At 40.0% G+C, this 57,671-nt stretch carries 53 protein-coding genes, 2 pseudogenes and 1 riboswitch (2 of these 56 cut by a window edge); of the genes and pseudogenes, 25 read left to right on the top strand and 30 right to left on the bottom strand.

Annotated features, from left to right (window positions below):
• Window positions 1-342: the 3' end of an exodeoxyribonuclease V subunit alpha gene (gene recD / locus I2F31_RS06435; protein WP_323127565.1), read on the top strand. It extends 1,425 nt beyond the left edge of the window; the window shows 342 of its 1,767 coding nt (coding positions 1,426-1,767); the start codon falls outside the window, past its left edge; it ends in the stop codon at window positions 340-342.
• A gap of 304 nt (window positions 343-646) precedes the next feature.
• Here the strand turns inward: recD and thiC are convergent.
• Window positions 647-2,431 (bottom strand): annotated as a pseudogene (gene thiC / locus I2F31_RS06430) (phosphomethylpyrimidine synthase ThiC); the annotation flags it as partial.
• A gap of 98 nt (window positions 2,432-2,529) precedes the next feature.
• Window positions 2,530-2,653, bottom strand: a riboswitch (TPP riboswitch).
• A gap of 746 nt (window positions 2,654-3,399) precedes the next feature.
• Here thiC and I2F31_RS06425 point away from each other — a divergent pair.
• From I2F31_RS06425 to I2F31_RS06410, 4 genes and pseudogenes are all read left to right on the top strand, one after another.
• Window positions 3,400-3,756 (top strand): DOPA 4,5-dioxygenase family protein, encoded by a 357-nt coding sequence (locus tag I2F31_RS06425; protein ID WP_195773648.1) that lies wholly within the window; start codon window positions 3,400-3,402, stop codon window positions 3,754-3,756.
• Between the two features lie 191 nt (window positions 3,757-3,947).
• Window positions 3,948-4,217 carry a 30S ribosomal protein S15 gene (gene rpsO / locus I2F31_RS06420; RefSeq protein ID WP_092746390.1) on the top strand — a complete coding sequence of 90 codons (270 nt, stop codon included), beginning with the start codon at window positions 3,948-3,950 and terminating at the stop codon, window positions 4,215-4,217.
• A 246-nt stretch (window positions 4,218-4,463) separates the two neighbouring features.
• Window positions 4,464-6,551, top strand: a complete 2,088-nt coding sequence (pnp, locus tag I2F31_RS06415) for a polyribonucleotide nucleotidyltransferase (protein ID WP_195769480.1) — start codon at window positions 4,464-4,466, stop codon at window positions 6,549-6,551.
• Between the two features lie 88 nt (window positions 6,552-6,639).
• Window positions 6,640-7,869: pseudogene (locus I2F31_RS06410) on the top strand (magnesium transporter CorA family protein).
• Between the two features lie 32 nt (window positions 7,870-7,901).
• On the opposite strand, the gene I2F31_RS06405 reads toward I2F31_RS06410, so the two are convergent.
• Window positions 7,902-10,085: a TonB-dependent siderophore receptor gene (locus tag I2F31_RS06405; protein ID WP_195773647.1), complete on the bottom strand. Its 2,184-nt coding sequence runs from the start codon at window positions 10,083-10,085 to the stop codon at window positions 7,902-7,904.
• Between the two features lie 286 nt (window positions 10,086-10,371).
• On the opposite strand from I2F31_RS06405, the gene I2F31_RS06400 reads away from it, so the two are divergent.
• The gene (locus I2F31_RS06400) at window positions 10,372-11,220 is read left to right on the top strand and encodes a Cof-type HAD-IIB family hydrolase (RefSeq protein ID WP_195769460.1); all 849 of its coding nucleotides are present in this window, start codon (window positions 10,372-10,374) and stop codon (window positions 11,218-11,220) included.
• A gap of 46 nt (window positions 11,221-11,266) precedes the next feature.
• On the opposite strand, the gene I2F31_RS06395 is transcribed toward I2F31_RS06400, so the two are convergent.
• Window positions 11,267-12,025: a transporter substrate-binding domain-containing protein gene (locus I2F31_RS06395; protein ID WP_195769459.1), complete on the bottom strand. Its 759-nt coding sequence runs from the start codon at window positions 12,023-12,025 to the stop codon at window positions 11,267-11,269.
• A 230-nt stretch (window positions 12,026-12,255) separates the two neighbouring features.
• Here I2F31_RS06395 and I2F31_RS06390 point away from each other — a divergent pair, with 230 nt between their 5' ends.
• The 4 genes from I2F31_RS06390 to I2F31_RS06375 are packed head-to-tail and all read left to right on the top strand — an operon-like array spanning window position 12,256 to window position 14,527.
• Window positions 12,256-12,957 (top strand): MtnX-like HAD-IB family phosphatase, encoded by a 702-nt coding sequence (locus I2F31_RS06390; RefSeq protein WP_195769458.1) that lies wholly within the window; start codon window positions 12,256-12,258, stop codon window positions 12,955-12,957.
• Window positions 12,954-13,772 (top strand): alpha/beta hydrolase, encoded by an 819-nt coding sequence (locus I2F31_RS06385; RefSeq protein ID WP_195769457.1) that lies wholly within the window; start codon window positions 12,954-12,956, stop codon window positions 13,770-13,772. Before I2F31_RS06390 ends, I2F31_RS06385 begins: the two co-directional genes overlap by 4 nt.
• A gap of 9 nt (window positions 13,773-13,781) precedes the next feature.
• Window positions 13,782-14,141 carry an EamA family transporter gene (locus I2F31_RS06380; RefSeq protein ID WP_195769456.1) on the top strand — a complete coding sequence of 120 codons (360 nt, stop codon included), beginning with the start codon at window positions 13,782-13,784 and terminating at the stop codon, window positions 14,139-14,141.
• Window positions 14,138-14,527, top strand: coding sequence for a DMT family transporter (locus I2F31_RS06375; protein ID WP_195769455.1), 390 nt, complete (start codon window positions 14,138-14,140; stop codon window positions 14,525-14,527). Before I2F31_RS06380 ends, I2F31_RS06375 begins: the two co-directional genes overlap by 4 nt.
• A gap of 1 nt (window position 14,528) precedes the next feature.
• On the opposite strand, the gene I2F31_RS06370 is transcribed toward I2F31_RS06375, so the two are convergent.
• The 7 genes from I2F31_RS06370 to I2F31_RS06340 form a co-directional block, all read right to left on the bottom strand.
• Window positions 14,529-15,410, bottom strand: coding sequence for a hypothetical protein (locus I2F31_RS06370; RefSeq protein ID WP_195769454.1), 882 nt, complete (start codon window positions 15,408-15,410; stop codon window positions 14,529-14,531).
• Between the two features lie 11 nt (window positions 15,411-15,421).
• Window positions 15,422-16,483, bottom strand: a complete 1,062-nt coding sequence (locus I2F31_RS06365) for a GNAT family N-acetyltransferase (RefSeq protein ID WP_195773645.1) — start codon at window positions 16,481-16,483, stop codon at window positions 15,422-15,424.
• A 9-nt stretch (window positions 16,484-16,492) separates the two neighbouring features.
• Window positions 16,493-17,872, bottom strand: coding sequence for an aspartate aminotransferase family protein (locus tag I2F31_RS06360; RefSeq protein WP_195769452.1), 1,380 nt, complete (start codon window positions 17,870-17,872; stop codon window positions 16,493-16,495).
• A gap of 82 nt (window positions 17,873-17,954) precedes the next feature.
• Window positions 17,955-18,716, bottom strand: a complete 762-nt coding sequence (locus I2F31_RS06355) for a MipA/OmpV family protein (protein ID WP_195769451.1) — start codon at window positions 18,714-18,716, stop codon at window positions 17,955-17,957.
• 177 nt (window positions 18,717-18,893) lie between these two features.
• Window positions 18,894-19,766 (bottom strand): Hsp33 family molecular chaperone HslO, encoded by an 873-nt coding sequence (gene hslO, locus I2F31_RS06350; RefSeq protein WP_195769450.1) that lies wholly within the window; start codon window positions 19,764-19,766, stop codon window positions 18,894-18,896.
• A gap of 53 nt (window positions 19,767-19,819) precedes the next feature.
• Window positions 19,820-21,658, bottom strand: coding sequence for a monovalent cation:proton antiporter-2 (CPA2) family protein (locus I2F31_RS06345; RefSeq protein WP_195769449.1), 1,839 nt, complete (start codon window positions 21,656-21,658; stop codon window positions 19,820-19,822).
• A gap of 500 nt (window positions 21,659-22,158) precedes the next feature.
• Window positions 22,159-22,356 carry an ogr/Delta-like zinc finger family protein gene (locus I2F31_RS06340; protein WP_195769448.1) on the bottom strand — a complete coding sequence of 66 codons (198 nt, stop codon included), beginning with the start codon at window positions 22,354-22,356 and terminating at the stop codon, window positions 22,159-22,161.
• A gap of 238 nt (window positions 22,357-22,594) precedes the next feature.
• On the opposite strand from I2F31_RS06340, the gene I2F31_RS06335 reads away from it, so the two are divergent.
• Window positions 22,595-23,260, top strand: a complete 666-nt coding sequence (locus I2F31_RS06335) for a LexA family protein (RefSeq protein ID WP_195769447.1) — start codon at window positions 22,595-22,597, stop codon at window positions 23,258-23,260.
• Between the two features lie 40 nt (window positions 23,261-23,300).
• Here I2F31_RS06335 and I2F31_RS06330 read toward each other — a convergent pair whose 3' ends face one another.
• The 6 genes from I2F31_RS06330 to I2F31_RS06305 all read right to left on the bottom strand — a co-directional run bounded on the left by I2F31_RS06330 (window position 23,301) and on the right by I2F31_RS06305 (window position 31,888).
• A complete protein-coding gene (locus I2F31_RS06330) occupies window positions 23,301-23,606 on the bottom strand; it encodes a phage holin, lambda family (RefSeq protein WP_195769446.1) in 306 nt (101 codons plus the stop codon).
• Window positions 23,607-23,635: 29 nt separating this feature from the next.
• The gene (locus I2F31_RS06325; protein WP_195769445.1) at window positions 23,636-24,964 is read right to left on the bottom strand and encodes a glycoside hydrolase family 68 protein; all 1,329 of its coding nucleotides are present in this window, start codon (window positions 24,962-24,964) and stop codon (window positions 23,636-23,638) included.
• A gap of 476 nt (window positions 24,965-25,440) precedes the next feature.
• Window positions 25,441-27,141: an ATP-binding cassette domain-containing protein gene (locus I2F31_RS06320; RefSeq protein ID WP_195769444.1), complete on the bottom strand. Its 1,701-nt coding sequence runs from the start codon at window positions 27,139-27,141 to the stop codon at window positions 25,441-25,443.
• Window positions 27,142-27,222: 81 nt separating this feature from the next.
• On the bottom strand, window positions 27,223-29,442 hold the full coding sequence (locus I2F31_RS06315; protein WP_195773644.1) for a primosomal protein N': 2,220 nt from the start codon (window positions 29,440-29,442) through the stop codon (window positions 27,223-27,225).
• Window positions 29,443-29,513: 71 nt separating this feature from the next.
• On the bottom strand, window positions 29,514-31,052 hold the full coding sequence (gene lnt, locus I2F31_RS06310; RefSeq protein ID WP_195773643.1) for an apolipoprotein N-acyltransferase: 1,539 nt from the start codon (window positions 31,050-31,052) through the stop codon (window positions 29,514-29,516).
• Complete coding sequence (locus tag I2F31_RS06305) at window positions 31,049-31,888, bottom strand: HlyC/CorC family transporter (protein WP_195773659.1); 840 nt, start codon at window positions 31,886-31,888, stop codon at window positions 31,049-31,051. The genes lnt and I2F31_RS06305 overlap by 4 nt, the downstream gene beginning before the upstream one ends.
• Before the next feature lie 576 nt (window positions 31,889-32,464).
• Between I2F31_RS06305 and I2F31_RS06300 the strand changes: the two genes are divergently transcribed.
• Window positions 32,465-33,355 carry an amino acid ABC transporter substrate-binding protein gene (locus tag I2F31_RS06300; RefSeq protein ID WP_195769441.1) on the top strand — a complete coding sequence of 297 codons (891 nt, stop codon included), beginning with the start codon at window positions 32,465-32,467 and terminating at the stop codon, window positions 33,353-33,355.
• A gap of 99 nt (window positions 33,356-33,454) precedes the next feature.
• Here I2F31_RS06300 and I2F31_RS06295 read toward each other — a convergent pair whose 3' ends face one another.
• The gene (locus tag I2F31_RS06295) at window positions 33,455-34,234 is read right to left on the bottom strand and encodes a hypothetical protein (protein ID WP_195769440.1); all 780 of its coding nucleotides are present in this window, start codon (window positions 34,232-34,234) and stop codon (window positions 33,455-33,457) included.
• 155 nt (window positions 34,235-34,389) lie between these two features.
• Here I2F31_RS06295 and tusA point away from each other — a divergent pair, with 155 nt between their 5' ends.
• A complete protein-coding gene (gene tusA, locus I2F31_RS06290) occupies window positions 34,390-34,650 on the top strand; it encodes a sulfurtransferase TusA (RefSeq protein ID WP_195769439.1) in 261 nt (86 codons plus the stop codon).
• A gap of 38 nt (window positions 34,651-34,688) precedes the next feature.
• Here tusA and I2F31_RS06285 read toward each other — a convergent pair whose 3' ends face one another.
• A complete protein-coding gene (locus I2F31_RS06285; RefSeq protein WP_195773642.1) occupies window positions 34,689-36,401 on the bottom strand; it encodes an electron transfer flavoprotein-ubiquinone oxidoreductase in 1,713 nt (570 codons plus the stop codon).
• A 166-nt stretch (window positions 36,402-36,567) separates the two neighbouring features.
• Here I2F31_RS06285 and I2F31_RS06280 point away from each other — a divergent pair, with 166 nt between their 5' ends.
• From I2F31_RS06280 to I2F31_RS06260, 5 genes are all read left to right on the top strand, one after another.
• Window positions 36,568-37,179, top strand: coding sequence for a DUF1285 domain-containing protein (locus I2F31_RS06280; RefSeq protein WP_195773641.1), 612 nt, complete (start codon window positions 36,568-36,570; stop codon window positions 37,177-37,179).
• Between the two features lie 54 nt (window positions 37,180-37,233).
• On the top strand, window positions 37,234-38,079 hold the full coding sequence (gene murI, locus I2F31_RS06275; RefSeq protein WP_407647866.1) for a glutamate racemase: 846 nt from the start codon (window positions 37,234-37,236) through the stop codon (window positions 38,077-38,079).
• A 68-nt stretch (window positions 38,080-38,147) separates the two neighbouring features.
• Complete coding sequence (locus I2F31_RS06270; protein ID WP_195773640.1) at window positions 38,148-39,143, top strand: DUF4062 domain-containing protein; 996 nt, start codon at window positions 38,148-38,150, stop codon at window positions 39,141-39,143.
• A gap of 121 nt (window positions 39,144-39,264) precedes the next feature.
• The gene (hemH, locus tag I2F31_RS06265; protein ID WP_195769434.1) at window positions 39,265-40,287 is read left to right on the top strand and encodes a ferrochelatase; all 1,023 of its coding nucleotides are present in this window, start codon (window positions 39,265-39,267) and stop codon (window positions 40,285-40,287) included.
• A 10-nt stretch (window positions 40,288-40,297) separates the two neighbouring features.
• On the top strand, window positions 40,298-40,939 hold the full coding sequence (locus I2F31_RS06260; protein ID WP_195769433.1) for an MBL fold metallo-hydrolase: 642 nt from the start codon (window positions 40,298-40,300) through the stop codon (window positions 40,937-40,939).
• Here I2F31_RS06260 and I2F31_RS06255 read toward each other — a convergent pair.
• Window positions 40,936-41,115, bottom strand: coding sequence for a DNA gyrase inhibitor YacG (locus tag I2F31_RS06255; RefSeq protein WP_195769432.1), 180 nt, complete (start codon window positions 41,113-41,115; stop codon window positions 40,936-40,938). The two genes, I2F31_RS06260 and I2F31_RS06255, sit on opposite strands and share 4 nt — an antisense overlap.
• A gap of 84 nt (window positions 41,116-41,199) precedes the next feature.
• On the opposite strand from I2F31_RS06255, the gene I2F31_RS06250 reads away from it, so the two are divergent.
• From I2F31_RS06250 to crcB, 4 genes are all read left to right on the top strand, one after another.
• Window positions 41,200-41,832 carry a class I SAM-dependent methyltransferase gene (locus tag I2F31_RS06250; RefSeq protein WP_195769478.1) on the top strand — a complete coding sequence of 211 codons (633 nt, stop codon included), beginning with the start codon at window positions 41,200-41,202 and terminating at the stop codon, window positions 41,830-41,832.
• A complete protein-coding gene (locus I2F31_RS06245; protein WP_195769431.1) occupies window positions 41,829-43,034 on the top strand; it encodes a TIGR03862 family flavoprotein in 1,206 nt (401 codons plus the stop codon). Before I2F31_RS06250 ends, I2F31_RS06245 begins: the two co-directional genes overlap by 4 nt.
• 55 nt (window positions 43,035-43,089) lie before the next feature.
• The gene (locus I2F31_RS06240) at window positions 43,090-44,352 is read left to right on the top strand and encodes a glycosyltransferase (protein WP_195769430.1); all 1,263 of its coding nucleotides are present in this window, start codon (window positions 43,090-43,092) and stop codon (window positions 44,350-44,352) included.
• A gap of 70 nt (window positions 44,353-44,422) precedes the next feature.
• Window positions 44,423-44,803: a fluoride efflux transporter CrcB gene (gene crcB / locus I2F31_RS06235; protein WP_195769429.1), complete on the top strand. Its 381-nt coding sequence runs from the start codon at window positions 44,423-44,425 to the stop codon at window positions 44,801-44,803.
• A gap of 39 nt (window positions 44,804-44,842) precedes the next feature.
• Here crcB and I2F31_RS06230 read toward each other — a convergent pair whose 3' ends face one another.
• From I2F31_RS06230 to rsgA, 6 genes are all read right to left on the bottom strand, one after another.
• Complete coding sequence (locus tag I2F31_RS06230; protein ID WP_195769428.1) at window positions 44,843-45,175, bottom strand: HopJ type III effector protein; 333 nt, start codon at window positions 45,173-45,175, stop codon at window positions 44,843-44,845.
• 85 nt (window positions 45,176-45,260) lie between these two features.
• Window positions 45,261-46,550 carry an AarF/ABC1/UbiB kinase family protein gene (locus tag I2F31_RS06225; protein WP_195773639.1) on the bottom strand — a complete coding sequence of 430 codons (1,290 nt, stop codon included), beginning with the start codon at window positions 46,548-46,550 and terminating at the stop codon, window positions 45,261-45,263.
• A gap of 135 nt (window positions 46,551-46,685) precedes the next feature.
• Complete coding sequence (secB, locus tag I2F31_RS06220) at window positions 46,686-47,144, bottom strand: protein-export chaperone SecB (protein WP_195769426.1); 459 nt, start codon at window positions 47,142-47,144, stop codon at window positions 46,686-46,688.
• Window positions 47,145-47,171: 27 nt separating this feature from the next.
• On the bottom strand, window positions 47,172-47,426 hold the full coding sequence (gene grxC / locus I2F31_RS06215; RefSeq protein ID WP_213014824.1) for a glutaredoxin 3: 255 nt from the start codon (window positions 47,424-47,426) through the stop codon (window positions 47,172-47,174).
• A gap of 16 nt (window positions 47,427-47,442) precedes the next feature.
• The gene (locus I2F31_RS06210) at window positions 47,443-47,850 is read right to left on the bottom strand and encodes a rhodanese-like domain-containing protein (protein WP_195769425.1); all 408 of its coding nucleotides are present in this window, start codon (window positions 47,848-47,850) and stop codon (window positions 47,443-47,445) included.
• Window positions 47,851-47,941: 91 nt separating this feature from the next.
• Entirely contained in the window at window positions 47,942-49,003 is a 1,062-nt protein-coding gene (rsgA, locus tag I2F31_RS06205; protein ID WP_195773638.1) for a small ribosomal subunit biogenesis GTPase RsgA, read from the bottom strand.
• Window positions 49,004-49,123: 120 nt separating this feature from the next.
• Here rsgA and orn point away from each other — a divergent pair, with 120 nt between their 5' ends.
• From orn to I2F31_RS06190, 3 genes are all read left to right on the top strand, one after another.
• Window positions 49,124-49,678 carry an oligoribonuclease gene (gene orn / locus I2F31_RS06200; protein ID WP_195769423.1) on the top strand — a complete coding sequence of 185 codons (555 nt, stop codon included), beginning with the start codon at window positions 49,124-49,126 and terminating at the stop codon, window positions 49,676-49,678.
• Window positions 49,679-49,817: 139 nt separating this feature from the next.
• Window positions 49,818-50,549, top strand: coding sequence for a Bax inhibitor-1/YccA family protein (locus I2F31_RS06195; RefSeq protein ID WP_195769422.1), 732 nt, complete (start codon window positions 49,818-49,820; stop codon window positions 50,547-50,549).
• Window positions 50,550-50,716: 167 nt separating this feature from the next.
• Window positions 50,717-51,520 (top strand): enoyl-ACP reductase FabI, encoded by an 804-nt coding sequence (locus tag I2F31_RS06190; protein ID WP_195773636.1) that lies wholly within the window; start codon window positions 50,717-50,719, stop codon window positions 51,518-51,520.
• Between the two features lie 49 nt (window positions 51,521-51,569).
• Here the strand turns inward: I2F31_RS06190 and I2F31_RS06185 are convergent, their stop codons facing one another.
• The 5 genes from I2F31_RS06185 to I2F31_RS06165 all read right to left on the bottom strand — a co-directional run.
• Window positions 51,570-52,961, bottom strand: a complete 1,392-nt coding sequence (locus I2F31_RS06185) for an efflux transporter outer membrane subunit (RefSeq protein WP_195769420.1) — start codon at window positions 52,959-52,961, stop codon at window positions 51,570-51,572.
• 8 nt (window positions 52,962-52,969) lie between these two features.
• Window positions 52,970-54,961, bottom strand: a complete 1,992-nt coding sequence (locus tag I2F31_RS06180; RefSeq protein ID WP_195769419.1) for a MacB family efflux pump subunit — start codon at window positions 54,959-54,961, stop codon at window positions 52,970-52,972.
• A gap of 2 nt (window positions 54,962-54,963) precedes the next feature.
• Window positions 54,964-56,277, bottom strand: coding sequence for an efflux RND transporter periplasmic adaptor subunit (locus I2F31_RS06175; RefSeq protein WP_195769418.1), 1,314 nt, complete (start codon window positions 56,275-56,277; stop codon window positions 54,964-54,966).
• 124 nt (window positions 56,278-56,401) lie between these two features.
• On the bottom strand, window positions 56,402-57,388 hold the full coding sequence (gene holA / locus I2F31_RS06170; protein ID WP_195773635.1) for a DNA polymerase III subunit delta: 987 nt from the start codon (window positions 57,386-57,388) through the stop codon (window positions 56,402-56,404).
• A 21-nt stretch (window positions 57,389-57,409) separates the two neighbouring features.
• Window positions 57,410-57,671 carry the 3' portion of an LPS-assembly lipoprotein LptE gene (locus I2F31_RS06165; RefSeq protein WP_195769416.1) on the bottom strand. The gene runs 251 nt beyond the window's last position, so the window shows 262 of its 513 coding nt (coding positions 252-513); its start codon lies beyond the right edge, outside the window — the gene reads right to left on this strand; it ends in the stop codon at window positions 57,410-57,412.

The raw sequence follows: 57,671 nt of genomic DNA, 5'->3' as shown, positions 1-57,671 counted from the left end.
AATGGTGATGTAGGCATTTGTTTTAAACATAGACAAGATCCAACGCAATTTGAAGTGTATTTTCCAAGTTTAGCGAAATGGGTACTGGCAACACGCTTACCTAAACATATACAAACCGCATTTGCCATGACCATTCATAAATCACAAGGTTCAGAGTTTACGCATACCGCTGTTGTGCTAGAGCCTGCGGCCGAACAGTTACTTAGCCAAGAATTGCTTTATACGGCCATTACTCGTGCTAAAAAAGTGGTGACACTGTTGGTCGATCAAACTGCATTTGCTCGGGCACTGAGTCATCAAACCACACGGCACAGTGGTTTGGCTGATTTTATTGATACATAATGTACGAAATAGCGTACAAGAAATAGAGCCATTGACCAATAGTGCGTCTGTGGGTTTTTTGCGATGATTGGTTTACACAATAAGTTTGATCGGGAAAGATCAAATAACAATGCAGAGAATAACTATAAATATTCGAAAGACTGCAAACTTACAATGAAGCGTGGGTTAATCAAATAAGTGTAAAAGCTACTGAGCCTTTTAGTTTTGGGAGAGACTAAAAGGCTTTTCTTTTACTGGTATAAAATGAATTAAATGGTCAGATACTTGAATATCTGACCATATTGTGTGGCATTGTGAGTTTTTAAGTCACAGGCTGAGCAATATTTTTCACCTTATGACTGATTTTCATCGAACAAAACTGAGGCCCACACATTGAACAAAAATGTGCTGATTTATGTGCCTCTTTTGGAAGTGTTTCATCGTGCATTTCACGTGCGGTGTCTGGGTCTAAACTTAAATTAAATTGATCATCCCATCTAAACTCAAACCGTGCTTTAGACAGTGCATTATCTCTGGCCTGTGAACCGGGGTGTCCTTTGGCAAGGTCAGCGGCATGGGCTGCAATTTTGTAGGTGATAATGCCATCTTTGACATCTTTTTTGTTGGGTAACCCCAAATGTTCTTTTGGTGTGACATAGCAGAGCATGGCTGTGCCATACCAACCAATCATGGCTGCACCAATGGCTGAGGTAATATGGTCATATCCTGGTGCAATGTCTGTAGTCAGTGGGCCTAAGGTATAAAAAGGAGCTTCTTTACAGACATCAAGTTGTAAGTCCATGTTTTCTTTAATCATGTGCATAGGTACATGGCCTGGGCCTTCAACCATTACTTGTACATCATGTGCCCATGCCCGTTGTGTGAGTTCACCAAGGGTTTTAAGTTCGCTAAACTGTGCTGCATCATTGGCGTCTTGAATACAGCCTGGGCGTAATCCATCACCTAAACTAAAACATACATCATACGACTTCATAATGTCGCATATCTCGTCAAAATGCGTATATAAAAAATTCTCTTTTTGATGTGTCATACACCATTGGGCCATAATTGAACCGCCACGTGACACAATGCCTGTTAAGCGTTGGCTTGTAAGCGGGATATATTCTTGCAGAACACCTGCATGAATTGTAAAGTAATCAACCCCTTGTTCGGCTTGTTCAATCAGGGTATCTTTAAAGATATCCCACGTTAAGTTTTCAGCAATGCCATCGACTTTTTCAAGTGCCTGATAAATAGGTACTGTACCTACAGGGACGGGTGAATTACGAATAATCCATTCACGTGTTTCATGAATGTTTTTACCTGTAGATAAATCCATGATGGTGTCTGCACCCCAACGGGTGGCCCATGTCATTTTAGCGACCTCTTCATCAATAGATGAGCCTAAAGCAGAATTACCAATATTGGCATTAATTTTCACCAGAAAGTTACGCCCAATAATCATTGGTTCGCTTTCGGGGTGGTTAATGTTGGCAGGAATAATTGCACGACCTGAGGCCACTTCTTGACGTACAAACTCGGCAGTAATCTGCTTTATATTTTGTGCCCCAAAATTTTGACCTGCATGTTGTTGGGTATTAACCGAAGCTGCTTGGCGTTGATTTTCACGAATGGCAATAAATTCCATTTCGGGGGTAATGATACCCTGTCGTGCATAGTGCATTTGTGTGACATTTTTACTGGGCTTGGCTTGTCTTGGTTTTTGGATGTGTTGAAAGCGAATGTCTTCAGTTCGAATATCTTTAGCACGTTGGTTGCCAAACAATGAACTTAAACCGTTGAGTTGCACAGTATCTTGTCGTTGTTCAATCCACTCTTGACGTACTTTAGGAAGCCCTTTGTTTAGGTCTATGTTTACCTGAGGGTCTGTGTATGCTCCAGATGTATCGTAGACTAAAATTGCACCATTTGAGTCTCCACCTAAACCTTCTGGGGTATCTGAGAGTGTAATTTGTCTCATTGGTACACGTATAGAAGGGTTTGAGCCTTCGATATAGACCTTTTGAGACGCAGGGAGTATACGGGTGAGGTCTTGAGCATCTTGCTCAATGTGAGAGTGTTTGTTAGACAGATTCGTTAATTGCTTCATGGCAATGATCCTTATGAAAATCAACGAATCAAGCACTGCCAAAAAGTGAATGCAAATGGTTGCCTGATCTTGTCAATAGATAGGCAATAGAGGGTATCAATTTGTGGTGGCTTGATTCCTACGCAGGTTTTAACCTGATCAGGTTCAACGGTATTCACCATTAAGAAAGTATATTTCTAGGGTGATCTCAGCGAGTTGTTACTCGCACTCCGTCAAGCATTGCTTAATAGTAGCAGGTTTAATTGCTAATGTTGCATGAACTTAAAATAAATATCGGAGCATGTTAAAAAAATAGCGTTAACCTAAATGTAGGGGGCATGTATAGGTGTGTTTGACAGTAATCTTGAGTTATTTTTGGTGACATTAACAGGTAATAGTTGTCATAAATAGAGGGGAATGTAATGGTTAGTATGACTTTGTTTGCTGTGTAAATACAGTATTAGGAATCTGTTTTAATTCATATGTTCTTGTGTAAGTTATTTCGTACAAACAATACAGTCAAAAACTACTATAACGCTGATTTTATTATGGCAATATAAAGATGTGGGAACAAAATAGAACAAAGTAAAACAACACAGGAACACAATAAAGCATAACGACTAAAACACAAAAACAGTCAAAATTATAATAACAATATAGCGCAATAAAAAAGCCCAAGGAAACTTGGGCTTTTTTATATTAAGACTGTCCATTTTAGACATATATTTGACGCTAAGGAGTAGAATATATACTCGCATAAAGTTTTAGATGTTCGTTAAATGTTAATACTTGGTGGTGTATCAAAAAGTATGCTGTGCTATAAAGATGATTGTTTATATAATAGAGGAATCAAAATAAAATGCTTTTTACGCTTTTTGGCTCAACTCTATTGATGTTAGTGTAATGGTTCGAATAAGTCTAGATTTATGTCTGTGGTTTGAATAGTTTACCTAATATTTATTTTATAAATATCTAATAGTAGTAGCCCTATGAATGATACGCCAAAGAAATTATCCGTAATTTACCATTTACATTTCTTTTTTGATTTGGTTGAGGTTCAACATATTAAAAAGATCCATGAAAAGGTAACAAGTCAAATATCTCATTTAGCCACAATTTTCCCTTTGTTATTACCTCCAGCTGGGCCTTTACCAAAGCCAATGTTTATGCTGGAGTTTTCTGAAGACGTTGTAAATGAAATTATATTGTTTTTTAAACAATATGAAAAAGATTATAGTATTTTTATTCATCCTGAATTGGATGATGAAGTGCTTGCTCATACAGATTGTTCAATATGGATAGGTAAAAAAATTCCACTAAGGTTGGAATACTTAAGTAAGAGATGATTTAAGCTAAAAAGCAAAAGCAACTATACAAAAATATAAATTGCTTAATTCTACGCAATTGATAAAAGCATTTTGCAATTTGTACACTTTTCACTTAAAATATGCACTTGCTGTAGTGATGCATGGCAGGCAGTTTTTTTATAAATTGTTTTATATCATTTTTTAAATTTTAAGCATCTCGGAGAAATCGAATGTCTTTAACAACTACAGATCGCGCAGAAATCATTGCTAAATTTGCACGTGCAGAAAATGACACTGGTTCACCAGAAGTTCAAGTGGCTTTACTTACTGCTCAAATCAATGACTTGCAAGGTCACTTTAAAGCACACAAAAAAGATCACCATGGTCGCCGTGGTTTGATTCGTATGGTTAACCAACGCCGTAAACTTCTTGACTACCTAAATGGTAAAGACCACGGTCGTTATGTTGCGTTAATTGGTGCTTTAGGCTTACGTCGTTAATTCGATTGAGCGATTTTTCGGTACAACGTATGTTATTTATAACATTCGCGCTGAAAATGAAGCATAGCTTAGTTTGCTAAGCAATCTAAGAAGGGGCGAATGATCGCTCCTTCTTTGTGTTTAAAATCTAGTGAGGTCGGCTTCTAAGTTTTGTCATTTATAAAACATGAAACTGTATTACTATAAATGCCAAACCTTAGGGGTCTCCACTAGAATAAATTAATTAGGAAATAACAATATATGTCAATGTTTAATGTGACTCGTAAAGAATTTCAATATGGCCAATACCAAGTTGTACTAGAAACAGGTCGTGTTGCACGTCAAGCCAATACTGTTTTAGTCACTATGGGTGGCGTAACTGTACTTGTTGCAGTGGTTGCTCAACCGACTGCAAAAGCAGGAACAGACTTTTTCCCATTGACTGTAAACTATCAAGAAAAACAATATGCAGCAGGTCGTATTCCTGGTGGCTATGGTAAACGTGAAGGCCGTGCTTCTGAAGCAGAAACACTCATTTCACGTTTAATTGACCGTCCAATTCGCCCATTGTTCCCTGAAGGGTATTACAACGAAGTACAAGTGACTGCAACAGTTGTATCTTCAGACAAAACCATGGATGCAGACATTGCTGCAATGATTGGTACATCTGCAGCACTTGCTATTGCAGATACCCCATTCCGTGGCCCAATTGGTGCTGCACGTGTTGGTTTGGTGAATGGTGAATACATCTTAAACCCATCACATGAGCAACTTGCTCAGTCTGATCTTGACCTTGTTGTTGCAGGTACAGAATCTGCGGTATTAATGGTTGAATCTGAAGCTAAAGAATTGTCAGAAGACCAAATGCTCGGTGCTGTATTGTTCGGTCATGACGAAATGCAAATTGTAGTACAAGCAATTAATGAGTTTGCAGCTGCAGTCGGTACGAAGAAAACTGAGTGGACTGCTCCTACACAAAATGAAGAGCTACGTGCAAAACTGAAAGAAGCATTTGAAGCAAAAATTTCAGAAGCATATACCATTGCTGTAAAACAAGATCGTTACGCAGCACTAGGTGCGCTTTATGAGCAAGCAGTGGCGCAGTTCGTTCCTGAAAATGATGAAAGCGGTATTGCAGATGAGTTAAATGACTTATTTGAAGACCTTAAATACCGTACTGTACGTGACAATATTGTCTCTGGTAAACCGCGTATTGATGGCCGTGACAATAAAACTGTTCGTGGTCTAGATGTACAAGTGGGTGTACTAGACCGTGCACACGGTTCAGCATTATTTACTCGTGGTGAAACACAAGCACTTGTAACAACGACTTTGGGTAACACGCGTGATGCCTTAATGGTGGACACATTGTCAGGTACAAAAACTGACAACTTTATGTTGCACTATAATTTCCCTGCATATTCTGTAGGTGAAACAGGTCGTGAAACAGGTCCAAAACGTCGTGAAATTGGTCATGGTCGTTTGGCTCGTCGTGGTGTACAAGCCGTATTGCCACCGATTGACCGTTTCCCATACGTGATTCGTATTGTATCTGACATTACAGAGTCAAATGGTTCATCATCTATGGCTTCTGTATGTGGTGCATCATTATCACTGATGGATGCAGGCGTACCATTAAAAGCACCAGTTGCAGGTATTGCAATGGGGCTAGTGAAAGAAGGCGAGCGTTTTACGGTTCTTTCTGACATCTTAGGTGATGAAGATCACTTAGGCGATATGGACTTTAAAGTTGCAGGTTCTGAAAACGGGATCACTGCACTGCAAATGGACATTAAAATCGAAGGGATTACCGAAGAGATTATGGAAGTTGCATTAAATCAAGCCTATGCAGGTCGTATGCATATCTTGAATGAAATGAATAAAGTCATTTCTCGTGCTCGCCCTGAAATTTCTGCACATGCACCAACATTTGAAGTGATCAGCATTAACCCTGATAAAATCCGTGATGTGATTGGTAAAGGTGGTGCAACCATTCGTCAAATTACTGAAGAAACGAAAGCAGCCATTGATATTGAAGACAATGGTACAGTGCGTGTATTTGGTGAAACGAAAGCGGCTGCACGTGCAGCGATTGCAAAAATTCAAGCACTGACAGCTGAAATTGAACCGGGCACAATTTATCAAGGTAAAGTGATTCGTATTGTAGAGTTTGGTGCATTTGTAAATATTATGCCAGGTACGGATGGCCTATTACACATCTCACAAATCTCAAATGAGCGTATTGCAAACGTGACTGACGTATTGACTGAAGGTCAAGAAATTAAAGTACAAGTGCAAGATGTAGACAACCGTGGTCGTATTAAATTATCTATGAAAGACATCGAACAAGCTTAATTTATGTCTTAAACTGAAAAAGCCCGCTTGATGCGGGCTTTTTTTCGCTCCACAATATGTATATTCCAAAATAAATAAGATTGAATGTATGCAAAGCTACTATTTTTATCGTCACCAAGACACAGGGGTTTTATCTGTATCACAGCATTCTCACCAAGAACACACTGACTTTATTTGGATTGACTGTCTAAGAGACGATATTGTACATACGGTAGATGTTTGGCAAGAGCAAATAAAAACTCAGACCAATTTGGTGTTAAATGAATTTCATATTGCAGATATTTTAAATATCGAACACCCTTGTGGTTTTGACACCATGGAAGAGTATGATTTTTTAACGTTTCGTAAAATTATGACGCCTGAAGATCAACAAATTTTTGACAGTTTGTCGGGTGAGCAACATCAAAGTGAGTTTGGCTTATTTACCACACCTGTTAATTTTATTATTACAGGGAAGTACCTGATTACGGTACGAGAGCGTGGCAATAAGTCGATGCAAAATTATTTAGACCGACTTTGTGGATTATTAGAAAAAAACGTGGCTGAACAGCATAAGTTAAGACGTTTGCCAAGCACACCGTTAAATTTAGCACTGCGTTTACTCAATAGCATGATTGATGATTATTTAGGATTACGTACACCGTTAACGCGTCGGGTCGAATTTTGGCAAACAGAATTGCTTCAAGGTAAGCACTACTTCAAGCAGTGGCAACAATTGTTGCAAGAAAATATGGCATTTCAGCAAGTGGAAAACTTGTGTGAAGAGCAAATTGAAACCTTACAAGAGCTGAGAGATGAGGTAGTAGAAAATCACCATCATGCACATGATGCACCATCATCTGTAGACAGTTTAGATTTAATTTTGGTCAGAATTAATGATTTGGTGAGTCATGTTGAACGAATACAAAAGCATACGTCACGCTTACGCCAATCGATTCAATCGGCTATAGATTTACACTTTTCTGCAATCTCAAATCAAACTAATGAAAATATGCGTATTTTAGCCATTATTACAGCCATATTTGCACCGCTGACGTTGCTTACGGGGATTTATGGTATGAATTTTGAGTCGATTCCCGGTTTGAAATCACCTGAGGGGTTTTGGGTGATGCTCGTTGCGATGTTGTTAACAACACTTTTACTGACATTTTACTTTTACCGTCGCCATTTGGTTGGGTGAGGAGAGAAAAGTGTAGTGGATATGCTGTCGCAGTCGAATCAGAAAAATATTAATTTATTTGCCATTTTAGGGGTTGAACCCATTAAAAAGACCATTAAAGAAGTGGAAAAGATGGCCAAAGGGGTAGGTAAAACATAGCATGACCTGCACGCTATGTTTAGGGGCTTAACTTAGTATTTCCAGTCTACTCGAACCAATACGCTGGCTGGGCTACCTAAGAAGTTGTTCCCACCGTTGATACGTACACGGTTGTTTTCATAGTAACGTTTGTTGGTAATGTTATCGCCAATCACGTTAAATGATAGGTTTTCTGAGTAGCTATAACGAATGTTCGCATTCCAAAGGGTGTAACCTCCTTGGTAAATGTTATACAAACTATTGGTATCCGTTTGTGCAGTCACACCTACACCTGCTGACCATTTTTCAAGTGCCCCAGGAAGCTGATATTGTGAATACAATTTAAACATATGCTCAGGGGTGTGTTTACTAAAGTTTGTACCTGCAGCATAGCTTGAACTTTCAGTTTTTAGATACTTACTTTTATTGTAGGTATAGCCTGCAAAAACTGCTAAGTCGTTGGTGACTTTACCAGAAACTTCAACATCTACCCCACGGCTACGCACTTTACCTTCAGCGATTGAGAAACTGGTATTGTTTGGATCGGTAATCGCACGATTTTCTTGTTCAATTTGGAATAAGGCTAAAGAGGTATTTAAGCGACCACCAAACAGCTCAGATTTAACTCCAATTTCATCATTTTTGCCCACGACAGGGTCTAAAATTTGCCCAGATGAATTACGTGCAGACTGCGGTTTAAAGATCTCGGTGTGGCTAGCATATAGACTAGTATTGTCTGTTAAGTCATAAGTTAGACCAATATATGGAATAAACTTATTCTTCTTCACTTCACGGTTTTTAGCATATTCACCATCTGTTTTACCACCAGTAAGGGCATAGTAAGTACTGCCATTCGTAATAGACTGTGCGTAGCGACCTGCAAGAGTTAAATGAAAGTCTTGGAGTAAATTAACCCGTGTACCTAAAGTGGCTGCTGTTTGCGTAATATAGTTGGTGTAGAACCAATTTAAGTTTAAAGCCCCATTCCAATTCGGTGCAGCCACCGATGTTGGGTCAAATGTGGTTACATTATATGATGTTGAGTTTAAAATACGACGCCACTCAGATTTTTCATAGGTGCTCACATAGTTTAAGTTCGCAAATACATCATGTGTGGCATTAAATAGGTTGTATTTACCATTTAAAGAGATTTTAGCTGTCAGTTCATCGCTACTATTGTCATAGTATTGATAGTTATTCATCGCCACTTTTTGGTTGCTACTGGTTAAGCCACTATAGCTTGTTCCTAATTGTCCTAAAGCACCTACATTTTGTAGTGACTTGTTCCAATTACTATTAATTTGTGCATTTAATATCCAGTCATCATTAAATTTGTGCTCGAGCTCTGCAAAAGCATTATATTTTTCAAAGTCGAGTTTAGACCAACTTGAGCCGAGGTAAGTACTTGCTGGTAAACCAGAATCTACGCCACCTGATGCCATAGGAATACCGAAGTAATCTGGCACTTCATGTGACTTTTGATACATTGCACCAATGCGTAAAAGTGTTGCAGGGGTGAGGTCAAAGTCTAAAACACCATAAAAGGTTTTGTTGTCTTTTGAGACATTATTTTTGAAAGAATCACTGTCTGCACCAATGGCAACAAATCGACCACGTACAGTTTTATTTGCATTTAATGGGCCAGAGACATCAAATACAGAGCGTAAGTTATTCCAACTGCCTGCTTGTAGGTAGCCTTGCATTTGAAAATCTTTGGTTGGGTGCTTACGTACAGCATTAAGTGTACCACCTGGTTCACTATATGCCTGTGTCAAACCTGTTGCACCACGCACCACTTCAATATGGTCATAAATATCTAAGTCGGTGAAACTTGAGGAGGTTCTAAGAGGATTTGAGCCTGAACCTGCCACCGTACTACTCAAACCATCTTCTTCAATTTGGTCAATATAAAAACCACGAGATTGAAAACGGAAGCGACCGCTATCACGAATGACATTAATACCAGTAGCTTGTTTCATTGCACTTGTGACAGTGGTTAAGCCTTGGTCTTTAATTTGTTCTTGTGTCACCACAGAAACAGATTGAGGGGTTTCTTTTTGAGTGAGCTCAAGCCCTGTTGCAGTTTTCATGCTCGAAGACTTGTTTGACTCCGCTTGAATGGTTTCAAGTTGAGTTACATCACTACTAGTATTTTCGGCTGCAAAACTTTGAATGGAGATTGCAAATAAACTTGCACATAAGGGTTTCAATAAGAAACTTTGACAATAATCTGACATAATTGATAGAAACTGTGAATAAATGTAACTATATTTTATCCAAATGAAACTAATTATCAATTACTTTAACTTATTCGTTTAATGAAAGGTTGTTATAAGAGGTAAAGGCATTAAAAATAAAATTTTATAACACAAAAATTTAAACTATTTAAAATTGCTTAAATTTTTGTAATATATCGTGGCTTTTTATTCATGATGGCGTCATATTTTGCTAAGATAATTCTAAACAAATAAACCAAGTACGATAAATAATGGTGATGTAATATTGATCCCACGAGAGGTAAAAATGCCAGTTAGACTCATCGCTGTAGACATGGATGGTACATTTTTAAATGGAGAAAAACAGTACAATAAACAGCGTTTTTTAAGGCAGTTCTCTCAGCTTCAACAGCAGGGTATACATTTTGTTGCAGCCAGTGGTAACCAACTTTATACCTTAAAAAACTATTTTTCTGATATTCAAGATCAAATTGCATATGTGTCTGAAAATGGTGCCTTTGTCGTTGATGGCACAACTGAAGTCAATTTTGCCCACTTTGACCCCCAAGTCGCGAAAGTGATGCTGGCAGATCTGATGGTGGATTATGCTGAAGGTATCATTTTATGTGGTAAAGAGGGTGCGTATATTGATGAGCAAACCCCTGCTGAAAACATGCCGAAACTCAATAAGTATTTTAAACGCCTGTTTTGTGTAGAGGATTTACTTCAAGTGGATGACCTCGTCTGTAAAATTACCATTAATACCAGTAACTACGATTTTGATGAGCTGACGCAGGCCTTAAATCAGAAGTCTTATATTAAAAATGCTCAGGTCAAAATGGTGTCGAGTGGTTTTGGTTTTATAGATCTCATTGTACCAAAGCAACATAAAGCGTTTGGTTTAAGCTTTTTGCAACAGCGTTGGAATGTGAGTGCAGATGAAACGCTTGTTATTGGTGACAATAACAATGACATTGAAATGGTGAAAATGGCCAAATTTGGTCTGGCAATGGATAATGCAATACCTGAGTTAAAACAAGTTGCAGATTATGTGGTCGGGCATAATGAAAAAGAAGCAGTGCTTGATGTATTAGATGCAGTATTAACCAGTGAAACCGATACTCAGCTAGCGGAGCAGCTTGCCAAGCTCAATTAATTTAGTACACATGGTAGGCAATATTTGCCTACCATGTGCATGAGATTTAGAACCACCCTTCAAGAATTTTTTGATATTCTCCAGTTTCTTTGGCAAGGTGAAGCCATTGATCTACATATAGTTTCCAAGTGATGTCATCAGTTGGGAGCATATATGACTTTTCGCCATACTGTAACGGTTTTTGAGTATTGACCGCACATAGGCTTGGGTAGTGCTTTTTCTGATACAGTGCTTCAGAGGCTTCGGTAACCATTACATCCGCTTTTTTATCGACCAATTGTTGGAAAATACCCAAGTTATCTTGGCTCAGTGTTAAGTTACTTTCGGGTAAGTACTTCTTCGCAAAGGCTTCATTTGTACCTCCTGCAGGCTCAATCACACGGACAGAAGGCTTGTTGATTTGTTCAACAGTTTGATATTTCTTTACGTCATTACAGCGTACGAGTGGTACTTTGCCATCGACATCTATACGGTTGGCAAAAAACACTTGGCGTTGTCTAGTCAGGGTCACGGAAATACCCCCCATAGCAATGTCACATTTTCCTGAAACTAAGTCTGGCGTGAGGGTTTTCCACGTCGATTTTACGTAGTTAGTTCTCACACCTAAGCTTTTCGCTAAGGACTCTGCCATAGAAATATCAATGCCTTCATATTGGCCATCTGCTTTTAAAAAGCTATATGGTTTGTAATCACCTGTGGTGCAAACATCGAGTGTGCCCTTATTAATGACACTTTGTAAGCGGGATTCGGCATGTAGTTGGGTTGTGGCAAAGGCGATGCAACAAAGTGAAATGATTTTTTTCATAGAGGTACTCTTGAATGACGTATTGAATAAAATTTAATATGTGCTAGGTGAAAGCAATTTTCAGACCATTAGATTGACGTTATTTGACGTATCCGCTGAAATTTTTTGTTAATTCATTTATATATTTTATAAAGTATAAGCATACCTTAATAAATCATCTTTATACTATAAAAGCCTAAATTACTAAAAAGTGCTTAGGTCGCTTCTAAGAAATCTGTAGAGCCGATAATATGCTTTTGATGAATGTTGAACAGTATCGAAAAAACAACTGGAAAATACTTTGTGATTTCGATGGTACGATTAGTTTGCAAGATACCACAGATGTTTTGCTTGAAACTTTTGCCGATGACGGTTGGCAAGAGATAGAGGAGCTGTGGGAGCAAGGAAAAATTGGCTCTAAAGAATGTATGCAACGCCAAATTGCACTTTTGAATGTCAGTAAGAAAGACCTAGAAGCTTTTGTACAAAATATAAAAATTGATGAAAGCTTTATAGAATTTGTGAAGCTCACGAAATATTATGGTATACCTCTGACCATTGTTAGTGATGGTTTAGACCAAGTGATTCGTTATATTTTGGCAAAATATAATTTAATGCATGTGCCTGTGATTGCCAATCAACTCCAGCAAGTGAGTGAAAACCGTTGGCAGTTGGCCTTTCCAAATGCCAGTAAAAGTTGTAATGCCCAGTCGGGAACGTGTAAGTGTAAAGTGTCTAAACAGCACCAACAATATAAAACCATTTTAATTGGCGATGGACGTTCAGATTTTTGTTTATCTGAGCGTGCAGATTATGTATATGCCAAAACATCACTGTTAAAACATTGCCAAAAAAATAAAATTAGCCATGTGGCATTTAGTCGTTTTGATGAAATTAGTGCCTCGCTTGGGCAGTTTGTACAGTTACAGGGGATGACAAAGGTCAGTTTATGATAGCAGATCACGCTTTTTTACTAGAGGGAAACCGTACAGGAATCTTACTGATTCATGGTTTGACAGGTACACCCAATGAAATGCGTGGTCTTGCACGCCGTTTTCATCAAAAAGGCTATACTGTAATGGCACTACAGCTTGCGGGGCATTGTGGTACTGTTGAGGATTTAGTGAATACCACGTGGCAAGATTGGTACAAAAGTGTCTGTGATGCAGCTGAGCAACTCAAGCAACATGTTGACCATATTTTTGTGGGAGGGCTTTCTATGGGGGCATTGCTTGCACTGAATTACGCCAGTGAGCATCGTGTGAGTGGTGTAATGAGTTATAGTCCCACATTTAAATATGATGGCTGGGGTATTCCTTGGTGGTCAAAGTTCGTCGCACCGTGGTTACTTCCATTAAGCTATCACTTAAACTTATTTAGAAAGACCACGTTTGATGAAGCCGAGCCGTTTGGTATTTATAACGAAAAACTCAGACAACGCATTGTGCACTCTATGCAACATGGCGATAGCAGCGAAGCAGGACTGCCTGGTAATCCATTTCACTCATTATATCAATTACAATGTTTGTCTAAAGTGGTGAGAAGTCACTTATCTCGTATTACTGCACCCTGTTTACTCATTCATGCATATGATGATGATGTGGCACACCGTAGAAATAGCCAACTGATTTATGACCAAGTACAAGGGCCGAAGCAGTTGGTTTGGCTGAAAAAAAGCTATCACATGATTACTATTGATAACGATCGTGAGCAAGTGGTGACAGACTCCTTGTCATTTATGGAGCAGTATACGCCAGCCAATGTTTAGGATATCAATATGAATGCATTAGTGGTCATGGTTTGGATGTTTACCATTGCTGTAGACACTGTCGGGCAGTTGGCCTTCAAAGCTTTGGCGATTAAAGGCTTAGCTTATGAAGGTAAAGCACGTTGGCTCGCTTTTGCGAAAATGCCCATGCTGTGGCTAGGCATTGCCTGCTATGTGGTTGAGTTTGTGGTCTGGCTTGCGTTTTTGTCGCTAGTACCTTTGTCTGATGGTGTGATGCTTGGTTGCATTAATATTGTTGTGATTATGATTGCAGGGCGACTGTTTTTTAAAGAACAACTGACCAAAGAGCGGTTGATTGGCGTGTTATTCATTAGTGCAGGGGTTGCAGTGATTGGGTTAGGCTTATGAGATTGTTTTATTTGGTTGGTTTTTCTGTGTTGATGTTATTTGATACATTGGCTCAAGTCAGTTTTAAGCTCGCATCAAACCATGCCATGCCACTTACTTTTGATGTGCCATGGTTACTCCGTGTCTTTGGTAATGTGTGGATTTATGGCGCTTTGATTGGCTATATTGGTTCATTTTTTACTTGGATGACCTTACTAGAAAAAGCACCGATTGGCCCAGCAGTAGCAGCATCGCACATTGAGCTGGTGAGCGTGACTTTACTTTCAGTATGGTTGTTTAATGAGCCATTAACTGCATTTAAAGTGTGTGGTATGGCTCTGATTGTCATTGGTGTGTTATTTCTTGCCAAAGGTGAGGCAAAAATTTATAAACAACAGCAACAATAGTTTAAGTACGCCAAGCGGTATTTATACGTTCAATTAGGCGAGTATTTAGGGCTTGTTGCTGATCTTGCCAAATAGTGAGCTGTTCTTCGGGCATGGTTTCTTGTGCATCTAGTTTGCTTAAAAATGCTTTAAACCATTGTTTATACTGGTATAAAGAAATATCTCCAGTAATGTCGGCACCCATTAAACGCCCTTGGCATGCATCAATAAGCGTGTGTAGGTGTTGTTCTAAAAATTGCCCCTGATCCCAATTGGTTTGCACCACATCTTTAGATAAAATGTCTTTATCAATCGATAAATAAATGGGTAGATTAACTGCTTGTAAGGTGGTTAAAAATTCAGCCATGAGTGCATCGGGGAAATCAAAATGATGTGCTGCATGCTTTGCACCAATGCGTTTTAGCCAACTGGCATTTTGCTGCACACTCCAATAATGTAATTTACCTTTTTTAAGCGGTGACCAATGGTTTTCCCATGCATGGCTTAAACTGATGTCATTAGAACTAATGCCTAAGACATCTATACGTGCAACCTGTGGTAGTTGGCTTGCCCAATACACCCATGAGCCGCAATGTATCCCAAAAGGGTAGCGCATGTTGTCGGGGTGATTGTCACAGACCACCAGGTGAATTGGTTCATCTTGCTTTAAACGAGAGAGTAGTAAATAGCTTAGATGGTGGTAGTCGCCACTGCCCAGTAAAGCACAGCCTTGTTGATCAGGTGCGGGTAGTTGGGTGTTTAAATGTGCTTCTAATTGTTTAAAGTCGTGCCATTTGCAACCAAAACGAATTTTTTCTTGCCATGATTGCAGTGCAATACGTTGCCAAGAATTGGGCTGAGCAGATGAGTCATCAAAATTTAAAATAACAGGTGGTCGTGTCACGGTCGTTTGCCCTATGTTTCTTGCTGCTGATGCCAATGGGCATCTGACTCAAATAAATGTCTGAATTTCTTTAGTATAAAACGAAGCATGGGCGATTTTACCCATACAAGGTGTTGTGTAAATGTAAATTGTGCCCCTAACTGTGCTTTGACCTCAGGGTCTGTCCAACCTGCAACGTATACGTCGAGTGCATGGGTTTTGGCATAGTCTAAATTTACAAACCAACTAATAAAATATAAGTTGTAATCGAGTGCAAGGGAATAGTTGAGACCAATATATTTGTCAATTAAAGCATTGTTATAGATATAACAGATGTTATAACCGACTAAAGTCTGCTCTTTCCAGTACATAAACACACGACCATTTTGGCTTGCTTGTTGCAAAATGGTGGTAAAAAACTCAAGGCTGAGTAAGTCAAAGTGAATATCGCTTTGTTGATAGACTTCTAGATATAGCGCATAGAGCTGTTTAAGGGTGTCTGTGCTGTTAAAGTAGTCATCGCCTGTATGTTTGACATCAACGCGTAATTCTTCTAAATGCTTGAGTTTTCTTTTAAAGTTTTTGCGTCTGCTTTTGGAAAATCGGCTTAAAAAGTCATCTTGGTCATTAAAGTCTATTTTTACATAGGCCAAAGCTTGCCCTTCTACTGCTAAAAAGCCTTGTTTTTGTGCTTCTTGAATGAGCTGTTTGCTAAATAGGTTGTCTTGTTCGGGCAGGAGTGGCGACTGAATGGGTAAGTCTTTAATGATGGTAAGACTGTGTTGTTTACAGTACGGCTGTATTTGCTCTAGTAGTTGTTTAGGTGTGTGCTGTGTGGGTAGAGGGGTATATTCGGTAACGGTTGTGCCAATAAATTGGGTTGGGAAATGAACCAGTCGTTGCCAGTGCTGATAGCCAATCAAAGATTGGATTTTCTTACGTAGCGGTGCATCGAGCGTGGTGAGTAAGTTAAATTGGGTGCTAAATGCATAAAAAGATGCATCGAGTGTACGTGCCTTAAAAGTTTGTGGTGGATGCTGTAAAAAAGCATCCACCAGACAGTTAGGCTCTAGATGATTAAAACCATTGTCCATAAGTCGGTTTTACATTTCCTTTTTAGCACGAGTCAAGAGCTGGTCTAAAAGCACCAATGCTTGGTCGATTTCTGCACGGCTAATTTCAAGTGATGGTGCAAATGTAATCACGTTTTTGTAGTAACCACCTACATCGAGTACAAGACCACATTTTTGACCTTGATACTCTAAAGTACCAGACAAACCAATGTCTACCATTTTGTCGAGTAATTCTTTGTTCGGTGTGAAACCATCGGCTTGACAGATTTCTGCACGTAATGCTAAGCCTAAACCATCAACATCACCAATTTCAACATGTTGTTTTTGGAGTGTTTTTAAGCCTTCTAGGAAGTATGCACCACTTTCCATGATTTGTGCTTCGTAGTCTTTTTCAGCCAACATAGTCATCAGTTCTAGACCTACCGCAGTACCGAGTGGGTTCGAGGCAAATGTTGAGTGCGTTGAACCGACAGGGAAAGTCGTTGGGTTAATCAGTGCTTCTTTTGCCCAAATACCTGCCAATGGGTTTAAACCATTGGTGAGTGCTTTACCAAATACAGTGATATCTGGTGTAATGCCGAAGTGTTCCCAAGACCACAGCTTACCTGTACGGTAAAAGCCCATTTGTACTTCATCAACCACTAATAAAATACCGTGGTCATCGAGGACTTTTTTCAGGCCTTTAAAGAAGTTTTGTGGTGGAATAACATAACCGCCTGTACCTTGAATGGTTTCCATGTAGAATGCGGCAAATTCACTTTCACCTACTTTTGGATCCCATACACCGTGGTATTCAGTTTCAAATAAACGGGCAAATTCTGCAACGCATTTGTCGCCGTATTCTTCAGCGGTCATACCTTTTGGACGACGGAATGGGTACGGGAATGGAATGAAGTGTGCACGTTCACCAAAGTGACCATAGCGACGACGGTAGCGATAGCTTGATGTAATTGACGATGCACCTAAAGTACGGCCATGATAACCGCCTTCAAATGCAAACATACGGCTTTTACCGCCACAGAAGTTACGAATCACTTTGAGTGAGTCTTCAATGGCTTGTGAGCCACCCACGTTGTAGTGGATACGACCAACTTCACCTGTTTTTTTGAAAATATCTTCAGCAATGACTTTACTAAGTTCAATTTTTGTTGGGTGTAAGTATTGGCTTGCCACTTGTGGCAATGTGTTAATTTGTTCAATTAAACGATTGCTTAAACGTGGGTTTTTATAACCAAAGTTTACCGCTGAATACCACATTTGTAGGTCAAGATATGGTGTATCTTGGTCGTCATATAAATAGCTGCCTTCGCAGTTAGTAAAGATTTTTGGCGGTTCTACATAGTGTACTGTGTCACCATGTGAGCAGTATTTTGCTTCGTCCAAAAGGAGCTGTTTTTCGTTAATCGCCATAAGTAAATCCTTATCGTGCTTTAAAGGTCTTTAATCTTTTATTGTGTTTAAACATGATAAAATGATTAAAGAGAAGTTGTGTTTAAAATCGGTACAAAATGCCTAGGGTATTACTCACATCAGCCACTTTGTCGACCATAGGACTCTGTTGCTGTTGCCTCGACAAGCGTGTGACTTGGTGGCTCGTGTAGAGTGTCCAATGTGGGTTAATTTGGTAGCCAATATCTAGGCTAAAGTACGGTTGTATGCTCTGCTTAGGGCGATACTCTTGAATTTGGCTACGTTCGGCTTCGGCGTGACTCACGCCATAGTAGTAATTATTGTAGTGTTGGTCGTTCCATTGCACACCAAGCTCTGGTGAAAATGTCCATTGTTTGTAGTGTGCTTCAGCAAGGTAGGCGAGGGTTGCAAATGAGCCATGCCGACGAGACTGCACATCTTTTTCAGCTAAAATTTGAAAGCCACCATAAGGGCTAATATATGTATAACTGCCTCCTGCCATCAGTGCAGGGCGTCTCTTATTCAGCTGACTGAGTGTGTCTGAGGGTTTAAATTCGGTGCTGTCGTAATATAGGTTAAGTTTGAGTTGGTGTTTTTCTGTATGTAAGGCATATACCCCAACTTCATCGCCATCAATATAAAAGTGTTTTGAATCAAAGAAAATGCTTGGAAAAGTGGTCACTGGAAAGTTATTGTTTTTATACGCTTGTATGTCAATAGCACCTGCTACGCCAATTTGTAATGTTGGCGATGGGTCGGCATGTGCATCGCTGGTGATTGTCAAAACCATCATCACAGCTGTAGTCGCAAATGTATATTTAAAGCGGTTTACATAATCTAGCATATAGGGGTGTTAACCATATTTTTAGCATATACTTCTAGTTATATATAAATTTAATGTTTCATTATTAGGTCAATCTTAAAAAAATATAAATATTTTGTTGTTATTTTAATATGTTAGCCAAAGAATACATCATGACTTTAGTCTTAAGCTAAGCCATGATGTGTCTTGTGACTGAGTTTAGCTTAAGTGCTGACCAAATAAAGCCAATGCTTCTTCGGCATTAAAAGTATATTTGGCATTACAAAATTGACAGTCCATTTCAATTGGATTTTGCACACTTAGGGTATCTTTGACTGCATCTTCACCAATCTGTATCAGTGCATTTTTACACTTTTGCTGTGAGCAAGTGCATGAAAACTCAAGTTGTTCGACTTCAGGCAAGCGAACCTCTTCTTCATTGTATAAACGGTAAAGAATTTCTTGTGCATCGAGTTGTTTGAGCTCATCTGCTTTAAGGGTATCTGTGAGCATAATCAGGCGAGGCCATAGATCGTCATCGATATGCTCTTTCTCTTCTTCTGTGCGTGGCAGAAGTTGAATGAGTAAACCACCCGATGCTTTTTCATCACTTGCTAACACAATATGTGTTGGAATTTGAGCAGAGAGTGCGTAGTACTGCATGAGGCAACCTGCTAATGTGGGTTGGTCAAGGGCAATAATTCCTTGATAACGCTCACCAAATTCAGGGTCAATATTAATAAATAATATCGGTTGTTGCAGTGTTGCAAATACGGTACTGCTATCTGTTGCTTGAGCAAAACGTTCATCTGCTTCAAAGTCTGCTAATGCTCGGACTTGTCCTAAATGATTACACTCTGCCATTGCCCATTTAAATGTACCTTGTGCTTGTATTTGTAGGCTAATGTTGCCTTTTATTTTTAAAGTACTTGCTAAAAGAGCTGTTGCACTGAGCATTTCACCCAAGAGCACTTCAATGGCTTGCGGGTAATCACGTTGTTTTAAAATGGTTTCTAGCGTGTCTGTCAGTTGTACCACTTCACCACGAACAGGACAGTTTTCGATATAAAATCGTTGACGTAAGTTTGACATATTTTTCTCCAATCTAAGCGGTAGATGGTGGCATTGTGTAAAAACACAAGTGACTATTGATCCTTTGTTGACACATCTACTCGTGATGTATTGCAACTGCGTTTTAAATTCACCGATGATGTTTCATCTGTGACGGCACTGTCTCGTTCAAACAAATGCTCTAGCTCTGCAAGTGCATTTTTATGGGTTTCAAAAACTTTTTGTTCATCTTGGTCAATGCTTTGCTGTTCTGTGAGCAGTTTTTCATCATAGTCACGAAAGAGTTCAATGTGTTGATAGGCGTCGGTTTCATCAATACCCAGTTCTCGTAAGGCTCGATAGGCCATACCCAATGCCGATAAATAGGTTTCACGCCAAATGTGTACCACGCCAATTTCTTTGAGTAAATGAACGTGGTAACGATCTCGAGCACGGACTAAGAGTTTAATGTGTGGGTAGTGTAGGCAAATGTGTCTTGCTGTGTGGATTGAGTCTTCGACATTGTCTATGGCCAGCACAAAAATTTTCACATGCTCAATACCTGCGGCACGCAGTAGCTCAGGCTGTGTGACATTGCCATAGTAGAGCGTACCACCATATTGGCGAACGAATTGAATTTGTTGCAAGCTTGAGTCGATGGCGGTAAATGGAATGTGCTGTAGTCGAGCAATACGGGCAACAATTTGTCCAACACGACCAAATCCTGCAATGATCATGGGTGCATTGTGTTCGGGAATGTCATCAAATGCTGTATTTGATGTGGTGTCAAAGCGAGGAATAACGTAGCGTGAAACGAGCCAAAACAAAATGGGCGTCAGTACCATAGATAAAGTCACAATGAGCGTGACAGGTTGGGTGATGGCATTTGACAGAATGTCTTTGCTTTGGGCAACGCTAAACACCACAAAGGCAAATTCACCGCCTTGAGCAAGACATGTTCCCAATAAAAGACTATTTTTCCAACTGTTTTTATAACGCCGTGCAATCAATAGCATGACAGTGGCTTTAATCAGCAGTAAGGCAATGGCACAGCCAATGATTAGAAATGGGTGACTAAAGAGGACAGAAAGTTCTGTGGTCATGCCCACGGTCATGAAAAATAGCCCTAACAGTAGTCCTTTAAAAGGTGCAATATTGGATTCTAATTCGTGGCGAAACTCTGAATCTGCCAATAAAACCCCTGTTAGAAAAGCGCCTAATGTGGTGCTAATGCCTAAAATATCCATGAGTAATACAGTAGATAAGACAATAAAGAGGGCAACTGCAGTCAGTAATTCACTTGCGCCACTGCGTGCAACAAAGCGGAAGAAGGGACGCATGACAAAACGACTAAATAAGAATAAGCCACTAAATACCGCGATAATGGCTGCAAAATAAGCAATGCCATGATGGGTACTGGATGTCCCTGCCAGTAATGGAATAACTGCTAATAGCGGAATCGCTGCAATGTCTTGAAAGAGTAAAACGGAAAATGCATTTTGCCCATAACTGGTGTTGAGCTGTTGTTTTTCATTAAGAAGCTGTAAGACAAATGCGGTAGAAGACAGTGCGAGTGCAAAGCCAATACAAAAGCTGGCTGCAATACTTTGTTTGAATACAAGCCAAATGATCAGCATCAATACCAAACCTGTGATGGTGACTTGTAAGCTTCCCATCATAAAAATGGCTTGTCTGAGTTTCCAAAGTCGCTGTGGTCTGAGCTCTAGGCCAATCAGGAACATTAAAAAAATGACACCAAAGTCACCCAGTTGCATGATTGCATTGGCATCGTGTGCAATGTTGAGTACGCTTGGCCCAAGCATAATCCCTGTAATGAGATAGCCTAATACGGTAGAAATTCCGAAGTGTTTTGCACAAGGCACAATCAGTAAGCTGGCTGCGAGAAACAGTGTAATTTGGAGGAGTAAAGACATGATGCCGCCTGTGTACTACGTGCAAATGTGAGTCATTGTTATTTTAAAATGAAAGTGTGCAGATAAGATAGTCACATAGATATGATTGGGGTGTTAAGTTGAAACTTTTGTAAGTATTTATTCAACATTATGTTTTAGATCGTAACAGTCGACTGGTTAAGTAAAAATAGACACAAGTATATGGGTAATACACCCGAAAATTAACCGAATGTATTGGCTAGTATTTACTATTTTTTATGAAAAGCATTCCATTATGAAATTGTCGTAATACAGCTCTTATTGCTCAAACTATACTGGCTCTAATTTGAAGTGATTTAGCACGTTGTAGCCCACATAATTTGAGTCTTTCATTTATAAAAAATGTTAGAGCGAATAGTATGTTCATGGTAACGCCAGAAGGCTGATCTCCCTGCGATAACTTTTTGCATAACTCATTTTACATTGCCATATATTTTGCCACTTTGGCATATCTAAGATTAATAACTATGCCACATAGGTATTCATTGGCTTGTTTCAAGAATGCGTGTTTGTTTTTTTAATAGTGGCTCTGAGATGATTTTATCTACACTTTCAATGGTTTTAAATGTAGTAGAGCAGCTCATATTTTGGCACTGGTAATATACCTCTTTGGTTTGTGCCGATAGGTAGCGACTTGTACGTGTATAAGAGGTATGATGGCAAACGGGACATTTCATCATAACAAAAAATCCTATATTATTTATATGAGCTATTTAGGTGTTTTTATCTAACTTTTTTGAACCAAATGTTTTTATATCGAAAAACGGTCCTCTATTTGAACACTTTAGTTAACTTAAGTTGGTTTATTTGAGATTTTAGGGTATCACTATCTAACTTAAGTTTCAATAATTTGGTTTAATATAATTAAAGTTAATTTTTCTTGTAGAAGATAGCAATTGTTAATCTAGGATACTAAATATGTTGTTACATGAGCGCATACAGCAAAAGCTCAATGAAATGAAGTTGAAACAAGCTGATATTTCTAGGGCAACAGGTAAATCTAGCGTTGCTGTTACCAAATGGCTACGTGGCGAAAACCAACCGAAATTAGAAAGTCTAAATGCAATTGCTGAGCTTTTGAATGTATCTATTGAATGGTTATTAACTGGAAAAGAGGATAGTGCAGTACCTGACGTTAAAAATGCATATAATAATGTGAGTTATAATCATAACGGCCTAAGCAAAATACCAGTATTGGATTTTGTACAAGCAGGGAAGTTTCGTGAAGTCATTTATGATGGCAGTAATATTCTAGGGTTTACTTATAGTGATTATAAGGGCAGTTTACCTGAAGATATTTTTAGTGTTCAAATTGTTGGGAAGAGTATGCTCCCTCGGTTTTCAGAAGGGGATCACATTATTATTGACCCTAATTTATGCGCTAAACCTGGCGATTTTGTCATTGCAGAAAATAGTGATTACGAAGTGACGTTTAAAAAGTACCGAGTGATCAGCTATGATGAATACGGTCGTGAATTGTTTGAATTGATTCCGTTAAACCCTGACTTTGCAAAGATTAATTCGATTCAACATAAAATTAGAATTATTGGTGTAGTGGTGCGGCATATTCAAAATTTAAGATAAAGCTGGCTTGAGAACAAACCAGCTTTACAGGTAAAAGTGTTTATAACTTTTTATCTAAAAAACGATGAATATAGACGGTAAGCTTTTTTACCCCAATGAATCCAATAAAACCACCGATCGCAACCGTAAGGTCAGATGGTACATTAAAGTAATTCATTGTTGATACTGCGGTAAGGGTCAGTGCACCGCACAGCAAGCCTTCGCAAATGGTTATGGTCCATGAAGCTCCTGTATATATCATACGAAGTATAGCCATGACTATAGACATCAGGACACCATAAAATGTCATATCACCTTGCCACCATGTTTTAATGATTTCTACAATCGATAGTTCATGAAGTAGCATAGATATCCCCCTTTTAGACTCAAAAGCAATTAGGCCGCTTCTTTTTGAGTTAAATTAAGGTTAAGAATATCGTCAAGAATACTACTTAGACCACTACGTCGCTTTCTTAACTTAATATCACGCATTGCAGGGATATAGCCATAGTCTAGTGTTTCGATGACAAATGAAGTATCTCCTTTTAACTCAATTCGTACAGTTGGAGCTTCTGTCCCACCAATACGATACTGTAAGTCTTTGGGATTAGGTGTAGGTACAGGCACAGAATCAATAAATGAGGTGACTAAACCATTGGGCATAACATAATGTGAGTAGGTCTGGTAAGGCTGTGATGATGGATTTCCAAGCACTAAACCAGAGCTATTCATTGGGCGATATGGGCCTGTAAGGCTTTCACTGACAAAACCGTAGACACCATCAGGTCCAGTCAATCCATCAGCATATGTGTATTTATGGCTAATGGTAAAGAGGTAGTATTTCCCATTTTTAAATACATAATGGGGGCGTTCAGTCTGGTCATTTACACCAACAGCCGTCACCAGTGGTGGTAAAATTTTCCAGTTATCACCAGTTAAATCAGTCGCAACGGCTAAACCAATACATCCTGTTTGATAACGTGCACCGCCAACTTGGTCATAGCCTGGTGGTGTACTGCCCATTTCAGCCGAGCCCACTTTATGAGAGCCTCGATCCCCTGCAACATTGCCTTCAAAGACCATATATAAGCGTCCATCATTGGGGTCAATAAATGGGCATGGGTCACGAAAGTTCCAATAAGGGTTTTGTGCTTCAGTTTGGTAATATTTACCATCTGCTGGAAAGAGTGATTTTACTGTATTGAAGCCTTCAACACTTACCCCTTTGTCTGTTGTTACGATACGACCGCGAACTTTGGCAATGGTTGCACCTGGTGTTACACAGGTATAGTACAAATCAATATCACCCTGATCATTGAGTAAAATAGGTGTTCCTGCCCATTCACGTGAGGTTGGTGATACCCCTTCTTTCATGACACGGCCACCGTAAATCCAGCTTTTACCATCTTTACAATACCAAAAGCAAATACGTGCACGACCGTGGCGGTCATTCCAGTCGGCTGTAATATCGTATGTACCATCTTTGGCAATAAATACCTCTGGGCTACGTTTTGCAGTGAGTGTGAAAATTACAGACCACCCATTAACAGAAACAATCGTACCATCGAGGGTACGTAGTGGCATGGTATCCCAAATGAATACGTCATTACTCATGACTGGAAAGTTGGGTGAAACTAACGGTTGGGTTGTGGTTGGATCGTTTTCATGTACTTTTAAAGCATCTGCACGTGTCCAAATGGTTGATTGGTAGTTTAAGTTTGTCATCTTGATTTTCCTTCTATAGTTCAATAAGTTATTTGTGAAATCGCAGTGTTTAAGGTTGTTTGCGAAGCCACATTTAGACAATAGAACAAGATGTGGAAAATAAAAATTCAATTTGGATGTGCCATTTATGGCACAACATGTTTATACGAAAAATTGCTTTTTATGCTGTTTTTTGGTGTTGATAGCATCATTTTATTTAAATTTTTTGATCGGTTTGAATACAGTGATTTATCAATTTTATGGCTGTGTAGGTGAAAATATTACCATGTTGATTGTAGCACCTCGTTATTCATCATTGGTGACGTAAAGATGCTGTATAGCCGTGTATGTATGGGGGTGGCCGAAGCGTTTGTAAGATCGCTTTTCCGTGAAAGTCTCCTCGTCTTGCCAAATTTAGTGGCCACTTGTATTTTAAACCGTAGAAGTACGCCAGTTAAATTAAAAATGGGAATATCAATGTAAGCCTGTTTGAGGCTTTAGATTGCATGAGTATTTTTCATGTCTTCGATATTAATGATTTCATCGCACAAGTTAATACAATCTTTTGCATGGGTGATAATAATGATGGTACTCACATTTTGTTTTAATATCTCAATGGTTTTGATTGCCATAGATTGATCTAAGGCAGATGTGGGTTCATCAAGAATAAGGGTTTTTGGCTTTTTGAGCAGTGCTCGAATAATATTTATTCTTTGTAGCTCACCACCTGAAAAATTGTTGCTGATCAGGTCAATTGAATCATCAAGTGTGATGTGGTTGTCAGCTAGAAGGTGGGCTAAATTAAAACTCTTTAAGAAAGCTATGATGTCATCATCAGTGATTTTATGGGTGGAGTTGTAGACCAAATTTTCTCTGAAACTTCCAGAAATGAGTTTAGGATCTTGGCTCACAAAGGCAATGTCTTGATAGGTTTTATGTGTATGAGCTTGAGATATATCAATGCCTTTATAACTTAAATGCCCAGCATGTATTTTTTCTATGCCTAGTAAATAGTTAATAAAAGAGGTTTTGCCTGAGCCTGTTTTGCCAATAACAGCATATGTTTTTTGACCTAAAATCTGGTGGTTAAATGTGGTTAATGTTTGATCACCTAGCGTAATGGTTGCATTTGAAAACTCGAAGACAGTAGGGTGGTGCATGGTGTGATCAAAGGTATCTTGATCTGCTTTTAATGGATGATCTTTAGGACATTGGAAATAGCCATATAACTTTTCAAGTGAAATTAAATTGCCATTTAATCGCATAATGGTTTGAGATATAAGTATAAAAGGCGTGGTGAGTTGAATAATATAAGTGCTGACTAAAACAAAAATACCTGAATTAATGGCTTTATTTTGAAAAAGATATGCCGATACAAGCATAAACGATAATAGAAATATGCCAATAAAGAGCACTTGGCGCATCATAATGAAGCTGATTTTGCTGTTGCTTTGAAATGTTTTTGAACGAAAGGTATTTACTAAAAGATCAAACTTGTTTAGCTCATGTTGTTCTGAATGATTGACTTTAATCTCATAGGGCATACTTATTTTTTCAATAAAAAATTTATTAACTTGGTTTTTAGACTCATATATTTGCTTGAATGCATTTGAGGACGCTTTATTAAGTCTATAGGTTACATAAAAAATAATGCTTATGCTGATAAGAAAAGCGAAGCTAAATATTGTATTAATACTGGTTGCTAAAACCATGCACATAAAAATAAGCTGTGCCAAAATGGGTAAAATACTCAGAAAAAATGTGTAGTTCACTTGGCCAAAAGCGGACGTTCCTCGCTGAACATCTGAGTTAAATATACCTACATTTAGCTTTTTTTGTTCATTGTAGGTGAGCTGAAAGAAATGTTCTAAAGTGCTATAAATCAGTGCTGATTCAAAGTTAGCTAAAATATATGCAGATAAGAGGTTTTTAGTCCATTCAGTTAATTGTTCCATAAGCCATGCAACTGCATATGCAATAACGAGTAGGTACAACATACTCAGGTAGGATGGTGTATTGGTTTGAGTGCTTTCATTATAATTTACAATGTCTTTCATTAAATATGGTACAAGGCTACTTAAAGCAGATGACGCAATAATAATGACAAGTAATAAAGCAAAAGCGGGTTTTGCTCGAGTGAATCTTTGTTTAGACAGTGACCAGAAAAATTGATAAATATTCAGGTGTTTATTATTCATGGACTCGCCTTTATTGTATATTTCTATGGTCTGTTTGAGGCAGTTGTTAGTTATATGACAGACATACCAATAAAGTCAATTTTACCCAAACTCTTGTGGGTCAACATCAATAGACAATCGAATATCTGAAGGTGCGGTTGCACGCACATATTGCCACCAATGTTTGACGTAGTGGTGTAACTGCACTCGACTACTTGCAAGTAATAGCATGTGTGCGTGGTATTTTCCTGCCTTACGTTGCATGGGTGCGGGTATTGGCCCCCAAACATCTACGCTTTGCTGTGCATTGTCAGTCAATAGTTTGGCATTTTGGCTGAGAAACGCTAGATTGTGTTGTTCATTTTTAGCATCGCTGCGAATTAAAATACTGTAGCGATAGGGTGGTAAGCAGGCGGTTTCTCGCTCTTTGAGGGTTTGCTCGGCAAACGTACGGTAGCCGTGTTCAAGCAATGTGTGCAGTATAGGGTGTTCTGGCCGAAGTGTTTGCAAGATCACTTCGCCGTGATAGTCGCCACGCCCTGCACGTCCCGCCACTTGAGTGATGAGCTGTGCAGTACGTTCGGGGGCTCTAAAGTCAACACTGAGTAGGCCTGCATCTATATCTAAAATGGCCACTAAACTCACATGTGGAAAATGATGCCCTTTGGCCAGCATTTGCGTGCCGAGTAAAATGAGGGGTTTTTCTGCATGAATTTGTGCATATATTTTTTCTAAACTGCCTACGTGGCGGGTGCTGTCCTTATCTACTCGTAATACATCATGCTCAGGAAAAAGCTCTTTTAAGCCTTCTTCAATTTTAACTGTGCCTAAGCCAATCGGTTTAAGGGTGGGGTGTTGGCAGGCAGGACATTGTTTTGGCAAGGTTTGTATCAGACCACAGTGGTGGCAGTGTAAGTGTTGGTACGGTTGGGTGTGCAAGGTAAAATGTGCATCACAGCGGGGGCAGTTGGCTTGCCATGCACAGGACTCACACATCAGTACAGGGGCATAGCCACGCCGATTTAAAAAAACCAAAACTTGTTGACCTTGCTGTAATGTCGCTTTGATTTTTTCAATCAGGATTAGACTTAAACCATGCTGTTTAGGGGCAATTTTTAAGTCTAAAATCTGCATTTTGGGCATGCGAGCATGGCCTGCTCTTTGGTTGAGCATAATGTGCTTGAGCTTGCCTTGTTTGGCTAAAGCAAAGCTGTCTATACTAGGGGTTGCTGACCCTAAAATCACAGGGCACTTGGCTAAATAGCCTCTATACAGTGCGACATCTCTGGCGTGGTAGCGAAAGCCTTCTTGTTGCTTAAATGAAAGGTCATGTTCTTCATCTAAGATAATCAGCCCTAAGTCGGGTATTGGGGTATATAACGCTGAGCGTGTACCTAAAATAATACCTGCTTGCCCTGTTTGAGCTTGTTGCCACGCATGTAAGCGTTTTGTGTCATTTAGCCCTGAGTGTAATAAGGCAATATGGCAATCAAACCGTGCTCGAAATCTAGCAATTGTTTGCGGAGTTAAGCCAATTTCGGGGACTAAAACCAATACTTGCTTATTTTGCTTTAATACCTGCCACATGACTTGTAAGTACACTTCAGTTTTACCACTGCCTGTAATGCCATCAAGTAAATAGCCTGCATAGTTTTGCAGTGTAGGTACAATTTGTTCAAGGGCTTGTAATTGCTCTGTGTTGGCGGTGAGTTGTTTTTCTGCTAACCCGACAGGCTTACGGCTAAAGTCAATCTGGACTTCATTTTGTTGTACTAATTGTTTTTTTTCTAATGCTTTTAGCGTGGCCGTACTTATACCGTGTAGGTTCAGTTCAGTTTCAAGTACGCCGTGAGGGTGTGTTTGTATGTACTCAACCGCAAGGCGTTGTTTCTCTGAGCGTTTGAGTTGTTTGAGTGTATTTTCTTCATGGGCTAATGGAGTCAGTTGCCATTGCGTGGTGACACAATCGTAATGATGACCTTGTCTAAGCCGTGTGGGTAAGGCACTTTGTATGACCTCGCCCAGCGGATACATATAATACTGGGCTGACCACGTGAGTAATTGGAGAATATGTGGATCAATTAACGGTTGTTCATCGAGTATTTGTATAATTTTTTTGAGTTTAAATTGTGTTGATGGTGGAACATCTAAGGCCACTTTTTCTATCACAATGGCTACACAGGTTTGGCGACCAAAAGGTACAGTGACCCGCATGCCTGCTTGAATATCGGCATATTGTTGTGCAGATACTTCGTAATCAAAATATTCGTGAATTGGGACAGGTACAGCAACACGAATACGAAAAGGCAGTGGGTTATTCATCTGTAGATCAACCAACAGTATGTTTTATTGGGGGTGCTCATGGCGTGTGTTTAAGCCATGAGCTGGTTCAATTAACATCTTGATTTAAAAGAGACATCAATGGTACGTGGGCGATAATGTAAGCCCAATAACAATAAAACAGCACAAAACAATAAGACAGGATAGTCACCTAAACGACTATATAAGGTTTGTCCTGTAAATGCAGGGACATCATGGCGTAGAACTAAGGCTTGGTCTTGTGGTGCTTGAGCCACAATTTGACCATGTTGATTGATAAATGCGGTGACGCCGGTATTGGTGGCACGCATGAACCAACGGCCATTTTCTTTGGCACGCATTTGTACCATTTGTAAGTGTTGCCAAGGCCCCGCAGTACCTGTAAACCATGCATCATTAGAAATAGTCACCATGTAGTCACTGCCGATTGCATTTAAACGGGTTAAGTTGGGGTAAGCCACTTCATAACAAATGGCAACACCGAGTGCATGATGTTTAATATTTAAATGTGGTTGAGGGGCTTGTCCTGCGGAAAGTCCGCCACCACTTGGGTCATTTTGCAATGCAGGCAGTACCCATTTGAGTAGCCCTGCAAAAGGAACGTATTCACCAAAAGGTACAAGGCGTTGTTTTTTGTATAAGCCCGAGGCATCTTGACCTGTAAGCATGAGTACATTGTAGAGTAACCATTTATTGGCATGTTCAGATGCTTTTTCATCGTAATACAACATGCCTGCACCCCATGCCGAGCCCGTTTGCTTGGCATGCTCGCTTACTTGGTCTAGAAAAGGTTGTACCGATGTTTGTAACATTGGAATAGATGATTCAGGCCAAAGGACTAAATCACGCCCCCATTCTGATGCACTCAATGCACTGTAAATGTCTAAGGTCTTATATTGGTAGGCTTCTTGCCATTTTAAGTCTTGTGGAATATTGCCTTGTATTAAAGACACAGACAGTGGTTTTTCTGTTTTGGGAGTGACAAAATTCAGTAGGCTTGCTCCCCATGCTCCAAGCACTACAAGTACGATTGGAATAAGCCAAAAGAAGTGTTTTTTAAAGAGTTCTACACATGCACAGGCAATGAGTACAGCAATAAACGACACACCAAACACCCCAAAAAGTGGTGCGTATGCGTCTAGGTATGCTTGCGTAAATGCGTAACCGACAAATAACCATGGAAACCCTGTAAAGAGCCATGTTTTTAACCATTCAAATAAAATCCAAATGGGCGTGAATGTGAGCGGTGTTTCAGGGAAAAAACGTCTATAAGCCCAAGTAGATACGGCACTAAATAAACCCATGATGATGGCGAGTAGAGCAATGAGCAGGACAGAAATTGCTGAGTTGGTGTCGCCATATTGGTGTATAGAGGTGTATAACCAAAATGCACCAACGAACCATAAGCCAATGCCGTAACACCACCCTAAAAGGAAGGCTTGTGGAGCAGTTCGAGCATGTAAACAAGCATACAACAGTGCAGGTGAAATGAGTGCTAACCACCAATAACCATAAGGCGCAAGCGATAAACTAAAAACACCACCTGCTGTGAGTGTGACGAAGCACAATAACGCAAGTGGCATTTTTTGTACGTGGATGTCTTTTAGACTCATTGGCGTACAGCTCGGATGAGTTGAATGGTGCGAGCATCTGCGGTCACAATGGTAAAGGTCCAGTCTTCAAGCTCAATCACTTGGCCTTCTAAGTCGTTGACTAAACCAATTTCTTGAAGTAGTAAGCCTGCGACTGTTTCCACTTCATCATCTGAGAAATGAGCATTTAATACAGTGTTAAAATGCTCGATAGGCGTGAGTGCTTGCACAATCCAAGCAGGTTTATCATTGTGTTTTGGGTCGGGTAAAATCAGCTGACTTTCTTCGTTGGCATCGTCGTGTTCATCTTCAATTTCGCCAACAATTTCTTCCAAAATATCTTCAAGTGTGACCAGTCCAGAGGTTGCTCCGTGTTCATCAATTACAATGGCAATATGGGTTTGGGTGTTTTTTAGCATACGCAAGACTTGGTCTGATCGAGCACTTTCTGGAATAAATAGGGGTTGACGAATCAGTGCAGAAATATCGACTTTTGCAGTAGGTTCAGACAAAAAAGGCAACAGGTCTTTGGCCAGTAAAACACCAACCACCGTGTCTGGATGGTTTTCACAAAACACAGGAAAGCGAGAGTGTGCAGATTCAATAAGAATCGGCAAGATATCAAGCAGTTGGTCATTTTCTTGTAAGCTAACCATAGCCGTGCGTGGGGTCATCACTTCACGAACTTTGGTTGCAGGAAGGTCAAGTACCCCTTCAAGCATTGCCACGGTATCTGGTTCTAAAAAGCGTTTAGAGTCTTGTACTAGTTTGAGCAATTCATCTCTGGTTTCTGGTGCTGTACCTAACCATTTTCTTAAGCCACGCATGCCCCACGATGGGCCTGTTTCCTCGTGCATGATCCTTCCTAATAAAGAGGTATGTTTTTATGTATAGATTGGTCATCATACCGAAGAAAAATGGCAGATGCATTAACAAAACGATGTTAAATCTGTAAAGAAAGAATCAATCCATTATTGTCTTAGCTCGTTAATTGTGTCTTAGATTGTAGGATAGGGAATATCTAATATGTCTGTAAGAATAAAAAGCAGATTTATTTTAAATTTATTTATTTTGTGATACATTTTGCATTTATTTTTACTAATGTGATTTTTATTTTGCTTTTGATGGGGTGTACGGTCGATTATATTAAAATAGGATTTATTTTAAGTATTTAACAAAACGCAAGTTATGTTGGGCTAACCAAAGGGGCTAATTATTCAAAAAGGAACATCATTGGCATAGTCTGTGTGCATGTTCAATACGCTTTAGATTGACTTGTTTAAAGCCAAGAGACTGTGAATAAAACTCATATAGATAAAATAAAAAGTGAGTATAACCATCAATTTATGAGGGATATTTTTTGGGTGAGTAGGTGTTGAGCTGTTTTAAACAACATACTTGACTCTATGTCTTGATCAATTTAGGTAATAAAAATGAAGCATCTATATCTATTTACAGTTGTTATGTCATGTGGTTTTTTTGGAGGAATTTCACAGACGTATGCAACAGATACATTAACAAAAATTAAAGAACGTGGGGCAATTGTAATAGGGCACCGTGATTCGTCTATTCCAATGTCATATACAGCAAATGGTCAGGTGTTAGGCTATGCTATTGATGTCTGTAAAAGTGTTGTAGATGTGATTAAAGCAGAGCATCATTTACCTGATTTGCGGGTAGAGTACCAAGTGGTGAATGCAAAAAAACGCATGTCAGATTTAAATGATGGCAAGATTGATATGGAATGTGGTTCGACCATACATACCATGTTTCGTCAAAAGCAAGTCGACTTCTCAATCAATTACTTTGTTTCAGAAGTGCGAATGTTAGTCAGAGCCAATTCAGGTCTGAGAAGTTTTGCTGATTTAAATGGTCGAACGGTGGTGACCACAGAAGGTGTAACGGCTGATAAGTATATTAAACAAAATGCCAAAGGTGCACAAATTGATGTAAAGCATGTCTATGGTCAAGATGATGCTGAATCTTTTGCTATTTTTGAGTTGGGGCAGGCAGATGCATTTATTCTGGATGAAAATGCATTGGTTGGTTTTATACATCAATCAGTGCGCCCTAAGCGTTTTGAGGTGGTTGGGCCAGTATTATCTGTAGGGCCATATGGCGTGATGTTTGCTAAAGATGATGCTCGGATGAAACTACTTGTTGATCGTGTCATTATATCTATGTGGACATCTGGTCAAATGGATAAACTGTATAAAAAGTGGTTTTTATCAGCGATACCTCCACAGAGCCTTCCTTTGAATTTACCAAAAAGTGAGTCTTTTAAACGCTTAGAAGCACATCCTAATGATTCTGGTGTAATTTAATTGAGTAGAAGGATCAGCGAAGATCTGATCCTAGATATTTCTGCGTTACCAATAGGGTGCTAATTTTTAGTTTTTGATGATGTGAAATATATACTCTATTTAAAGGGCTAAAAAGCCTTTGATCCATGCCCACGTGAGTACAGAGGCAAGTACGCCTAAAAACATACACACTTTCATGACTAGGGGGAGATCTTTCCAACGTGCTTGTGCATAGCCATGACGATATAGTATTTCTGGCTTATTCATTCCTGTAATGAGGCTACCAATGCCCAAAATAAATCCACAAGGTGCAATCAGCGAAAAAATCCAGACCTTGTGGATTGTGCCATAGTAGATGGTGTAACAAAGATAACTACAGACAGCGATGAGTACAGCACCAATCATTCTGCTTTTTAAACGGTCTTGAGCAAACATTTGAGCGATTTCTGCTTCATTCACAACGGTATGTGTTTTCTCAATATCGGGCACAGTTTGTTGTAAGTTTTTAATGGCATTGTAGAGTGCCAGAGATTTTTTAAATGTTTTGAAGCTGTAGTAAACCAAAAATACAAAGAGAAGGGCAACAAAGCCCATATACCAAAAGTTAGAGATCGCCACAGCAGTCATAATAATGGTTAATAGACTACAGCTAAACATCATAATGACCGAGCCAATTGTGCTGATGCGTTGCTGTATTAATACAAATCGTTTTCGGGTGGAGAACTGACTAGAATCTACACCATAAGGTAGCCTTCCTAAAAATGTATCAATGATGAAGTCAAAGCTATTGTCGGTACGCTGAACGCCTACGCCGTGTTGAACAATGTCTTGTAGTGCTTCTATTTCATCTGCATATTGAATTTCAGTCTGTTTCGGAGTGAATGCTGTGTGGTTATTCATATGATTATCACTATTTTAATTTTGAATATATAATAACCTAGATAAGTGTGATGTAAATATCATTTCCTAAGGCTATTATTTTGTCTGTTTGATGCTTTTATACCAATATAGCCTTTGTGATAAAATCATTTTTATTTAGGTGGTCAAGAAAAGTCATGTCTGATTCGGCAACAACGGTACATATTCAACTAGATACCAAAGGGTTGTATTGCCCAGACCCTATTATGATGCTCAGACAAGCCATTCGTAAGTTAAATGTGGGGGAGGTGGTGGAAGTGATTGCGACAGATCCATCGACTTCATGGGATATTCCACGTTTTTGTGTGCATATGAATCATGAGTTATTGTTGCAAGAGCAAATGATGTCTGAGCAACAAAAAAAGCAATACCGCTATTTGGTGAAAAAAGGTGGATAAAACATCGGCCATAAATGCATTATGGCCGAAGTGTTGACTTACATGTTTGGATAGTTTGGCCCACCGCCACCTTCAGGTGTTACCCAAGTAATGTTTTGTGATGGGTCTTTAATATCACAGGTTTTACAGTGTACGCAGTTGGTGGCATTAATTTGAAAACGTGGGGCTTGGTTTTCTTCTTCCACAATTTCATATACCCCCGCAGGGCAGTAACGCTGTGCAGGTTCGTCCCATTTTGGCAAGTTCACTGCTACAGGAATATCTGCATCGGTCAGTTTTAAATGGGAGGGCTGATTTTCTTCATGCACCGTGTTTGAAATAAATACCGATGATAAGCGGTCAAAGGTCAGTACGCCATCTGCTTTTGGATAGGTTGGTTTGAAATTAACTGCATCTGTGGTTTTCAGTGCAGAAAAATCTTCCACACGGTCGTGTAATGTAAAGGGTACTTTAAAGACATTTTGGTCAATAAAGTTAAATGCACCACCGAGGAATGTCCCAAACTTATGCATGGCAGGGCCAAAGTTACGGCTATTGTAGAGTTCTTCTTTTAGCCAACTTTGATCAAACTTTTCTGTATAGGCAACGGTTTCTTTAATGAAGTGGTCTTCGCCTTCCGTGACACGTGCAATCGCCAGCTCACCCCCTTGGGCCACACCTTGAGCAATGGCTTCAAACACAGCTTCAGCACACAGCATGCCTGATTTCATGGCAGTATGTGAGCCTTTGATTTTTGCAAAGTTTAGAAAACCTGCGTCATCACCAATGAGGCAACCACCTGCAAATGTGAGTTTTGGTAAGGCATTGAAGCCACCTTTGACCACAGCACGTGCGCCATAAGACACTCGTTTGCCACCCTCTAGAAATTGCTTAATTAGCGGGTGGGTTTTCCAACGTTGCATTTCCATAAATGGGTACATGTGTGGATTTTGGTAAGATAAATCAACAATCATACCCAAAGTCACTTGGTTGTTTTCTGCGTGATATAACCACCAGCCACCAGACGATCCAGTTTCAGTCAAAGGCCAACCTGCACCGTGCATCACCAAACCTTCTTGATGTTTTGCAGGGTCAATATCCCAAAGTTCTTTAATACCAATGCCGTAATGTTGTGGGTCGGCATCTTGATCTAAGTTGAATTTTTTAATCAGTTGTTTACCTAAGCTACCGCGACACCCTTCGGCAAATAAAGTATATTTTGCATGAAGTTCATAACCTGGGGTAAAGTTTGCTGTGGGTTCGCCATCTTTACCTACACCCATGTCACCTGTTTGAATGCCTTTGACTGTGCCATCTTCATGGTACAAAATATCTGATGCGGCAAAGCCAGGAAATACAGCTACTTCAAGCTCTTCGGCTTTTTCACCGAGCCAACGTACCACATTGCCTAAAGACACAATATAGTTGCCTTGGTTGTGCATGGTCTTTGGTACAAAAGCATGTGGCATTTCTTGATGCTTTTGTTCCGACATTAAGAAGTAGGTTTTATCTTGTGTAACCGCCACGTTTAATGGGGCATTTTCTTCTTTCCAGTTGGGGAAAAGTTCATCTAATGCACGTGGTTCAAGCACAGCACCCGATAAAATGTGTGCCCCCACTTCAGAGCCTTTTTCTACGACACATACGCTTAAATCAGGTAAATCGTTTTCAATTGCTAGCTGACGAATTTTAATGGCTGCAGACAGTCCCGCAGGGCCTGCACCAACAATAACAACGTCAAACTCCATCGATTCACGTTCGATGTGTTCCATGTAGGACTCCTCATATTTTTAAAGGTGGCCACCAAATCATTCAATTATGGCGCTGCCATGAGTATTTTGCATAGTGCCTAGACCACAATGCATGTTGTGGCTCATTTTGGGTTACTATAGCGGTAAACATAGCTCTATATTTTCTGTCAAATGAGGCATAAAAGCGATGGTAAATGACGAAATTTGCCCTGATTTGTGTAAGAAAAATACACATATGGCCAATAAATTGGTGCAAATAGCAGAGCATGCCCCAAACTTAGGCGCTATTTTAGCACATACAGATATTCCACCACTACATACATGGCAACCCAAATATTGTGGTGAAATGGATTTATGCATTCGTGCCGATGGTACATGGTGGCACGAAGGGCAACAGATGCAGCGTGAGGCTTTGGTGCGACAGTTCTCGCGTATTTTATGCAAGGAAGACTCAACATACTTTTTAAAAACGCCTGTGGAAAAAATTGCCATAGATGTCCAAGATGCGCCATTACAGATTGCAAGAGTGGAACAGGTTGAGCACGACCATCAGTCTTTTTTATATTTTTATACCACTGATGGCGACTGTGTTTTATTAGATGCGAAGCATGCTGTTTTTATGAAAAATTATGATGGGCAGGACAGGCCGTATATTTGGGTGCGTTACAGTTTGCATGCATGTATTCCACGTGCAGTTTTTTTACATTTGGTCGATTATGGTGAGTTACAGCAGAAGCAAAATGACGAAACGGTTTTGCTACTGCAAAGTGGTGATTTTTGTTTGCATTTAACCGCATGAGGTTTAATATCTAGCCTATCTTGCTTTTGCCATTTTATTTTAATTATGAACAGTGTGTCTTCTGTTTTAGCGTCTGCTTCACCACAAGCACCCATTGGTGTATTTGACTCAGGGGTGGGGGGATTATCTGTGGTACATGAAATTTGCCAACATTTGCCCGATGAGCAAATCATTTATTTGGCAGATACCGCCAATGTACCGTATGGTGTAAAAACAGATGAAGAAATTAGAGAATTAACGGCCACAGCTGTAGAGTGGTTGTACCAAAAAGGCTGTAAAATTGCGGTGGTGGCATGTAATACAGCCTCTGCGTTTAGCTTAGATTTTTTACGACAAAAATATGGTGAACATTTCCCAATCATTGGGCTTGTGCCTGCACTTAAACCCGCAGTTCTAAATACACAAAGTAAGAAAGTTGCGGTGCTTGCCACGCCTGCCACTTTTCGTGGGCAATTAATTAAAGATGTGATTACCTATTTTGCTAAACCGCAAGGGGTAGAGGTGATGGCGGTCACATGCTTAGATCTTGTGCCGATTGTTGAAGCAGGACAACAAAATAGCTTTGCAACACAGCAACTACTGAAACAGATTTTAAGCCCTGTGGTCGCAAGTGGTGCCGATTACTTGGTGCTTGGTTGTACGCATTATCCGTTTTTAAGACACAGTATTGATCAGGTTTTTACCAATCAAATTATTACCGTAGATTCAGGCCAAGCGGTCGCACGGCAAGTGGGGCGTGTTCTGGCACATCAACAAATGAATGCTTTACCTCGTTTAGAGTTACAAGCAAATATCCGCTGTTATTTCACAGGCGGATATACCGTACAAACGGATACCTTATTAAAACAATTATTATCTGAAAAAGTGACTTGGAAAGTTGCAGAATTTATTGCATATTGAGTTAATATTTGTATTTATTTCTAATCAATAGATTTAATGATTATAAATAGCATCAATGAGTCTATTTCATGGTCGACAAGCGCTATCAAGTTTTTATTTCTACATCGGGCTTAGAGATGTCCGAGGCTTATCGGACATTGTGTCAAACTTTGGTACTTATGGGGTATTTCCCATGGGGTGTAGAACAACGTTCATCTAAAACAGCGACACTTGCACGTCGTCAAATTGATGAAAGTGATTATGTGATTTTATTGCTTGGTGCAGACTACGGTATGTTGTCTTCAGCAGGCATGAGCTATATGCAACTTGAATATATTTATGCATTGGCAAGACAAAAACCCGTGATTGCATTTGTATTGGCTGAACCACGAAAAGTGAGTCACTACAGCCAAATGACAGCTGAGATTCAGCAAAAATTTACGTTGTTTCGTCAACAAATTATGCACGATGTACCGTGTGTTTTCGAGTTTGAAGATGCAACAGATTTAGAGCTGAAGGCACGAATACATATGCCTGAAGTGTTGCTACGTTATCCAACACAAGGATGGATTCGTTCATATGGGACTCGGTTATTACAAGATGAAATTCAACGCCTTAGACAGCGTGTAGAAGAGTTAGAGAGCAAGCCTAAGCAACTTTGCCCAGCTACAATGTTAAATTTAAAACCTGTGCAATGTACAGATACGTTCAACTTACAATACCATTTACAGGCTTATGACCAAAATGGTGATCAGTATCGTTTAAAACAAGTCAAAAAATTAACATGGTTAAATATTCTACATATTTTAGCGCAGTGTTTTGCTACACCAAAATCTGAAGCACAATTTGTGTATTGTTTGAACCGTTATTTAGAAAAAGTGGCTTTATCTGATGTGGCGATTTCTCATCCTAATTTAACAGAAGTATCTGAGGTTAATATTACGACGCAGTCTTTACATAGCATAAAGGTTCAAGTGCAAAAAAATGCATGGATTGTACCCGTTGGTCGAGATCATCATCGCTATGTACTTTGGAAAATGACCCCTGCTACGTTGTTTATGCTTGAAAAAATATGTTTTAAATAAATGACTTAATAAAACCATTGTTAATAGCGATGAGTTTAAATAAAAATACAAGTGATGGTTCGGTTTTAATTAAAACCAAAAAGCTTTAAATTACACCTAAGTATAGAAAGCGATTAGAGTCATGATGATAGAAAATAAACCGAAAGTCACTGTCATTCTCGCCAATTTAGGCACACCAGATGCAGCGACTGCACCTGCAGTACGTCAATTTTTAAAAGAGTTTTTATCAGATACACGTGTGATTGAAATTCCTAAAGTGCTTTGGCAAATTATTTTACGGCTATTTATTTTACCTTCTCGCCCAAAACGTGTGGCGGAAGCTTATGCATCGGTGTGGTGGAATGATTCGCCTATGCGTGAAATTATGATGGATCAGGTCAAGCACATTCAGCAAGTGTTACCAGAAAAATATCCTCATCTAGATTTAAATATTGTCCCAGCCATGACCTATGGTAATCCGGGCATGAAAGCGTTACTTCAAGATTTAAATGGTTCAGATACAGACCATATTTTATTGTTCCCATTGTATCCACAGTATTCTGCAACCTCTACAGCTCCTCAATTTGATATGTTGGCGAAATGGTCATTGAAGCAACGTAATATTCCCGGCATCAGTATGATTCGTGATTATTATCAGCACCCGCTATATATTAAAGCGTTGGCTGAAAGTGTACGCCGTTACCGTGCTGAGCATGGCAGTTCAGATAAGTTGTTAATGTCTTTTCATGGTATACCACAGCCTTTTGCAGACAAAGGCGACCCGTACCCTGAACGTTGCCGTAAAACAGCAAAATTGGTGGCAGAAGAGCTCGGTTTAAATGATGAGCAATGGGCAATTAGTTTTCAGTCACGTTTTGGTTTACAAGAGTGGGTTCGACCTTACACAGATGAATTATTGGCTGAGTGGGGTAAAACAGGTGTGAAGTCGGTGCAAATTATGAGCCCTGCCTTTTCAGCCGACTGTTTAGAAACGCTTGAGGAGTTGGCTGTAGAAAATGCAGAAAACTTTAAACACGCAGGCGGTGAGTCATATGCATATATTCCTGCATTAAATACAGATGCCATGCATTTACAATTATTTGAAACGTTACTAGATGCACATTTGACTGCTTTAGATGTAACATTGGCTCAATACACACGTTGAGATATCGCTTATGTTACAGGTTCAGATTATTCCAGTGACCCCATTTGCTCAAAACTGCTCTGTGGTTTGGGAGTCTGACAGTAAAGAAGCAGTGGTGATCGATGCAGGCGGTGATGCAGATAAAATTTGCCATTTTATAGATGAGCAAGGCTTAACTGTAAAAGCCCTGTGGGTAACACATGGTCATTTAGACCACATTGGGGCAGTCGGTGAGCTAGCTAAATTATGGCAAGTGCCTGTGGTCGGGCCACATAAAGAAGATGCATTTTGGATTGACTCATTACAAGAAGTATCTGCAAAATATGGCTTTCCCGTACCAGAGCCAGTCACCATTAATCAATGGTTGGAGGGTGGTGATCAGTTGCAATTGGGTGAGCATGTGTTTGAAGTCCGCTTTGCACCGGGGCATACACCAGGTCATATTATGTTTTATCAAGCATCACACAACTTGCTCTGGGCAGGTGATGTATTATTTAAAGAGTCTGTCGGACGGACAGATTTTCCACAAAGTAGCCATGCTGACTTGATTGCATCAATTCATCGCGAGTGCCTGACTTTACCCGACCATACCCAATTTATTCCCGGTCATGGCCCAATCAGTCATATTGGGCATGAGCGAGCATATAATCCATTTATTCAGCCAAATAATTAATCGCCCTCTGAGCCATGCTCTGCTGTTGGTGAATCTTCAGTGGGTAAGCGGTAAGCATCGCTTGCCCATGCACCAAGGTCTATCAATTTACAACGTTCTGAACAAAATGGCCGAAAGGCATTGTCTTGCCATGTAGAGGGCTCACCGCAACGTGGGCATGGAAAAGTAGTCTGCATAAAAATGATCCTAAACTGTTGGGTTTAAATGTAGGCAAGTGCAGTTCGGCTTGTTAGACTTACGCCAATATTTATTAGTTTGATCTGATTATGCCGATTCGTCAATTTCAAGCACAGCGTATGGTTGCACCACGCCAATTTAAACCGATTGAAAATAAACCTGTAGTGGTTGAAATTGGAGCAGGTAAGGGGAAGCATGCGTTGCTTTTTGCACAGCAGTATCCAGATACAACATTGTATGCCATTGAGCGAACACGTGAAAAGTTTGATGCGATGCAAAAGCAGGTGCTTTTGAACCCAAGTTTACATTTACACCCGATTCATGCTGATGCATTGCCGTGGGTTACTCATGCGTTATACCCGAAACAAGTCAGCACATTTTATATTTTGTATCCAAACCCAGAGCCACATAATGCTACACAGCGTTGGTTAAATATGCCATTTTTTGAATTTTTACTGTCTCGCTTGGCTGAGGGTGGGAAAGTTATTTTAGCCAGTAATATTGTGGAATATATTGCAGAAGCTGAACAGCAGTTATTGCAGGTGTGGAAACTGCCTTATGAAAAACAAACCATTGCTAGTGATTCAGCCCGAACACACTTTGAAGTGAAGTATTTGGCACGTGGCGAGTTGTGTCAGCAGTTGGTAATCACAAAACCTGAGCAGTATCAGACTCGTTTTGATGACTTTCAGCCTTTAAATGGTGTTAATCCATGAGCCAGCAGTCGGTGGCGATCGTTGGTGCAGGGCCTGCGGGGCTCATGGCTGCCGAAGTATTGAGCCAACACGGTTACGCCGTGCATGTATTTGAGCAAATGCCGTCCGCTGCCCGAAAGTTTTTAATGGCAGGTAAAACAGGGCTAAATATTTCACACGCAGAACCAATTGAGCAATTTATTGGGCGTTATGATGCGGCCGACTGGTTAGCACCATGGGTAAAAAAGTACGATGCCAACTGGATTCAAACATGGATGGACGGCCTTGGTATTTCGTCTTATGTGGGGTCTTCAGGGCGAATCTTTCCCGTTGAAATGAAAGCCGCGCCCTTATTACGAGCATGGTTGCAACGTCTGCAGCAACATGGCGTGCAGTTCTATTATAGACACCGTTGTATTGACCTTTCAGGCAATACGTTAACACTACAAACCACACGTGATGAGCAGATCAAACAGCAATCGTTTGATGCGGTTGTTTTGGCATGTGGTGCAATCTCTTGGCAAAAACTTGGCAGTGATGGACGTTGGTTGCAGTGGCTTGATGCAAAACAAGTCACACCCTTTCAGGCCAGTAATGCAGGTGTTGTACGTACATGGTCTGATTATATGCAGCCCATGTTTGGTCAGCCATTAAAAGGCATTCGAGCATGGGTGAGTGCGACAGAAAATGCAGTGACAGGCGATATAGTCATTACGCAATATGGTCTAGAAAGTGGGGTGATATACCGTTTAAACCGTGAGTTACGTGCACAAGCCGTATCATCTAATAAATATACGTTAAGTTTAGATTTACTGCCAAATATATCTTATGAACAGTTATTACACGGCTTAAAACAGCATAAAAAACAATCTTTAAGTAATCGCTTACGCAAAATTGGTTTAGATACCGCCAAGTCTGCACTGTTACGTGAAGTGGTTGATCGAGCGTATTGGCACGATGCAGAAAAAGTGGCGACGTATATTAAGCATTTAAGGATAGACCTCCTTGGCTTTAGACCCATAGATGAAGCGATTAGCTGTGCAGGGGGGATTAAGCAAACCGCTTTAACCGTAGATTTGCAACTCAAAAGCCAACCGAGAGTATTTTGTTGTGGTGAAATGCTCGACTGGGACGCTCCTACAGGCGGTTACTTATTAACAGCATGTTTGGCCAGTGGGCGTGTTGCAGGTCATGGGGTACATGGTTTTTTATCTGATAACTAGCGAAAAAAATCTGATTGTGTCATTTTAATTCTATATTTTATTAGAGTCGTCTGCTGTGGAAAAACAAGTCAGTATTGCTTTAAGCATGATTGTTAAAAATGAAGCGCCTATTATTATTCATACGCTTGAGCACTTGCAAAGCCATTTTAATATTGACACTTGGGTGATTTGTGACACAGGCAGTACAGATCAGACCGTTGCTTTGGTACAAGACTACTTACTGAAACATCAGCTTAAGGGGCAAGTACTCACCCATGTATGGCAAGACTTTGCACATAATCGGAACTTGGCATTAGAGGCTTGCCGTGATCAGGCAGACTATATTTTATTTTGGGATGCTGATGACCGTATAGAAGGGCAGTTGTGTTTGCCGAGTTTGGACTTAGATGCTTATGCATTGAAGTTAAAAGAAGAAAATGGTCTGATTCATTACCGCTATTTATTGGTGCAAAATGATTTAGCATGTATGTGGCATAGTAAGTTACATGAATTTATTGCCTTTGCACCAGATACGAAAACGGCCATGATTATGGGCGATTATCATGTTCGAGTTGGACATTTTGGTGCACGTAGCCAAAATAAAAATAAATACCATGATGATGTGAAACATCTGAGCTTATTTTATGCCCAAGAGCAAGATGTATTTTTAAAAGCCCGTTATGCATATTATTCTGGATTATCTTGTCTTAATATTGTTCAGTATTTGCAGGCCAAACAATGGTTTGAACGCCGTTTGAGTTATACACAAGAGTATCCAAATATTGTCTTTAATATTGATGAAGAGTATGAAAGTTACTTGAAACTGGGTCAAATTGCAGGGCATTTCAAACAGTATGAAGATGCTGTGAGTTACTGGAAAATTGCGATACAACGTTTTACAACACGCTTTGATGCACCTTATGAATTGAGTAAATTATACTTACAACAAGGGCAATATCAGTTGGCCTATGACTACGCACAGCAGGCTAAAGTGATTGTTCAGCAACATTCAACGAGCATGGCATATTATCAGGGGTTTACCATGAGCTATGGGATCGATTTACAGTTGCTTAATGCGTCTTTGGCTTTACAAAAACCGATCTTGGCATATCAGCATATATTGCCTTTACTTGAAAAAAAGCCACTATCTAACCAGTTTTATTGTGATCTAATTACAGTGATTTCACAGCTAAAAATACAATGTGTGGCCGAGCAAGATAAAAATAAACAACAACTTATTTTGTCTTTTTTAACGTTACCTCAGTTTAAAAATAATCATATTCTCAAAGCAAGGCAAAAGCTTTTACAACAATTTAAAGCCGTGATGCCGAAGTTATAATTTCATTTAAGCTCATGTTGTTAGGCTTATGTCTATCACTGGCTTGAAGTATTTAAAAAGGAGGGCAGTTGTGGGTTATTCATTATTAGCCATTGCATGTGGTTCGGTATTGGGCGGTTGGTTGCGTTGGTTCATTGGGTTAAAGTTGAATCAAATTTATCCACAAATTCCGTTAGGTACAGTATGTGTGAATTTAGTGGGTGGGTTTATTATTGGTTTTTTAATTGCTTTTTTTGCACAAAGCCAGCTGAGTGACCAATACAAATTATTTTTAATTACAGGGTTTTGTGGGGGGCTTACCACATTTTCTACGTTTTCTGCAGAAGTGGTTGCTTTGTTACAGCAAGGTCGTTTTAGTACGGCACTGCTTGCAATTAGCATACATGTGGTGGGTGCATTGCTATGTACACTTGCAGGTATGGCCACGTGTCATTATGTCACCGCATCGTAGCACACGGTGACATTAAGCGATTAAATATCAATGCTTGAATTATGCTTTTGCAACGAGAGCTGTTCCTGCAAATGAAACACCATTCCAGCCATGTTGCATAAACTGGCGAATGTTTTGATGGTCTTGGTCATTTGGTGTATTGAGTACGCTTTGGTAGTGTTCTGCAAATAATTTTAAAGTCTGCTCTTGGTCAAGTTGTTGCAGTTTTGCAAAGTATAATACTTTGGCACTGCCTTGATTCTCAGTGGCTGCATTGTTTTGTGAGCCATTTTTAAATGCAGTAGGTGTATGTGTGTAAAGTTCTTCAATATATGCAATCACATCTTTAAACTGAGTGTGTTGTTGGAGCTGTTGTAAAATAAATTCTGCCATGTGTCGACTCATATATACTTAAAAAACGTGTTGATACGTTATCAAGACTCATCATAAAAAGCGAGCCTGTGACTGTTGGATTATTTTATTGCGTGTTTGATGGAACGAGTTCTTCAAAAATATCACTTAAATTGTCATGTACTTTTAAGTGAATTAAGTTCCAGTAGTGTCCTGAAATGGTTCGGTTAATCATCAGTGTATCTGGTGATGGTCTAAATAAATCCCAATATTTAAGTGATTGTTTGACCAATTTTACCCCGTCATGGTGTGCGGAGTTTTCGGCAAAGTCGTAGTTGGTGACCAGTGGGCGCAGTAAAACCTCCAACCATTGTTCATATAGCTCATGAGGAAATAGATTTTTTTCAGTAAGGGCATGTAAAGCAATCAGCTGATTTTCAACTGTGGTTACATCATGTGTTCTAGAGGCTTTTACAAGGGTTTTAAAATGTTGAATGATCTCTGGTGAAACAATTTTTACACCGCCGTAGTCATAGACCACCACTTGCCCATTTTCTCTAAATGAAAAATTACCGGGGTGGGGGTCACAATGAAAACGGCGTAAGTAAAAAATTTCTTGTCCCATGGCTCTAAACAGGCGTTTGCCCAGTTCATTTCTAAGCGGTTGAGACCATGTACTTGCGGTTTGTATATTTTCGCCGTGCTCAAAGCTTAAAGTTAAAATATGTCGGGTAGACAGGTTTTTATAAACCCTTGGAATAATAATATTGGGGTCTATATTGGCATGAAAATAACGGGCAACTTCTAGGTTTTGTGCTTCTATTTCATAGTTTAATTCGTTGTTTAGACTGTCTTGTATTTCATCAAACAGTTGGTCTTGCAGTTGTTTGTCTATTTTGAGTACGCCCATGAGTCGTAGGGCAAGACGGACTTGTTTTAAGTCACTTTCACAGGCTTCATCGACTCCCGGATATTGGACTTTTACCACCACTTCTTCACCGTTATGCAGTTTGGCTTTATGTACTTGACCAATAGAAGCGGCAGCAAATGGTTTTTCGTCAAATGATGAAAAGAGAGTATCTAAGGGTTGAGCAAGTTCTTTTTCAATATAAGGTTGAATGACCTCAAAAGGCATTGCAGGGGCTTGACGCTGTAGTTTTTCAATGGCTTTGCTGACTTCGGGTGGGAAAATGTCTTTGTATTGTGAGGCAATTTGTCCAACCTTCATCACCGCACCTTTCATTTCACCTAAAGTATTGGCAATTTGTAGACCAATATCATGAAACAACTGTTGTTTTGCAGAAGTCTTTTCTGCTTCATTCGATGTGATGTTGCGAATGGTGTTCGATACAGTTTTCGTTGCAATACTTGCTGTCATGGTGGCGAGTTTTAAAAAGCGTTTGCTTGATGATGCCATAGCCAATAGCCTTGTTTTTAACTATGATTTATTCAAAATAATAACGGTGTTGTTGCTAAGCGCCTATCTATTCTTGTTCATTTTTTGTTGTTTAATAAAATGGTGTGGAAAGCGTATTCCACACCATTCAAAAGCTTATGCTTTGCCTTCTGCTTCAGCAGCAGCCATTTGAGCACGTTGTAAGTTTGCTTCAAACTCTGCATCAAAGTTAATTGGCGTAAGGAGTAATTGTGGGAAGCTACCTTTAGTCACTAAATCGTTCACTGCTTCACGTAAGAATGGGAACAAAATATTTGGGCAGTACGCACCTAAAATGTACGGTAGGCGGTCTTCTTCAACGCCATCAACCAAGAAAATACCTGCTTGTGTAACGTCAACAATAAATGCTGTTTCGCCCGCATTTTTTGCTTCTACAACCACTTTTAGAGCCACTTCAAAGTGAGTTTCATCAATTTTATCTGCAGTAGAAGATAGGTTGATGTTTAGCTCAGGTTGCCATTCTTTAGTAAAAACGTGTGCCCCAGGAACTTCAAAAGAAACATCTTTCGTGTATAGACGCTCAAGTGCCAATTGCGGTTGTTGTTCTTCGCTCATTATAAAATCCTTTGTGTAAATAAAAAATTAAGCAACTAAATCGTCAAGTTTACCTTCACGCTCTAGTGCATAAAGTTGATCAAAACCACCAATAAATTGGTCGTTGATAAAAATTTGAGGCACAGTACGGTGATTTGTACGTTGCATCAGTTCAGTACGAACTTCAGGTGCCTCATTGGATAGGTTTACTTCTTTATATTCAATGCCTTTACGTTGTAAAAGTTGTTTGGCACGAACGCAATATGGGCAGACAGTCGTTGAATAAATAACAACGTTTGACATAATTTTCTCCAAAATATTATTTCGGTTTAACCAGCGGCAGGCCTTGAGCTTTCCAATTCGCGACACCACCATCTAAGCGGTAGCTGTCGCTATGGCCGACTTGTGATAATGCTGAACCTGCAACTTGACCTAAGTTACAAATAAATACCAATGGGCGGTCTGCTGTTTTTAATTCTTCAATATGGCTTGTCAGCTTACTGTAAGGAATATTACGGCTACCACTAATATGACCTTCGCGGTAGTCTTTTGCATCTCTTAAATCAATAAGCATCGCATTTTTAGCTTTAACTAAAATACCAAGGGATTGTGCCGAGATTTTGCGGCCGTTGCGTTTACCCTCAACGATAAAAAACGAGACGATAAGAACTGCAAGGACAGCAAACAAAAAGGGGTGATTCCCCATAAATTCGAACCAACGTTCCACAATTCACCTTATAACCATTAAAAATGAGTTTGAGTATAGCTTATATTAATGGTGATCAAAAACCTTGCTTCAAGGGTAATCACCAAGAAATTTAGCTTTTTTGCTGTGCTTCTTGAATTTCATCGCACAGACGTAAAAAACTTTCTAAGCGTCTTGGTAAAATTTCACCCTCTGAAGCGGCTTTTTCTAAAGCACAGTTTTTGGCATGTCTATGTGTGCAGTTTCTAAACTGGCACTGACCAATGAGGGCTGAAATTTCAGGAAAGCCTGAATAAATGGCATCTTCGGTTAAATGCCACAAACCAAATTCACGAATCCCCGGTGAGTCAATCAGGGCACCACTTTGACCAAAGTCAATGAGTCGGGTTGATGTTGTGGTGTGTTGCCCAAGGGCAGAGTTTTCTGAAATGACATTAATTTTTTGAGCAGCATCTGGCAAAATGGCGTTGATCAGAGAGCTTTTTCCAACACCAGACTGCCCCACAAAAGCAACGGTTTCGCCATCAATTCTCTGTGCCAAAGTATTTACTTCGCCATGTGCATGGGTGGTCATGACCTCATAGCCTAGCTGTTGGTACTCTTGTAGCAAATTTTCAATGTGTTGCTGATTACTTGTGATTAAATCTGCTTTATTGAGCACCAATAGCGTTGGAATATTGGCATGTTGGCAGGCCACTAAATAGCGGTCAATGAGCATGGGTGCAGGCTCAGGCAGGACTGCAAATACAATCACAATTAAAGAAATGTTGGCTGCAACAGGTTTGACTTTGTGGTAGCGATCTGGGCGAGTGAGTAAAGATTGTCTTGGGTGAATGGCGGTAATAATACCTAAACCTGTATTGGGGTCGGCCTGCCATGTCACACGGTCACCTGTGACCAATAACTCAAGATTGGTACGGGTATGACAGCGCCACACACTGCCAAGCGTAATGGGTTTCCAAAATGGTTCAGGGTCATCTGGCCCAAGCACAGGTTTTTCAGGATGGACTTCAGGAACAGACAATGCTTTGACTTCAAGTTGACGACCGTAGTGTTGAACCACAAGACCTTCGAGGTCGTTTGAGGTATCTATGTCATCTTGTCGAGATTGGTGTTGTTTATGAATGCGGCGCTTTTGCTGATCGGTTAAACGTCGTTTACGAATGAGAGCCATTCAAACCCTAAAACAAAAATAGATAAACCGCAAAAATAGCATGAAGGCCATGACAATTACAGCCAAGACAGAATAAATTTGCTAATATTAATGTTTACTTAATGAATAAGCATTGATTTCATGAGCAGCACACCACAAACACGGTTGATTTGGATTGACCTTGAAATGACAGGGCTAGATACAGATAACGATAAAATTATCGAAATTGCGACCATTATCACCGATGACAATTTAAATATTCTGGCAGAAGGTCCTGTATTGGCAGTGCATCAGCCTGACACTATTTTAAATGCAATGGATGAGTGGAATACACGTCAACATGGTCAGTCTGGTTTAATTCAGCGTGTACGCCGTAGTACTTTAACCATACGTGATGCCGAACTGCAAACCTTAGAATTTTTGAAAAAATGGGTTGCACCGAAGTCTTCACCAATGTGTGGTAATTCAATTTGCCAAGACCGTCGCTTTATGCACCGTCTAATGCCTGAGCTAGAGCAGTTTTTTCATTATCGTCATTTGGATGTGTCTTCTGTGAAAGAACTAGCGAAACGCTGGCGTCCTGAAATTATGGATGGCTTGAAAAAAGAAGCTTCTCATTTGGCATTAGATGATATTCGAGATTCTATTCGTGAATTAAAGTATTACCGAGAGTATTTTTTCATCACCAATAAGTAATATATAGTTATAAATATGCCCTTGAAGTAAATGTACTTGAGGGCATATACATATATGTGGTTACAAAAACTTTTTGTTCCCACCATGCTTTTGTACTTAAAATATTTAGTATCAACTACAACCTTAGAAGAGTTGAATAATGCAAAGTAATAACCCTATTTTAACGCGTGTGGAAACACATGCCGATTATACACAGCCCATGAGCGTGCAAGGGGCTGTTGGTAAGTCAGTTTTGTTAACCGCTACATCTGCACTGGTAGGTGTTGCTCTATTTTTTTATTGTGCCCTTAACTTTAATGTGGGTATTGCTTATGCTGCCAGCACGGTTGGTGGTATTGGTGGTTTTATCTTGGCGTTGATTATTACTTTTAAGCCAAATACTGCACCGACTTTAGCGATTCCGTATGCTTTATTTGAAGGTGCATTTTTAGGTGGTATTTCGTTTGTATTTCAAGCCAAATACCCTGGTGCGCCACTACAAGCCCTACTGGCAACTTTTGCGACAACATTAGTGATGTTTGGTCTGTACCGTGCCAAAATTATTCGTGCCACTGAAAAGTTTAAAGCCGTTGTACTGTCTGCAACCATTGCGATTGCTTTAGTATTTGTGGTGCAAATGGTGATGAGATTATTGTTTAGCTCATCTATTCCATATGTATTTGAAAGCAATTGGTTGGGTATTGGTTTTGCTGCTTTTGTTGCGGTGATTGCTTCACTCAATTTAATTTTAGATTTTGACTTGATTGAAAGTGCAGCTGCACAACGTGCACCTAAAGCATTTGAATGGACATGTGCTGTTGCGTTATTGGCAACCCTTGTCTGGATGTATGTGTCATTTTTACGTTTGATTGGTTTAACTTCAAACGACTAACTAGACATACCATTGCGTAAAGCCATCTTTATTACTCTAATAAAGGTGGCTTTTTTGTGACTGAGGGCTAAAAAAATAAAAAAAGATGCTTTATGCAATTTATAAATTGCCTCAAACTCGACAAAATAGCATGTATGTATTAAATAACTTTAATGAGAGACCAGCACATGGCACAAGGATTACTCACAGGTAAGCGTTTTTTAGTTGCGGGCGTTGCAAGCAAATTATCTATCGCATACGGTATTGCACAAGCACTTCACCGTGAAGGTGCAGAGCTTGCTTTTACTTACCCAAATGAAAAGTTAAAAAAACGTGTTGATGATTTTGCAGCAAGTTTTGGTTCAACATTGGTATTCCCATGTGATGTATCTGTAGATGGTGAAGTAGATGCCGCATTTGCATCTATTGCAGCCCATTGGGATGGTTTAGATGGCGTGATTCACTCGATTGGTTTTGCACCTGCACACACTTTAGATGGTGACTTTACAGATGTAACTGACCGTGATGGCTTTAAAGTTGCACATGACATTAGTGCATATAGCTTTATTGAAATGGCACGTGCTGCAAAACCACTATTACAAGCTCGCCAAGGCTGCTTACTCACGCTGACTTATCAAGGTTCAGAGCGTGTCATGCCAAATTACAACGTGATGGGTATGGCGAAAGCATCACTTGAAGCAGGTGTACGTTACCTTGCGTCAAGCTTGGGTGCAGACGGTATTCGTGTGAATGCCATTTCAGCAGGGCCAATTCGTACTTTGGCGGCATCTGGGATTAAATCTTTCCGTAAAATGCTTGATGCCAACGAAAAGATTTCACCTTTAAAGCGTAATGTGACCATTGAAGAAGTGGGTAATGCTGCGTTGTTCTTATGCTCGCCGTGGGCTTCAGGTATTACAGGTGAAATCATGTATGTTGATGCAGGCTTCAATACTGTAGGTATGAGCCCTGCGATTATGGATGATGAATAATCAATCCTGATCTAAAAAAAGCGACCATTTGATGGTCGCTTTTTTATGTTTAAGTGGTCGGAATCGGGCGACCACCTAGAGCTTGTATGAGTGTGACATATGCGTTGTACTGGCTTTGTTTTAGATTGACTAAATTTAAGCGGGTATTTCGTGTGTTTTCTTGCTGATCAAGTACATTTTTTAAGGCAACTGCACCATATTTATACTGTATTAAAATCAGTTGTTCTGAGCGTTCGGACAGTGCAAGTGTGTCACTTTGCGCTTGGACTTGGTTTGCCAGTTGTGTTTGATTAGACAAGGCATTTTCAACATCTGCAAAAGCTTGGTATAGCGTTTGTTTGTATTGCAAAATGGCTTTGTCGTATTCAAGTTGACTGACTGCAAGATTATGTTTCATGTCGTTATATTGCAAAAAGGGCAGGCTTAAGTTTGCACCAAGTGTCAAAATTGGGTTTTTAATCAGCTCTGAGAGAGAGGTACTGCTTGTTCCCACATTGCTGGTTAAACTGATAGACGGGTAGTAGCTTGCCCGTGTGGCATTGGTATTTTCAAGGGTTTTACGCAAACGAAGCTCACTGGCTTGTAGGTCGGGTCTACGTGCCAATAATGATGCAGGTAAACCCGCAGTCATGCGTGGCAATGTGGTTTGTGGCAGTTGTTTTGGCTCGGAAATACTTAATTGCTGTACGGGTATGTGTAGCAGTACGGCAAGTGCTGTACGTGTTTCAACCAAGCTTTGCTCAATACGGTTGAGGTTAGCTACTTGGCTTTGTACCGCTTGAGCTGCCTGTGTGGTTTCTAAGCCAGAGACTGCACCCAGTTTGTATTGTGTGTTGACCAATGCATTTAGTTGCTTAGAGTGTGCCAAACTTTGCTGTGCAGTAGTTTTACTTTCGTTCAAATAAGCCAATTGCCAGTACAATTTGGCTGTGGTTGCAATAAGCGCCTGAGCAGTGGCTTGTAAATCTTCGGCACTGGCTTTTGCTTCCCATTCAGCACTTTGAGTTTGGTGGGATAACTTGCCAAATAAGTCGAGCTCATAGCTCACACCCACACTTGCAGATACACCTTGGGCTTGGTTTGAACCATCTTGTAGGGTAAAGCGATGCCCTGTAGATGACGATGCATTGACTCTGAGCCCTTCTTGGCTTTGAGCTAACCCTGCTTTAAGTCGCGCTTGCTGTAGTATCATTCCCGCAATAGCAAGATTATGGTTTTCTTGTATCACTTGCTCAATGAGGTGATTGAGTGAGGTGTCATTAAAAAGCGTCCACCATTGGTCTGGGTAGTTGCTTTGAGGTGTGACTGGGTTGTTGTATGCAAAGGTGGGTGCTATAGCAACTTCAGGTGCTTTGTATGGTGTTTTCACCAATGCACTACAGCCAAACAGTACACCTGACATAACCAATACGCTGGCGAGTGTAGAAAGTTGATGTTTCATGTGATTCCTTATTCTCTAGCCAAAGCGGCAACAGGGTCGAGTTTTGCTGCATTTTTTGCAGGTAAAAAGCCAAACACTACACCAATAAGGGTAGAGCAAATAAATGCGGCCACAATAGATAGGGTAGAGTAAGACAGAGTAAATGCACCACCGCCCAATTGCGTGAGGAGCTGACCTAAACCGAGTGATAAAAGCACCCCTAAAATACCGCCCAATAAGCACACCAATACAGCCTCGATAAGGAATTGTTGTAAAATATCCCCTTGTCTTGCTCCAACAGCCATGCGTACCCCAATTTCTTGGGTACGTTCAGTTACGGAAACTAACATAATATTCATGACCCCAATACCGCCTACAATCAATGAAATGACTGCAATGGCAGACACCAGTAGTGTCATGGTGTTGGTGGTTTTTTCAATGGTTTGGCGAATGCTGTCACTGTTCATGGTATAAATGTCTTGTGCACCATGCCGTTGCGTGAGTAGATTAACAATGGCATTGTCGGCCGCATCTGTAGAGTATTTATCATTAATGAGCACTAAAATATTTCTTACATTTGACTGCCCTAAAATACGACTCATGACGGTGGTATATGGCATATATACATTCAGTGAATCACTCACACCTGCTGTACTTGTAGGTGGTGCAATCACCCCAATAATACGTGCAGGTACACTACCAAGTAAGATCACCTGACCAATCGGACTACGTAAATGTGAAAAGAACTGCTTTTGGGTGTTGGTATCAATGACAACATCTTGGGCACGAATACGTACACTGGTGTCATCAAAACCTTGTCCCTCTTGGAAGCTGAGTCCTTTTACGGTGAAGAAGTCACGTCCTACGCCGTTAATGGTTGCCGTGGCTTCATTTTCTTGAAAACGAATCACTTTAGAGGTGTTTACTAAGGGGCTAACAGCACTTACATAAGGCTGTGCTGCCAGTGCATCTGCATCACTTGGCACAAGGGTTTTAAAATTGGCAGTTTTTGAGTTGTCACCAAAGCCTTTACCTTGCATAACGGTAATGGTATTTGTGCCCAAGTTGCTAATTTCTTTTAAAATCTCTTGTTGCGAACCACGCCCAAGAGCAACCACGGTCACGACAGATGCAATACCAATAATAATCCCTAACATGGTCAAAAAGGTACGCATACGGTGTGCGTTCATGGCTAAAAGTGCCATACGAAAGGCTTCAGAGAGTCGATCTAAAGCAGAGCGAAAAGCAGATACTTTTTTACCTTTTTCTGTATTTGAGTTGAGTATAGCCTGATGTGAAGATGGGGTTTCGCTATCTTCAAGGGCTTTTTGTTCATTGGCTCGGTCGGCAATGACTTCACCATCTTTTAGCTCAATAATACGAGTTGCATTTTTTGCAACATCCATATCATGTGTGACTAAAATAATGGTGTGACCTGCGGCATTTAACGCACGTAAAATACGCATCACTTCAATACCACTATTGGAGTCAAGAGCCCCTGTGGGTTCATCTGCTAAAATGACATCACCACCATTCATCAGTGCTCGAGCAATAGATACTCGCTGTTGTTGACCACCAGAGAGTTGATTGGGGCGGTTTTGGGTTTTTTGCTCAAGCCCAAGGGCAGTGAGTAGTTGTTTTGCTCGTTCTTTGCGTTCATGAGATGCACTGCTGGCATACACTGCAGGTACTTCTACATTACTTTCTGCTGAAAGGTCATTGAGTAAGTGGTAACGCTGAAAAATAAAACCAAAATATTCTCTGCGTAATTGTGCCAATTCATCAGGTTCAAGTTGACCTGTTTCATGACCATTCACGCAGTATTGGCCTTGGGTTGGGCGGTCTAAAAAGCCCAAGATATTCATGAGTGTGGACTTACCAGAGCCTGATTGCCCAACAATCGCAACCAATTCACCTGCGTAAATACTCAGGTTAATGTTTTTTAACACTTGAATCGTGCTTTCACCCGCAGGAAACTCTCGAATGAGGTCACGAACTTCAAGCAATGCTTGTTGTGTCATGCTTACATTCCCATTGGTGGCGGTGTGTTCGTACGTTTACGGTTGTTATTGGCTTTCGCGTTGGCTGCAGATGAGTCACTGCTGTCTGCGATAATCACTTGATCGCCTTCTTTAAGCCCTGCAAGGACTTGCGCGCTAATACGGTTATTCATGCCAACGAGTACTTGCTGTGGTTGAGCGGTATTATTCACCAATACACGTACCATGCTTAGACTGGCTTGACCTGATTTTAATAATTCTTTTTGTGCCTCTGTTAAATCAAGTTTTTGAGGCTTGTTTGCTGTATTGGTTGGAGCATTTGGTGGCGTTTGTGGTGCATGATCTGTTTTTGGGGCACGTAAGTTGCTTAAGGCAGCAGAAGGTACTAATAATGCATCTTTAGCCGAACTCAGTACAATATAAACCTGAGCCGTCATGTTTATACGCAACTTCTGATCTGGGTTAGGTACATCAAAAAGGGCATTGTAGTAAATGGCAGTACTACTTGATGTGCTGGTTGAATCACTGGTAATTGAGTCAGGCGCAGGCTCAACTTGGCGAAGTGTCGCATAACGTCTTTTGTCGTCACCTAATGTGGTGAAATAGACTTGTTGCCCTTTTTCAATTTTCATAATATCGGCTTCGCTCACTTGTGCCTTAATGGTCATTTGGTTGAGCTGTGCGAGTTTCACAATGGTTGGTGCAGTTTGGTTTGCATTGACCGTTTGGCCTTCATTGGTCACAATCGCGACAATCGTACCATCCATTGGTGCAATGATTTTGGTATAGCTTAAGTTAATACGTGCAGTAGATTCTGATAAGTGTGCTTGCTCAATTTGAGCATCAATGACTTTAAGCTGTGCGAGTGCTGTTTTGTATTTGGCATCGGCACTTTCAAAACTGGCACGAGAGGTTGCATCTTGTGCAAACATGGCTTTTTGGCGTTTGTATTCTAAATTGGCTTCGTTCAGTTGAGCCTCTTGTTGTAAGCGTTGTGCTTGCAGACTTTTGATATTTGCTGCACTATTTTCTAGGTCATTGGCTTGCGTTACCGAATCAATTTTAGCAATGATTTGCCCTTTTTTGACTTGGTCACCAAGTTGAACATACATGTGTTTGACTTGACCTGAAACTTGAGCTCCGACATTTAGACTCTTACTTGCACCGAGTGTACCTGTCGCAAGGACTGTATTTTCAAGATTACCACGAACCACTTCTTCGGTAATGTATTGTGGTTGTCCATTCTTTGGTTTGAACCATTCCCATGCAAAGAAACAGAGCGTTGCAATGATTGCTATAACAACAATAAGGCGTATCGGTTTAATTTTTTTTAACATAGCGTGTTGTAACGTCAGCAAAAATGAAATATAGAAGGGTAGATTAAGTGAAAATAATGAATCTACTGTGAACATGTTGGATGATTATAAAATGATTTAAATGAGATTGATAATAATTATTATTTTAATTAAAAAGTGGCTTGCCACATAAAGTTGCAATGATTTGTAGTACAGTCAGATGAGCGGGTTGCTTATTATGACCTTTAATTGCAAGGTCTACATGTAACAGTAAGGCAGGCCATTGTAATAGGCTATGGGGTTGAAAACGTTGCACTGCTTGTTGGTACATTCTGACTTTATTTTGCCAAATACCGAGTTGTGTTGCTGACTGCGGGTCTTCAAATATTTGCATGAGAAGGCGCATTTCTTTATTCAGTAACCATAAAATTAAGCTCATAGGCTCATCTGTGGCCACTAAATACTGATAAATTTTAACAGATTGAGCAAAGTCTGCTTTAAGTAAGGCATCGCTTAAATCATAAATCGAATATCGCGACTGGTCTTGTAAGCAGTTGAGTAGTTCATCAATTGAAATATTTTTGTGTTCAGGGAATGTGTCACTGACACGAATCAGACTGTTTTTAGCAGCCAATAAATTATGCTCATGGTGTTCAAGAAGCCATTTCCATGCACTTTTTTCGAGTTGAATACCTACTTTTTTTGCTTCAAGTTCAAGTACATTTTGTTGGTCTTTTTCGTAGGGTAAGTGTAGGGAAACAACAACCCCATTGGCTTCGACTGTTTTAAAAAAACTACTTTTAAAGCCTGCACTGTCTTGTTTTGGCATGACCACAACAAGGGTATTTTCTTGAGGATCTTGAATAAAAAGCTTGAGCTGTTTGAGTGCTTGAGCATCGGGCTTAATATGACTATGTACTTCAATCGCTAATGCTTGAGAAAATAGCGATAGGCTATTGAGCGCTTGGAACACTTGTTTCCAATCACTGACATTTTGTATGTCATAACGCTGTCTTTCAATGTCTTGGCTTTGCCAGTGCTTACGAAACTGGTCAAGTAAATTTTGTTCTAAAAGTGGTTCTTGCCCATGTAAAATCCAAGCACCCAAGGCATTTTGGCTGTGTTTGAGTGCTTGGAAATAGTCAATTTTCATAATGAGACAAGAATGCTTAAATTACTTAGCGGTAACGGTGGGTAAACGATTAGTTGCAATTTGGCGAGCCATTTGTTGTGCAACATCATCCACCAAAATATCTTTTAAATAGCTTTCTTCGTTGTCATCTACGTTTACGGTTGCCACATTGTACTGATAGGTTTTTACACTACTTACTGTTCGAGGTTGAGTAATTACCTTGCCATTTTTATCTTCAATTTGGAATGTTGCATTGAGTTGCAAAATGACCTCAGCCACACGACCACTAAGTTTCTGACGACGA

The organism is Acinetobacter rathckeae (assembly GCF_015627125.1).
GTDB classification, from domain to species: Bacteria; Pseudomonadota; Gammaproteobacteria; order Pseudomonadales; family Moraxellaceae; genus Acinetobacter; species Acinetobacter rathckeae.
This window is presented reverse-complemented; position numbering and strand designations above follow the sequence as displayed.

Bases quoted from the DNA above. Each gene is read 5' to 3' on its own strand.
- I2F31_RS06285 (WP_195773642.1), bottom strand. From the start codon at position 36,401: ATGGAACACATCGAACGTGAATCGATGGAGTTTGACGTTGTTATTGTT.
- I2F31_RS06385 (WP_195769457.1), top strand. From the start codon at position 12,954: ATGATAGCAGATCACGCTTTTTTACTAGAGGGAAACCGTACAGGAATC.
- I2F31_RS06405 (WP_195773647.1), bottom strand. From the start codon at position 10,085: ATGTCAGATTATTGTCAAAGTTTCTTATTGAAACCCTTATGTGCAAGT.
- I2F31_RS06280 (WP_195773641.1), top strand. From the start codon at position 36,568: ATGGTAAATGACGAAATTTGCCCTGATTTGTGTAAGAAAAATACACAT.
- I2F31_RS06335 (WP_195769447.1), top strand. From the start codon at position 22,595: ATGTTGTTACATGAGCGCATACAGCAAAAGCTCAATGAAATGAAGTTG.
- I2F31_RS06315 (WP_195773644.1), bottom strand. From the start codon at position 29,442: ATGAATAACCCACTGCCTTTTCGTATTCGTGTTGCTGTACCTGTCCCA.
- lnt (WP_195773643.1), bottom strand. From the start codon at position 31,052: ATGAGTCTAAAAGACATCCACGTACAAAAAATGCCACTTGCGTTATTG.
- I2F31_RS06300 (WP_195769441.1), top strand. From the start codon at position 32,465: ATGAAGCATCTATATCTATTTACAGTTGTTATGTCATGTGGTTTTTTT.
- I2F31_RS06395 (WP_195769459.1), bottom strand. From the start codon at position 12,025: ATGAAAAAAATCATTTCACTTTGTTGCATCGCCTTTGCCACAACCCAA.
- I2F31_RS06375 (WP_195769455.1), top strand. From the start codon at position 14,138: ATGAGATTGTTTTATTTGGTTGGTTTTTCTGTGTTGATGTTATTTGAT.
- I2F31_RS06255 (WP_195769432.1), bottom strand. From the start codon at position 41,115: ATGCAGACTACTTTTCCATGCCCACGTTGCGGTGAGCCCTCTACATGG.
- I2F31_RS06230 (WP_195769428.1), bottom strand. From the start codon at position 45,175: ATGGCAGAATTTATTTTACAACAGCTCCAACAACACACTCAGTTTAAA.
- I2F31_RS06295 (WP_195769440.1), bottom strand. From the start codon at position 34,234: ATGAATAACCACACAGCATTCACTCCGAAACAGACTGAAATTCAATAT.
- I2F31_RS06260 (WP_195769433.1), top strand. From the start codon at position 40,298: ATGTTACAGGTTCAGATTATTCCAGTGACCCCATTTGCTCAAAACTGC.
- I2F31_RS06270 (WP_195773640.1), top strand. From the start codon at position 38,148: ATGGTCGACAAGCGCTATCAAGTTTTTATTTCTACATCGGGCTTAGAG.
- secB (WP_195769426.1), bottom strand. From the start codon at position 47,144: ATGAGCGAAGAACAACAACCGCAATTGGCACTTGAGCGTCTATACACG.
- holA (WP_195773635.1), bottom strand. From the start codon at position 57,388: ATGAAAATTGACTATTTCCAAGCACTCAAACACAGCCAAAATGCCTTG.
- I2F31_RS06330 (WP_195769446.1), bottom strand. From the start codon at position 23,606: ATGCTACTTCATGAACTATCGATTGTAGAAATCATTAAAACATGGTGG.
- I2F31_RS06180 (WP_195769419.1), bottom strand. From the start codon at position 54,961: ATGACACAACAAGCATTGCTTGAAGTTCGTGACCTCATTCGAGAGTTT.
- I2F31_RS06245 (WP_195769431.1), top strand. From the start codon at position 41,829: ATGAGCCAGCAGTCGGTGGCGATCGTTGGTGCAGGGCCTGCGGGGCTC.
- I2F31_RS06320 (WP_195769444.1), bottom strand. From the start codon at position 27,141: ATGAATAATAAACACCTGAATATTTATCAATTTTTCTGGTCACTGTCT.
- I2F31_RS06185 (WP_195769420.1), bottom strand. From the start codon at position 52,961: ATGAAACATCAACTTTCTACACTCGCCAGCGTATTGGTTATGTCAGGT.
- rsgA (WP_195773638.1), bottom strand. From the start codon at position 49,003: ATGGCTCTCATTCGTAAACGACGTTTAACCGATCAGCAAAAGCGCCGC.
- orn (WP_195769423.1), top strand. From the start codon at position 49,124: ATGAGCAGCACACCACAAACACGGTTGATTTGGATTGACCTTGAAATG.
- grxC (WP_213014824.1), bottom strand. From the start codon at position 47,426: ATGTCAAACGTTGTTATTTATTCAACGACTGTCTGCCCATATTGCGTT.
- I2F31_RS06380 (WP_195769456.1), top strand. From the start codon at position 13,782: ATGAATGCATTAGTGGTCATGGTTTGGATGTTTACCATTGCTGTAGAC.
- I2F31_RS06425 (WP_195773648.1), top strand. From the start codon at position 3,400: ATGAATGATACGCCAAAGAAATTATCCGTAATTTACCATTTACATTTC.
- tusA (WP_195769439.1), top strand. From the start codon at position 34,390: ATGTCTGATTCGGCAACAACGGTACATATTCAACTAGATACCAAAGGG.
- I2F31_RS06190 (WP_195773636.1), top strand. From the start codon at position 50,717: ATGGCACAAGGATTACTCACAGGTAAGCGTTTTTTAGTTGCGGGCGTT.
- I2F31_RS06345 (WP_195769449.1), bottom strand. From the start codon at position 21,658: ATGTCTTTACTCCTCCAAATTACACTGTTTCTCGCAGCCAGCTTACTG.
- hemH (WP_195769434.1), top strand. From the start codon at position 39,265: ATGATGATAGAAAATAAACCGAAAGTCACTGTCATTCTCGCCAATTTA.
- I2F31_RS06195 (WP_195769422.1), top strand. From the start codon at position 49,818: ATGCAAAGTAATAACCCTATTTTAACGCGTGTGGAAACACATGCCGAT.
- I2F31_RS06340 (WP_195769448.1), bottom strand. From the start codon at position 22,356: ATGATGAAATGTCCCGTTTGCCATCATACCTCTTATACACGTACAAGT.
- I2F31_RS06360 (WP_195769452.1), bottom strand. From the start codon at position 17,872: ATGGCGATTAACGAAAAACAGCTCCTTTTGGACGAAGCAAAATACTGC.
- pnp (WP_195769480.1), top strand. From the start codon at position 4,464: ATGTTTAATGTGACTCGTAAAGAATTTCAATATGGCCAATACCAAGTT.
- I2F31_RS06175 (WP_195769418.1), bottom strand. From the start codon at position 56,277: ATGTTAAAAAAAATTAAACCGATACGCCTTATTGTTGTTATAGCAATC.
- I2F31_RS06400 (WP_195769460.1), top strand. From the start codon at position 10,372: ATGCCAGTTAGACTCATCGCTGTAGACATGGATGGTACATTTTTAAAT.
- I2F31_RS06390 (WP_195769458.1), top strand. From the start codon at position 12,256: ATGCTTTTGATGAATGTTGAACAGTATCGAAAAAACAACTGGAAAATA.
- I2F31_RS06365 (WP_195773645.1), bottom strand. From the start codon at position 16,483: ATGGACAATGGTTTTAATCATCTAGAGCCTAACTGTCTGGTGGATGCT.
- I2F31_RS06325 (WP_195769445.1), bottom strand. From the start codon at position 24,964: ATGACAAACTTAAACTACCAATCAACCATTTGGACACGTGCAGATGCT.
- I2F31_RS06225 (WP_195773639.1), bottom strand. From the start codon at position 46,550: ATGGCATCATCAAGCAAACGCTTTTTAAAACTCGCCACCATGACAGCA.
- I2F31_RS06355 (WP_195769451.1), bottom strand. From the start codon at position 18,716: ATGCTAGATTATGTAAACCGCTTTAAATATACATTTGCGACTACAGCT.
- I2F31_RS06305 (WP_195773659.1), bottom strand. From the start codon at position 31,888: ATGCACGAGGAAACAGGCCCATCGTGGGGCATGCGTGGCTTAAGAAAA.
- rpsO (WP_092746390.1), top strand. From the start codon at position 3,948: ATGTCTTTAACAACTACAGATCGCGCAGAAATCATTGCTAAATTTGCA.
- hslO (WP_195769450.1), bottom strand. From the start codon at position 19,766: ATGTCAAACTTACGTCAACGATTTTATATCGAAAACTGTCCTGTTCGT.